Here is a 47,249-nt window from a genome sequence, read left to right as displayed (position 1 = left end):
TTTATTGGAAAAAGGCTAAAAAGTTATCAACATGTGTTGATTTCTTGAAGGTTCAGGTTTTGCAGGGGATTTGGTGGTCGAAGTTTTTTTTATCAACAAGTTGTCCACATTGTGGAAAGATTGTTGATTTGGGGATGTTGATAGATAATTGATCGCGTCCGATTCTTGCTAATCATCGAGTAAAATGATAAATTAAGAGTCCTGTTATTTTAATCAATCATTTGAGAGGAGTTTTGAGGGTATGAAAAGGACATTTCAGCCGAGCAACAGGAAGAGAAGGAATAAGCACGGATTCAGGCAGAGAATGGCGACCAAGAACGGCCGCAGGGTTATTTCGTCCAGAAGGGCCAAAGGCCGTCACTCGCTGTCGGTCAGCAGCTCAATGAGCGCTTCGAAGCGTTAACAAGCTGGTCCGGAATGGAGCTGATGTTTCGTTTCCGGACCCTACCGCTTGCATGTCGGCATGCTTTCGGAACAACGAGCCCATGCTCTTCCGAGACGTGAGATCCTTCGTGGAAAATCCACGATTTCACCTCTGTTCAATGAGGGCAACCGCCTGAAAGGCGGTCCTCTCCTGATGTTTTATACCTGTTCCCGGCAGGGAGATCGTACCGGTTGTACGCCCGTCAGGGTGCTGTTCACGGTTGGCAAGAAGCTTGTGCCGAGAGCCGTGGACCGGAACCGGATCAAGCGATTGATGCGAGAGGCATACCGGCTTGAAAAAAAAGCATTGTCCGGGTTGACTGTATCTGAAGCGGATGGCGTTCCTTGTCAGGTGCTACTGGCGTTTTTGTATCGGGGGCGTGCCGACAGCGTGCCGCCGCTTGCAGAATTCCGGACCGAAATCCGCAGGATGCTGAATACTATGGTTACCAAAAGGCTGGCTCAGTTATGACGACGGCCGGATCGAGCACAATGGATGAAGAACGGACACATTGGACAAAAAGAAGCCTCAGCGCTGTTGGCCGGGTTGTCAATGCCGTGCCGATTCTTCTGATACGTTTTTACCAGACCTTCATTTCCCCTTTACTGGGTCCGTCCTGCCGATTCCAGCCCACCTGTTCTCGTTATGCCATCGAGGCGTACCGTCAGCACAATTTTTTTTATGCCTCCTGGCTGACCGTCTGGAGGGTGTTGCGGTGCAATCCTTTTTCAAAAGGCGGCTATGACCCTGTTCCTCCCCGAGCCGGGAAATCCGCGGCTAATACAAAAGATTCGAAGTAATGGATAGAAATTCGGTGATAGGCTTTTCCCTGATTGCAGTGATCATGATCGTGTGGTTGCAGTTCATGAAGCCCGAACAGAAAACGATGCTCGACCCGGTGCCGCCATCACGCGAGATGGTGCAGAAAGATGCCGCAGAGAACGCACCGGCCTCAGCGGCTCCCGAAACTGCCGCCGAGAGCCTTGGTTCATTTGCAAAGGCTTCCACCGGCACCGAACAGATCATCACTGTCGACAACGATTTGTTCACGGCGGAGCTTTCATCCAAAGGCGCGACGCTCAAATCCATGGTGCTCAAGAAGCATCTCGATGTGAACGGCAAGCCCTTCAACCTGATTTCGGAGAAGAACAAGGGCGCGCTCTCCATGCTCTTCCTGAGCAACGATGGCAAGCGCATTGATACCCGTGACCTCTATTTCCGGAGCCTCGATACGAAAAAATCGGAAACGGTCACCGGCAAGGAGAAGCTGTCGGTCAGCTTTGTGCTCGATGTCGATGCCAGCCGCAGCATGCAGGTGACCTACACCTTCACCGGCGACAGCTACGTGATCGATTACGACCTCAAGCTCAACGGATTCGGCTCGACTCTGGCTGGTAACGAGTATCAGCTCGATTGGGACGGTGGTCTTGTCTATTCCGAAAAGGACACTGCGGACGAATCGCACAACGCGATTTCAAGCGCCTACCTCGGCGGTGGATTGCTCAAGCTCGACGCGAAGGATTCCAAGAAGCGCTATCAGGAGGAGGAGTCCGGCAAGGCCGAGTGGGTGGCTGTCAGGAACAAGTACTTCGTCGCGGCGATGATTCCTGAGCGCGAAACCGAAGGCGTCTTTCTGCAGGGCACCAAAAAGGACGGTGTCGATTTTGAGAACTACACGGCTGCCCTGAAAATGATGATTCCGGCTGGTCAGAACTCTGTGACGGATCGGTATCGCCTCTACGTCGGCCCGCTCGACTACAACACCGTGCGTTCGCTGCACGTCGATCTTGAAAAGATCATGGACTTCGGCTGGGACTGGCTCACCCGCCCATTCGCCGAATACCTCATCCTGCCGATCTTCAACTGGATGAACAAGTATGTGACCAACTACGGTCTCATCATCATCATCTTCGCTTTCCTCATCAAGACGGTGACCTGGCCGCTCTCCCTGGCCTCGACCAAGTCGATGAAGAAGATGTCGGCCCTGCAGCCGATGATGAAGGAGATCCAGGAGAAGTACAAAAACGATCCGGCAAAGTTGCAGAGCGAGCTTGGGCGCATCTACAAAGAGGCTGGCGTCAATCCGCTCGGTGGCTGTCTGCCGACCGTGATTCAGATGCCGCTGCTGTTCGCCATGTTCTACGTCTTCCGTTCTTCGATCCAGCTTCGCCAGCACGGCTTTCTCTGGGTGAAGGATCTCTCCGTGCCGGACTCGATTCTCGACTTCGGCTTCAAGCTTCCGCTCTACGGTGACCACATCGCCCTGATGCCGATTCTGATGGCCGTGACCGTGTTCTTCCAGCAGAAGATTACGCCGACTACCCAGACCAACGATCAGATGAAGATCATGATCTGGATGTTCCCGGCCATGATGCTGCTGTTCTTCAACAACATGCCGTCCGGCTTGGCCCTGTACTACCTGATGTTCAACGTCTTCAGCATCGCCCAGCAGGCCTACATCAACGCCACGGTCTCCGACGAGGACAAAGCCGCCGCTGCCATGCAGGTTGCCGCTTCGGCCAGCCCGTCGAAGGGCGCGAAAAAGGGAGGCAAGAAAAAGTAACCGGCAATGGGCGGTCTCGAACAGGTGGATGCGTGGCTTTTCCAGCTCCTGAACCATACCCTGGCTCACCCGGCGCTGGACGACCTGATGCTGTTTCTGACCAAGCCTAAGTTTTCCGGTCACATTCTCTGGCTGACGGCGCTTTTCATCGTGCTCAGGAAGGGGCGCGACGGTTTCTGGATCGTGCTCCTTCTCCTGCTTTCGGTCGGTATTGCCGACTACACCGCGTCCGGGATCTTCAAGCCTTTGTTCCAGCGCGTGCGCCCCTGCTTCGCCCTCGAAGGGGTGCGACTCCTTGTCGATCAAACCCACTCCTGGTCGTTCGCTTCATCCCACGCGGCCAACTCGACCGCTATTGCAGCGCTCATCTGGATCTTCTTCTGGAAAGGCAAGCTGATCGACAAACTCTTCACGGTGACGATGATCATTTACGCAGCGATGGTTGCCTTTTCGCGAATTTACATCGGCGTGCACTATCCGGGTGACGTGCTTGGTGGCATCGTGATCGGCCTCGCCAGCGCGGCCCTGATCTACACTGCATTTGCCTGGGTCGTCAAGAACGTGGTGCACCGGCGGGCGATGCTGAATGGAGGCGTAGAATGAATCGCTGGGGAATCGATCTCGGCGGTACCAAGATCGAGGGGGTGATCCTCGACAGCGAGTTGCGCCCCGTCGTGCGCCACCGCATTTCGACGGAGCAGGAAGAGGGGTACGGCCACATCCTGATGCAGATCAAAAGCCTCGTCGAAACGATGGCCGAGAAGGCTGGACTCGACCTGCCGGAGCGGATCGGCATCGGCACACCCGGACGAGCCGACGGCAGCGACGGGGTTATCAGCAACTCGAACACCGTCTGCCTGAACGGCATGCCGCTCTTGCGCGATCTGCGCGAGGCGCTCCGGATGGAGGTGGTGATCGACAACGACGCCAACTGCTTCGCGCTCGCCGAGTCGATGCTCGGTGCGGGGCGCGACGAGATGGCGCGGCCCGGCGCGACAGCGTTCGGCATCATCCTCGGCACCGGCGTGGGGGCGGCATCGTCCGCGACGGGCAGGTGGTGCGCGGCGCGCACGGCATCGCCGGAGAGTGGGGCCACAACCCGGTGCCGGGTGAACAGGCGAAATGCTACTGCGGACGGCGCGGCTGCGTCGAAACGGTCATCTCCGGCCCGGCGCTCGAACGCCACTACGCGCTCCTCAGCGGTCGCAAAGCCTCGCTGAAAGAGATCGCCACCTCGACGGGTCACGACGACTACGCGCGGCAGACCATCGACCGGCTGGTTTCGAAATTCGGCGTGGCGCTCGCAGCGGTCATCAATATTCTCGATCCGGACCTCGTCATCATCGGCGGCGGCGTGGGCAACATCCGCCAGCTCTACACCCCGGAAGCGCGCGAGGCGATTGCCAAAAACGTCTTCAACCACTCGTTCGACATTCCGCTCCTGCCGCCCTTGCTTGGTGACAGCGCGGGGGTCTTCGGCGCTGCGCTGCTCGCGGGGCCGCCATTGCATTCACGATAATCTTTTCATCGAACTCCATTGGAACAACAGGAAATCCGCTACAGAAAAGGCGACATCATCGAACTCACCATCATCGACCACGCCGAGCGCGACAAGTGCTTCGGCAAAACCGCCGAGGGGATGGGTGTGATGGTTTCCGGCATTCTCGCGCCTGGCGACCGCGTTTCGGCGCAGGTTTACAAGGTCAAGTCGCGCTACCTCGAGGCGCGTGCCATCGAAGTGCTGTCGCCGTCGCCGGATCGCGTCGAGCCGGTCTGCCCGGTTTTCGGCTCCTGCGGCGGATGCAAGTGGATGCACGTCGGCTACGAGGCGCAGCTCCGCTACAAGCACAAAAAGGTGACCGACTCGCTCGTGCATATCGGCGGCTTCGAGAACCCCGACGTGCTGCCGGTGCTCGCCGCACCCGACGCGCTGCACTACCGCAACAAGGTGGAGTTCTCCTGCTCCAACATGCGCTACCTGCTCCAAAGCGAGATCGATAGCGACGAGCTGTCGAAGCCCAAAACCTTCGCCCTCGGCTTCCACGCGCCGGGCAACTTCGAAAAGGTGCTCGACCTCGACACCTGCTACCTCGCCAAAGAGTGCATGAATCGGGTGCTGAACGTCGTGCGTGACTTCGCCCTCGAACGCGGCCTCGCGCCCTATGCGGCCAAGGCACACGAAGGCTACCTGCGCAACCTCATGCTCCGCTACAGCGAGCGCCATGACCAGCTCATGGTCAACATCGTCACCTCGTGGCATGACGCGGAGCTCATGCAAGCGCTGAAGGAGCGGCTCGAAGTGGCCATGCCGGAGCAGCAGATGACCCTGCTCAACAACGTCACCACGCGTAAAAACACCGTCGCCACCGGAGAGCAGGAGTACGTCATCAGCGGCGACGGCTACGTCACCGAACGGCTCGGTGACCTCGACTTCAGGATTTCGGCCAACTCCTTCTTCCAGACCAACACCCGCCAGGCCGAAACGCTCTACGACCAGATCATCGCCGTCGGCAGCATCACGCCGGAGGACACCGTTTACGACCTCTACTGCGGCACCGGCACCATCACGCTCTACCTCGCCCGCCACTGCAAGCAGGCGATCGGCATCGAAGTGGTCGAAAGCGCCGTCCGCGATGCGCAGATGAACGCAGAGCTGAACGGCCTCTCGAACACGGTCTTCTTCCAGGCCGATCTCAAGAACTTCCATGCCATGCAGGAGGCGCTCGAACCCTACGCCAAACCCCGCATCATCGTCACCGACCCCCCGCGCGCCGGAATGCACCCCAAAGCGCTCGACACCATGCTCAAGCTTCAGCCCGAGCGCATCGTCTACGTAAGCTGCAACCCCGACAACCTCGCCCGCGACGGCAAAGAGATCGCCGCCCGAGGCTACCGGATGACGTCAGCCCAGCCGGTTGACATGTTCCCGCAAACGAATCACATCGAGACGGTTGCCTGTTTTGAGCGGGAGGGGTGACGGGTAATTGTTGACTCATCCGTGGTTCTTTTTCTGCTCTTTATCGGATTAATTATCAATGAATAAAAGTGGTCAGGGGACTTTGTAGCCGGTATTTTCTGAGAAGCACCAGGGTTTTATAGTGCAAAAACCCGTTCAGAACTCTTGCGTTTTTAGTGCAAGAAAAGTGTTGTATTGCAAATATCAGCGGATATAATTCCCCTCTTCTCCCAATCGTTTTCATTGCCTAACTTACCTATGCTGAATGCTTGAAAAGCACTCGGTATCGGTAACCCCAAAAAAGGAGAAAGTCATGAAACGATTCATCGTGGTCGGTATTGTCGCGCTGTTTAGCCTTGCCGGAGTTTCGTCGGCGATGGCTGGCGGCGGGATCGCAATTCCGAATCCGAATACGGGCGAGGTGTTGACTATCGGTGATCAGAACGATGATCCGCCCGGCGATCCTGCTTCCGACCCCAGCGGCCCCTTCGGTTCTGCACCTCAGTCTGGCGACGGTATTTCGGATGGCAGCGGTCTGGACTCTCCCAATGGACCGAATACTCCGTAAACAGCGGAGGACAAGCAAAGCATTAATTCCCCCGATTCAAGTCGGGGGTTTTGTTTTTCTGCTCTTGACGGGCGCTTACCGCTCTGCGAGGGCTTGGCGATAAACCTCCAGATCGCGGTCGGAAAAGCAGCAGAAGAGCACCTCATCGATGGTGGTTTCTTCCGCCAGAACTTCGTGCACGGTTGCCGTTGCGATGGCGGCGGCCTGTTCGATGGGGAAGCCATACGCTCCGGTGCTGATGGAGGGGAATGCAATGGTGTGGCACTGGTGCTCGATGGCAAGTTTCAGGGCGTTGCGGTAACAGGAGGTGAGCAGCTCGGCTTCGTTGTGGCTGTCGCCATGCCAGACCGGGCCAACGGTGTGGATGACATAGCTGGCGGGCAGTCGATAGCCCTTCGTGATCCTCGCCTCGCCGGTCGGGCATCCGCCAAGTGCACGGCACGCTTCGAGCAGCTCCGGGCCTGCGGCGCGATGGATCGCTCCATCGACTCCGCCACCACCGAGCAGACTCGAATTGGCCGCGTTGACGATAGCGTCGACCTTCAACGTGGTGATGTCGGCCTTGATGGGATGGATCAGAGCGGATTGCCGCATGGTTCGACCGGGTTCGGTTGGTTCGAAACGCCGCTGTCAGGCGTTGTTTTACGCTTTCTCGGCTTCGTCAGAAATCGTCTCGGCTGTTTCCGAAGCGCTCTCCGGTTCCTCTTCCTCCACCTCTTCGTAGTCCGCATCGACCACTTTTGGCATCGGTTCATCTTCTCCGGTGGAACTGCCCTTTTCCCATTCGAGGAAGGCGTTGAGATCGTGGTTGATCGAGGCGAGTACGGCGGTGAGCACGGCGGCGTCGTCGATGAAGCCGACCAGCGGAATGAAGTCGGTTATCAGATCGAAGGGGTTCACGAAGTAGATGAGGGCCGTGACGGCAAGGATGAGCGTCTGCCAGGGAACGATGTGGTATTCACGGCTCAGGTAGGCGCGTACAAGCCGGATCAGCGTCTGGAACTTGTCAGAAAGCTCGCTGAACTTCGATGAAGCACCGGGATTCGAGGCCATCTGCACAGCCGAATCGATGACGCCCCTGAGCTTTTCAGGGTCACGAATGGTTTCTTCGGCCTTTTGGCGGGCACGCTCGAAAAAGCGGTTCTCTTTCTTCTGTTTCATGGTCTGCTCGTGCCGATTTCTCAGGCAGCCGCTGCCGGCGGGTCAGCGTTTGCCTGCGTTGAGAAGCTTGCGTTTTTCTTCCTCCGTCAGGGATTCGTAGCCTCTGCTCGAAATCTTGTCGAGAATCCGGTCGATTTCGGCTTCCGAAACCTCTTCGTTCCCTTTTCCCCCTTTCCAGAGCGTCGGCCCTTTCGGTTTTTTCGGGAGGGAAACGTTCTTCATCAAGCGTTTGAGCGTCCACTCGTTTCGCCTGATGGTGATGTAGATGAAGCCGACGAGCATGCCGCCGAGATGCGCGAAGTGGGCGACTTCACTGCCACTGCCCATCGTCCGGTTACCGAGGCCCGACATGAATTCGATCAGGGCATAACCGGCGACAAAGTACTTAGTCTTGATCGGAAGCAGGAAGTACAGGAAGATGTAGCGGTCGGGAAACATCATGGCAAAGGCCAGCAGCACGCCGAAAATGGCTCCCGAAGCGCCGATGGTGGGATAGGGCGAGCCCATGGTGGCCAGCAGGTTGATGAAGGCCGCTCCGATCCCGCAGATGAAGTAGTAGGTGACGAAGGTTTTCGTGCCCCAGTAGTTCTCGATCTCCGTTCCGAACATCCACAGGGCGAACATGTTGAAGAAGATATGGGTGAAGCTTCCGTGCAGGAACAGATAGGTGATCGGCTGCCAGAGCTGGAACGAGTAGCCCTGAAGGTTGTGGGAGCCGATGGGCCAGAGCGCGCCGACGATCGTAAGCAGCGGGCCGATCTGGGATTGCTGGAACAGGAAGATCGCCACGTTGGCGATGATGAGGGTCTTGATCGCCGGGGGCATTACCTGAAAGCCGCCGGGCATGTATGGCTGGTCGTATCGGGTCATTCAGCAGAGTTTGCAATGAGGGCGCTTCTGAAAACCTGTTGCTCTGCATCAAGCTGTTTTTCAGAAGCGCCCAAGATTGTTCGTACGGTTCGGAATTTGCTTCCGTCACCAACAATGCGCGTCAGGGGTTAATCGTTCAGCGCCGCGATGCCGGGAAGCTCCTTGCCTTCGAGGAATTCGAGGCTGGCTCCGCCGCCGGTCGAGACGTGGGTCACCTTGTCGGACAGACCCGCTTTGGCGATGGCCGCCGCCGAGTCTCCACCGCCGATGATGGTGATGGCGCCGGCATCGGTTGCATCGGCAAGCGCCTGGGCGACGGCGAAGGTGCCTTTGGCGAACTGGTCGATTTCGAACACACCCATCGGGCCGTTCCAGAGCACGGTTTTGGCGCCGAGAATCTCTTTGGCGTAGGTTTCGATGGTTGCCGGGCCGATGTCGAGGCCGCTCATGCCGTCCGAGATCGTCGTAACCGGTTCGACTCGCGAGGCGGCGTCAGCCGAGATTTCGGCAGCGACCACCACATCTTCCGGAAGGATCAGGCGAACGCCCTTCTCTTTGGCCTTTTCAAGCAGAGAGATGGCCAGCTCGATTTTGTTGTCTTCCACCAGCGAGTTGCCGACCGGCAGTCCCTGCGCCTTGAAAAAGGTGAAGACCATCGCGCCGCCTACCAGCACGGTATCGACCTTGTCGAACAGGTGTTCGAGCACGTCGATCTTGCCGGAAATCTTGGCGCCGCCGAGAATGGCCACGAACGGTCGTTTTGCATCGTTGAGTGCCGTGCCGAGGTAGCGCAGCTCCTTTTCGATAAGGTAGCCGGCCACGGCGGTCGGCACGTAGTGGGTGATGCCTTCGGTCGAAGCGTGGGCGCGGTGGGCCGTTCCGAACGCATCGTTCACGTAGATTTCGCCCATCGATGCCAGCTCGCGGGCGAAATCCGGATCGTTTGCCTCCTCTTCGGGATGGAACCGGAGGTTTTCAAGCATCATCACTTCGCCATCCTGCAGGGCGAGCACCTCCTGCATCACTTCAGTGCCGATGCAGTCATTTGCCATCGTCACCGGCATACCGAGCAGCTCCGAAAGACGCTTTGCCGCCGGTGCCAGGGAGAATGCGGGATTGACTTTGCCTTTGGGTCTGCCGAGGTGCGACATCAGGATCAGCCGTCCGCCCTCTTCGATAACCTTGCGGATCGAAGGCAGCGCCCCGACAATTCTTTTGTCGTCGGTGATGTTCCTGTCCTGATCGAGCGGAACGTTAAAATCAACACGCATCAAGACCCGTTTTCCCTGTAACGATATGTCAGACAACGTCTTTTTCTGCATTTCCCTGTGATGTTGGTTGGTGGATTCGTGGGACGGTGAAGTTTTCGTAAACGTGAATATACATTAGGACACCTTTAAAAACCTATTACACGACCCGATTGCAGTGTTGGGCAGTGCTCAAATATCTGCGTTCTGCGGCATAACGGCCGTTGGTCAGCGCTGATCGGCTTCCTGGGCTTGCTCCCTGAGGAGTTTTGCCCGAACGCTGCGGTAGTGCTGGACGTTCTGGGCGTGTCCTGCCAGCGTGGATGCAAAGGCGTGACCTCCGCGCCCTGTGGCCACGAAGTAGAGGTAGTTCGTTCTGGCCGGGTTCAGCACGGCGTTGATCGAGGCCGGGCCGGGGTTGCAGATCGGGCCGGGCGGCAGTCCGGCATTACGGTAGGTGTTGTACGGAGAGTCGATTTCGAGGTCCTTGAACAGCAGGCGCCGGGCCGGGCCGGGAATGGCGTACTGCACGGTCGGGTCGGCCTGCAGGCGCATGTTTCGTTTCAGGCGGTTCAGATAAACGCTCGCCACGACCGGCTTTTCCTCATCGAGCGGCGTTTCGGCTTCGACGATGGAGGCCAGCGTGAGCAGCCGGTTTTCGTCAAGTCCGGCGCTTTTGGCCCGTTGTTGCAGGCTGTCGGAGTAAAACGATCTGAACTGTCTGGTGAGGAAGGTTACTACCTCGTCGGGCGTGCTTGCCCAAGGGAAGTTGTAGGTGCCGGGGAACAGGTACCCTTCGGTGCTGCGCCCTTCAATGCCGAGCGACTGGAGCAGCTTCGGGTCGCGTGTTGCTGCCATGAACGCGGTCGAATCGATGTCGAGCCCCCCGGCGATGATCGAAGCGATCTGCGTCTGTTCCACGCCGTTGGGGATCATGAGGCGCACTTCATCCTGCGGACGCGAATGAAGATAATCGAGGAGCGCGACGGAGGACAAGTTCCGGGGCACGGTGTAGCGGCCCGGCTTGATGTTGCGCAGCTTTGGGTTCAGCACTCCGGCGGCCAGGAGCGGCCAGCGGAACCGGACGGCTCCGGCGTCATGCAGCGATTCGACAATTTGCCGGAAGCTGTCGCCGCGATGCACAGCGATCCGCGGCTCGGCTTCATGTTGCCGAACGGAGTTCAGCCCGGGAACCAGCACAAACAGTGCAACGACGATGAGCGGAACGGCAAGCATCGCACGGACAATGGCTGAACGGAAGGGCTTGGATTGGCGAGGCATAACAAAGACGTGGAGTCTTATCGGGAGGCTGGATTCTGCTGGCTCTCCTGCTGGAACACGCGCGATTCATTGAGGATGCTGTGGTAGATCTTTTCGAGTGCCTGGCTCATCAGGGGTGAATCGGCCTGCTTCAGGACGTTGGCAAACACCTCTTTTTCGCGTTCAGGCTGGAGCACGGTTTCTCCGATCCTCGATTTGACGGCGCTGATGTTCCCTGCGAATTGCAGGCGTTGGCAGAGCAGCGGGACTAACTGCCGGTCGATTTCATCGATTTTTCCTCTCCATTCTTCAAGCTCCCGCCAGTGATCGTTGTTCATTGCACTGCTATCGGACATGATTCGGTCGTCGGTTAAGGGGATGCGTAAAAATAAGTTCAAAGGGTCGCCCTGAGCACAGTAGCTGCCTCGCAGTTTCGCCAAAGGCGCGGCCATGCACAAACGGTCAAGGTGCCATTAAGTATAATAAATTGTCAAAAGAAATGGTGGCGGTTTGTGCGCCTCATTTTTTCCTGTCGAACATCCTGAGCCAGTAGTCCACCTCTTTGTCGGACAGCGGGGCTGAACTGGTGCTTTGCTCTCCGGCCTTGCGGGACGGACCTCCATCACCATTCGTGGTGATGCCCATCGCCGCCAGCTCCTCGATAAAGGTTTCGGAATCGATGCAGCGGGCGCCCCATGCGGTGGCGTGCCGCTGGATTTCACGATCGGAGCTGACCACCAGCATCATGCCGGGGCGAGGCTCCAGCGAGCGGGCATGGTCGATGATCCAGCGGTCAGCGGATTTGAGCGAACCGCTGTAGGTGACCTCGATGCTGCCGCGCGACGAATGAGCCCTCGGCCCGCCACCGCCGTCATAGACCACGGTAACGTGGCGGCGGCTTTTCTGCCGGTAGCGCGTGAGCATCGCTTCAAGCCGTTCCCGCATGGAGGCCATCGGTTCGCCGGGCGCGATGTCGCGGAGTTTGTGAATCAGGTTGTAGCCGTCGATGACGGTTTCGCGGTACTTGGATGGCATCGCACTGTTTCTGCTTTATTACTGTTTTTTGCCTCTCCAGACTTGAGTGTACTATTTTTTTTAAACTTTCGATTGCCTACATTTAAAGTGGGGAAAGTGGGAAAAAGTGGGGAGATTATGCCCGGATTCATCGGTAGAGAGCAGCACACCGTTGACGACAAGGGCCGGCTTCTGATTCCGGCCAGGTTTCGTCGAAAATTCCTTCGCCAGAAGGATGAGGAGAGTGCGGAAAAAGCGAAGCGGCATGAGGTGCTCTATGTCTTTAAAGCTGATGACGGCTCGCTCGAACTCTACGAACCGGCGGTCTGGAATGAAAAGGAGCACCAGCTACTCAAGCTTTCCGATTTCAATCCTGAAGAGCGCCTGCTGACCACCATGATCTATGCCCGCCTCGACCAGCTTGAACTCGATCGCTCCGGAAGAATCGCGCTTTCTCGCGAGATGCTTGACCATGCAGGAATTGAGCGTGAGGCGGTCGTGATTGGCGCCAACGCGAAGATGATCGTCTGGAATCCGGACAGACTCACACAGCTTCTGGCCGATAACGCGGGAAGTTTCTCCGGGCTTGCCAACCGATATGTCAAAGGTGATGGGAAATCAGGAGTATCATGAGCCGGTTCTGGCCGATGCGACCACTTCGCTCCTTGTCACGCGGCCGGGGATCTACATCGACGGAACGCTTGGCGGCGGCGGGCATTCGCTGGAGCTGCTCCGGCGGCTTGACGCGCTCGATGGCGAGTCGCTTTTGGTGGGCATCGATCAGGACAGCTACGCGCTTGAAGCCGCCGGGCAGAAGCTTCAGGATTTCGGCGACAAGGCGATACTGCTCAGAGGCAACTTCAGCATGGTCCGGGAGCTGCTTGCTCCGGTTAAGCGTGGCCCCGGAGAGGGTCTGGAAGTCATGGGGTTGCTGCTCGACCTCGGGGTTTCATCATTCCAGATCGATACACCTGTCCGGGGTTTCAGCTATCTCAGGGACGGCCCGCTCGATATGAGGATGGATCCGGACGGCCCGCTGACGGCCGCCGACATTGTCAACGATTATGAAGAGCAGGCATTGGCGCGGTTGTTTTTCAGGTATGGCGAGGAAGCGCATGGCGGCCGGATTGCCAGAGCCGTGGTGAGCGCCAGAAGCGTTGCTCCTATCACGACCACCGGAGGGCTTGCCGAGGTGGTTCGCCGGGCCTGCCCGCGAAAGGACTCCCCAATCAAGACCCTTTCGAGGATTTACCAGGCGCTGCGGATCGAGGTCAACGATGAACTCGGTGTTCTTCAGCAGGCGCTTGAAGACGGCTTTGCCGTGCTTTCGCCCGGTGGGCGTTTTGCGGTGATCAGTTACCACTCTCTCGAAGACCGGATCGTCAAGCGTTTTTTCAGCGCCCGTTGCACGGCGGACTGGGGTCCGAAAGGCCTCCCGTTGCGAGAGCCGCTCAAGCCGGCCGAAGCTGAACTGGTGACCAGAAAATCGGTGCAGGCCGGTGAGGCCGAAGTCAGTCGGAATCCGAGAGCGCGAAGTGCGCGTCTCCGGGTTATTCAAAAACTTTAACCCTGACAAGGAGGTGTCCCATGAGCGTTTTGAGGCGTGCCGGAAGCTCGTTTACCGCCCTTGCGGGTAAAGCGAAAGCATTTTTAGATGAGAAGCGTGATAGCTTTGGAGGGTACGAGTTCGCTGGTGTAGATGTGCTCGGTGAACGGCAGCCGTTCAGTGGCTACGAGTCCGAACCGGTTCCGTCGACTTCGCCGAAGCTGTCTTCGACGGCGTTCAATCTCGGTGCAATCCTGCGCCTGAGGAGCTTTCTGTATCTTTTGGCGGTAACAGGGATTTTTCTCTTCCAGATCGGCAGTACGCTGGCCATCAACGATCTGGCCCTGCGTAACGAGCGGCTCCGCGAGCAGTTGCGGATCAGCACCAGCATCACCACAGCACAGGCGCTTGAGATCCGGCAGTTGCAGAGCATCCGGAACATTACCGGCTATGCACAGCAGCTCGGCCTCAGCGCGTCACCCGTGCCTCCGGTGGAACTCAAGCCTTGACGCGTGACGGTGATAATTGCATGAACGAAGAGCAAGGGATACAGCAGCAGCATGCTGCGGGCTCCGGTGACCGGGATTTCGGCCTGCGTCTTGGCATCATCGGGGTGCTCATGCTTGTCTTTTTTACGGCAATCGTGATGCAGCTGCTCCGGATTCAGGTGCTTGATGTCGGCAAATACCGAGAAAAGGCAAGCCGGCAGTATGTAAGAAAAATCGATGAGCATGGGCGCAGAGGGAGCATTCTTGACCGTCACGGGCGACCGCTTGCCGAAAGTGTCGAGACCATATCCTTTGCTGCCGATCCCTCCCGCATCAAAGACCGGTCGCAGGTTGCGAGGCTTTTTTCTCAGAATTTCGGCAAGAGCAGCTACTACTACCTTAAAAAGCTGAAGCGCAAACGGCGCTTTGTCTGGATGGAGCGCAACGTGCCGGTTACGAAAGCTGCCGGTCTGATGACCGCAGGACTGAAAGGGATCGATTTCAGACGCGAGCAGCAGCGCCATTACCTTAACGTCGCGGCCCAGCTCATCGGCCTGACCGATCGTGACAACCTTGGCGTCAGCGGTCTGGAAAAGAGCTTCGAAAAGCGGCTTCGGGGCGGCGAGGGCTCAAGGGTTTTCTACCGTTCGGCAATCGGTGAGCTTTACCCGGCGCCCGATGTTGAGCAGGTGCCTCCGCTCGGCGGGAACAGTGTGGAGCTGACCATTGATGCGGATATTCAGGCCATTGTCGAGGATGAGATCATGCGGGCGGTCAACGAGCAGCAGGCCACCGCAGCCATGGGCATCGTGATGGATGTCCGCAGCGGCGAGATTCTGGCCATGGCCAACTACCCGACCTTCGACATGAACTCTCGCAAAGGCGTGACCTTCGCCAGAATGCGTAACCGGGCGGTTACCGATATGTTCGAACCGGGCTCCACCTTCAAGCTCGTCATGGCGGCCGGTGCGACCGAGGTGCTTCACTGGAAGGCTTCGCACGTGGTGGACGGGCACGAAGGGCTGCTGATGATTCATGGAAAACCGGTCAGAGATCATGAGCCTCTCGGGCTGATTCCCTTCCGGAAGGCGATCACGGAGTCGAGTAACGTCGTGGCTGCGAGCACCGCCCTGCAGCTCGGGCCGGAGAATTTCTATCACTATGCCACGGCTCTTGGTTTCGGCAAGAAAACCGGCGTCGGACTTATTGGCGAATCGAGCGGGCTGCTCAAGCCGGTTTCCGACTGGGGCAAGCTGACCCTGCCGTGGATGGGTTATGGCTATCAGGTTATGGCCACGCCGCTGCAGGTGCTTCAGGCCTATGCGACGCTGGCCAATGACGGAGCCCGGATGCGCCCCTATATCGTCAGGCGTATTATCGATCCTGACGGCCGGGTCGTTATGGAGAACGAGCCGAAAAAAGTGGTGCAGGCGCTGGAGCCAGAATCCGCGCGTTACATAACCAGAGAGTATTTCCGTCCTGTGGTTGAAGAGGGCACCGGCCAGTCTGCAGCCATCGAAGGGGTTGCGGTGGCTGGCAAGACCGGAACGGCGCAGAAATTTTATAACGGGAGCTATCATGGCTGGAGCCATTATCTCTCGTCGTTCGTGGGGTATTTTCCGGCTGAAAACCCTCAATATGCGGCGATTATCGTTGTCGATGAGCCGAAGACGGCGTATTATGCATCCGCTGTTGCTGCACCGGTTTTTTCGAGAGTCTGTGGGCGGGCGCTGGCCTGTTCACCCGAAATGCAGCGCCGCCTGGAGCTGAAGTCGCCGGAGCGGTCCCGGCTGGACGGCATTGCGACCGTGGCGGTGCCCGTGCTGCAAGGGCTCAGCGGGAACGAAGCCTCGAAACTGCTCGAATGGCACGGACTTTCGATGGGCAGAACCGGAGATGATGACGGGTACGTGACCTCCCAGAGCGTGGCGCCTGGCACGAAGGTTCGCAAAGAGTCACGGGTGACGGTGCATCTGGAGCGGAAAAAGAAAGAAAAGTGATGAGTGACACGGGGAACGGAAGCGCTTGCGCGAAGCTCGGTGAGCTGATCGACGGACTTGGCGGTCTGGTCGATCGCCGGGGCGCGTGCGCGTCTGACCGGCCGGTTTCCGGCGTGAGCAGTGACTCGCGGCAGATCGGGCCGGGTTCCATCTTCGTGGCCGTACGCGGCTTCATCACCGACGGGCATCTGCATATCGACAGCGCCATCGAGGCCGGAGCGGTTGCGATTGTCTGCGAGGCGTACCCCGCCGAACTGCGTGACGGCGTCTGCTACCTGCGCGTCACCGAGAGCCGCAAGGCGCTCGCCGAGCTGTCGAAAAACTGCTACGGCAACGCCTCTGACCAGCTCATGCTGATCGGCGTGACCGGCACGAACGGCAAAACCACCACCGCGCGGCTCATCAGCTCGATGCTCAACGCTGCGGGCATTCCCGCCGGGTACATCGGTACGGGGCTTTGCCGCATCGGCAATCGCGACATCGAACTCGAACGCACCACTCCGGAGCCGAACGGCCTGCATGCGCTTTTCCGGCAGATGGTCGATGCCGGTTGCTGCGCGGCTGTGATGGAGGTCTCCTCCCACGCGCTTGTGCTTGACCGCGTGCACGGCCTGCGCTTCAGGTCAGCCGTGTTTACCAACCTCACACCGGAGCATCTCGATTTCCACGAAACGATGGAGGAGTATGCAGCAGCCAAGCGCCTCTTGTTCAGCCGCCTGACTGATGATGGCTTCGCCGTTCTCAATGCGGACGACCCGCAGGCTGGTTTCATGGCCGCCGGGCTTCCGAATGATTACCTTTACTGTTGCTCGCTTTCCGGGAATTCATCGCTCTGCGATTCGGATCACCGTTTTCGGGCGTTCATCTCTGCTTCGACGGTTGAAGGTTCGACGGCTGAAGTCACTTTTGGCGCCCAGTCGGCCACCATGCAAGTGCCACTTCCGGGCGAGTACAATGTGATGAATATGCTCGAAGCCTTCGCGGTGGGCATCAGTCTCGGTCTTGATCCCGCCAAGGCGCTTGCCGGGCTTGCCGAATCGGAGGCCGTGCCGGGGCGGATGGAGCGGATCTGGAGCGCCGACCGTTCCCGCTGCGGCGTGGTCGATTACGCCCATACGCCCGATGCGCTGCAGAAGGCGCTCGAAACCCTGCGTGCGGTGACGCCCTCCGGCTCGAAGCTCTCGGTGGTGTTCGGCTGCGGAGGCAATCGCGATCGGAAGAAGCGCCCCGAGATGGGCCGCATCGCTGCCGAGCTTGCCGACCGGGTTATTCTGACTTCCGACAACCCGAGGGATGAAAATCCCGAATTGATTCTCGACGAGGTCGAGGCGGGCATGGCGGGCCGGGTGCATCTCAGAATTTCCGATCGCGCTGAAGCCATCCGGCGGGCGGTAGAAGGTCTCGGCACCGGTGACATTCTGCTGGTGGCCGGCAAAGGTCATGAAGAGTATCAGGAGGTGGCGGGCCGGAAACACCATTTTTCCGACCGTGAAACGCTTGCGGCCTGTTTTGCCGAAGTGCATTTTGAAAGGGAAGTAAAGGAGCAGTCATGAAAGGGGCGCTGATCTACAGCGATTTCAACCGTGCAGGCCGGATCGAGGCCTCGGATGTCGATGAGCGGTATCAACTCGTCGATCCGGTGGTGGTGATCGATTCTCGCAAGGTGGTCGAGGGCGCGGTGTTTGTAGCCCTTCCGGGCGAGCGCACCGACGGCCACCGCTTTGTCGGCGCGGTGTTCGCCAACGGCGCGTCGTGGGCGGTGGTCTCGAGCGAATGGTTCAGCCAGCATGGCTCGGAGCATCGGGGCGAAGGCCGCCGCTTTCTGGTTGCCGACGATCCGGTCGCAGCCTTTCAGCAGCTCGCTACGGCCTATCGGGAGCGCTTCGACATTCCGGTGATCGGCATCGGCGGCAGCAACGGCAAGACCACCACCAAGGAGATGGTGGCCGCGGTGCTCTCCACCGCCTTCAAGGTGCGGGTGACGCAGGGCAACTACAACAACCATCTCGGCGTGCCGCTGACCCTGTTCCAATTGCGCCGCGATACCGAGATGGCGGTCATCGAAATGGGCATCAACCACCCCGGTGAAATGGCTTTTCTCGCCTCGATAGCGCGGCCGACCCACGGGCTGTTGACCAACATCGGTCACGAGCATCTCGAATTTTTCGGCTCCCTCGACGGCGTGGCCAAAGCCGAGGCAGAGCTGTTCGATTATCTCGAAGTGAGCGGCGGCACGGCTTTCGTCAATCTCGACGACCATCGTCTTGCTGCCGCAGGTGCGTCGCTGTCGCGCAAAATCTGTTATGGAGCTGTGCCGGGCGAGCCGTGTGCGTGGTGGGCCGAAGAGGTCGGCAGCGACCGGGTGGGCCGCATCGCGTTCACGCTCTGTTCCGAAGCTGGAATCCGCCAGCCGGTTGCGATGAACTTCATTGGCCGCCACAACGTCACCAATGCCGTGGCCGCGGCGGCGGTCGGCGCACACTTCGGCCTCGCGCCCGAACAGATCGCCAGCGGTCTCGGCGAACTGATGCCCGCGAGCGGCTGGAAACGCATGGAATTGCTGGAGGCGGGCGGCGTGGTGGTGCTCAACGACACCTACAACGCCAATCCCGACTCGGTGCGTCTGGCGCTCGACACGCTTGCCAGTCTCGACTGCTCGGGCCGGAAGCTCGCTGTGATTGGCGACATGCTCGAACTGGGCGGCAACGCGGCGCTTGAACATGAATCGATCGGCAACTATATTCGCCAGCTGCCAATCGACGGTTGCGTCACTATCGGGCCGCTTGCCGGTTCCTGTTGCCAGAATGCGCAAGAGCGCTGCCTTGGCCATTTTGAGACCATGGATGATCTTGATGCCTTCCTCGGCGACTACGTCAGGCCGGGCGACGCGGTGCTCTTCAAAGGCTCACGTGGCATGAAGCTCGAACTGGCTGCCGAAGCGCTTGTGAAACGAATGACCCCAATCAAGGAAGTATCTGACTGACCAATGCTCTACTATTTTCTTCGATACATCAACGAAATGTTCAACCCGCCGGGAATGCGGGTGATCGAATACCTGACCTTCAGGGCAAGTGCGGCTGCCATCACCGCTCTTCTGATTACCGTTTTTGCCGGGCCGTCGTTCATCCGTTTCCTTAAATCCCACTTCCTCGAACCGGTCAAGGAGGAGGCTCCGGAGGAGCATCGCAAGAAAAAGGATGTCCCGACGATGGGCGGCCTGCTCATCATTCTGGCGGTTGAAATTTCGGCGCTGCTCTGGGCCAAGGTCGATGACCCGCATGTGTGGCTGATCATGCTTGCGGTGCTCTGGATGGGGCTGATCGGCTTTATCGACGACTACCGCAAGGTTGTGCTGAAGATCAAGGGTGGACTTGCCGGAAAGTACAAGCTGGTCGGGCAGGTCGCACTCGGGCTGGTCGTCGGCTTCTACACCTGGAACGATCCCGCTTTTTCGGTGCTGCTCTCCAAGACGAGCGTGCCCTTCCTGAAAAATTTCTCCGTTGATTACGGCATCTTCTACATTCCGGTGGTGATCTTCATCATCACGGCGGTCTCAAACGCGGTGAACCTGACCGATGGCCTCGACGGTCTGGCGGCGGGTAACGCAGCGATCGTGACGATGGCTCTCGGTCTCTTTGCGTACCTTGGCGGCAATGCCGTCTATGCGGGGTATCTGAGCATTCCGTTCATCTCCGGGGCCGGTGAGATCGCCGTGGTCAGCATGGCGATTGTCATGGCGTGCGTGGGCTTTCTGTGGTTCAACTCGAATCCGGCGGAGGTCTTCATGGGCGACACGGGGTCGCTCGCCCTCGGCAGCGCCATTGCGGTGATCGCGCTCATGATCAAGCAGGAGCTGCTCCTGCCGGTGCTGGCCGGAATCTTTTTCATCGAGACCTTGTCGGTCTCCATGCAGGTGGCCTGGTTCAAGTTCACCAAATGGCGGTTCAAAGAGGGGCGTCGCATCTTTCTGATGGCTCCCCTGCACCACCATTTCCAGCTGAAGGGATGGCCGGAGCAGAAGATTGTTATCCGCTTCTGGATCATCTCGATCCTGTTGTTTTTGACAAGCCTCATGACCCTGAAACTACGATAACGTGAATCCGGAAGCGCTGAAAGGAGTGGCGGTGTCGGTTATCGGCGCCGGAAAAAGCGGAGTGGCTGCAGCTGGCCTGCTTGCCAGTGCCGGAGCGCGTCCGCTGGTCAGCGAGTTTGGCACCGTCAAAGCCGAAGCTGCGGAGCAAATGCGGGCGCTTGGCGTGCCGTTCGAAGAGGGCGGGCACTCGGAGCGGGTGTTCGAGGCGGAATTGTGCGTGGTGAGCCCCGGTATTCCGCGTACTGCTCCGGTCATCCGGGAGATGGAGGCTCGCGGCATTTCCGTGGTCAGCGAGATCGAGCTGGCCTCGTGGTTCTGCCGGGCGCGCATTATCGGCATCACCGGTACGGACGGGAAGACCACCACGGCTACGCTCATTCACCGTATCTGCGAGGCTGATGGCGAGCAGCAAGGCTACCGCGCGTTCAGCGTGGGCAACATCGGCACGCCCTTTTCGTCGGAGGTTTCCGGCATGGAGCCGGACGACATCGCCGTGCTGGAGCTGAGCAGCTACCAGCTCGAAGGGTGCAGCTCGTTCCGGCCAAACATTGCCGTGCTGACCAACATCACGCCCGACCACATGGATCGCTACGGCGGCGACATTCACGCCTACGCCAGGGCGAAGTTCCGCATTCACGCATCGCAGCAGGCCGGAGATACGCTGATTTACAACCACGACGATCCACTGCTGCGCGCCCATTTCGAGGGTGACGGGCCGTGGCCGTTCAAGGTGGTGCGCACCGGCCTGAAGGCCGAGTCGTTTGAGGGTGTTTCGGAGGACTTTGTTTCGGTGGCTGACGGCTGGATTGTTATCCGGACGGCGGGCCTGACGGAGCAATTCATGCCGGTCGATGAGGTCATGAAGCCAGGGTTTCGCGGCGAGCATAACCTGTACAACGTGCTCTCGTCAGTGGCGGCCGCCCGCGCGGCAGGTGTTCGGGACGACGCGGTGCGCCGGAGCCTCTCGGAGTTCGGTGGCGTCGAGCACAGGCAGGAGTTTGTCGGCTCGTTCTGCGGCGTGGACTGGATCAACGACTCCAAAGCCACCAATGTCAATGCCATGCGTCAGGCTCTCCAGACCGTTCCGGCTGGCATGGTGCTCATTGCTGGCGGGCGCGACAAGGGCAACGACTACGCATCCATCGCCGAGCTGGTGAAGGAGAAGGTCTCCTGCATCGTGGCTATCGGCGAGTCGCGCGGCAAGATTGCGGAGGCGTTTCGTGGCGTTGTGCCGGTCTTCGAGGCCGCATCGCTTCACGAGGCTGTCGAGCTGGCCCGCCAGTCGGCCCGACCCGGCGGGAGCGTGCTCTTTTCGCCTGCCTGTTCAAGCTTCGACATGTTCAGCGATTTCGAGGATCGGGGCAGGCAGTTCAAGCAATCGGTACGGGAGATGGCATCATGCTGAAGTTTCTGACCATGCCGGACTTGTCCGGCGGAACACCGGAGCTGCTTCCGGCACAGCCGGGTAACGGGGATGCTTTTGCGGGTAAGCTGCTGCTCTTCATCGTGGTGGTGCTGATGTGTATCGGCATTGTGGTGGTTTACAGCAGCGGCGCGGGCTGGGCTGAAAAGAAGTTCGCCGATCCGCAATACTTCCTCTGGCGTCAGCTCACCTTTGCCGTGCTGGGGCTTGGCGTGATCTTTGCGGTCGGCCATATCGACTACCATCTGTTCATGAAGGCCAGCAAAGCTTTGTTGTTCCTCAGCATCGTGGCGCTGGCCATGCTGCTGGTGCTCAAACTTGTCGGTGTTATTCATGGTGCGGCCCGATGGCTCGGCTTCGGGCCGCTGAAGTTCCAGGCTTCCGATCTTGCCAAGTACGCGATCATCCTGCACTTTTCGCGGTTGCTTGCCGAAAAGCGAAACTATATCAGGGATTTGCACACCGGTTACTATCCGATGCTGATTCTGCTGATGACTGTGGTTGTTCTGGTTGCGCTTGAGCCGAACTTCAGCACCTCCTCGCTGATTGCGCTGATCGGTTTCACGCTGATGTTTATCGGCGGCATCAGAATCAAGCACCTCCTGGCTACGGGCGCGGCGCTGATTCCGATCGCGGCGGCGTTCGCGATTGCCGCGCCGTATCGCGTGGCCCGTCTGGTGGCATTTGGCGGCGGAGAGGATCAGTTGAGCTATCAGGTCAGGCAGGCGTTGCTCGGCCTAGGCAATGGCGGCCTGCTCGGCCTCGGCCTCGGGGCCAGCAAGCAGCGCGAACTGTACCTGCCTCTCTCCTACAACGACTTCGTTTTCGTGGTCATCGGCGAGGAGTACGGCTTTATTGGCGCGCTGGTGGTGCTCCTGCTTTTCGCAGGCCTGCTTGCCTGCGGCATCATCATCGCCAAGCACGCTCCCGACCTGTATGGTCGGTACGTGGCCACAGGCGTCACCATCGCCATCGTTCTGTATGCGTTCATCAACATCGCAGTTGCCAGTCACCTGTTGCCGACGACCGGCGTTGCGCTGCCATTCATCAGTTACGGCGGCACGGCGCTGCTGTTCAATTCGCTCGGCATCGGGATGCTGGTGAGTATTTCGCGGTACCGGAAAAAGGTCGAAACGGTGCAGCGGGCCGAGGCCTTGCTCGATTCGAAGGGAGGGCGGTCATGAAGGTGCTGTTTGCCGGAGGCGGAACCGGCGGCCATCTCTACCCCGGCGTCGCGATGGCTTCCGAGCTGAAGAAGGTCGTGCCCGGCGTCGAAATCTCCTTCGCGGGTACTCCGGCCGGTATTGAAGCCACCGAGGTGCCGCGCCTCGGCTATCCGTTGCACCTCCTGCCGGTTCGGGGGCTGAAGCGCGGGCGCTCGCTGCGCGACCTCGCGGCGAACGTTGGGGTGCTGAAGGATTTCGGCTCATCGCTCATGCAGGCTTTTTCGATCATCCGTAAAGAGACGCCCAACGTAGTTGTCGGCACGGGCGGTTACGTCAGTGCTCCGTTGCTGCTTGCCGCGCAGCTTTCGGGCTGCAAAACGCTCATTCAGGAGCAGAACGCTTTTCCGGGCGTGACCACCCGTATGCTTGCCCGGATGGCGTCGGAGGTGCACCTGTCGTTCGCCGAGAGCCGCAAGTTTTTCGGCGACAGCAAGAATGTGTTCGTGACGGGCAATCCGGCGCGCGAGTTCCCCGCCGAGCCGCGTCAGGCATGTCTCGACTTTTTCGGTCTCCGGGGCGATCTGCCCACGCTACTGGTGTTCGGCGGCAGTCGCGGGGCACGGGCGATCAACAACGCGCTGCTTCGTTTCTGTGGGAGGCTGGAGGGCAAAATCAATCTGATCTGGCAGACCGGCTCGCTCGATGCAGAGCGGGTAACGGCGGAGGTTTCGTCTTCGTCAACGCGCTGGATCGGGCCGTACATTCAGGAGATGGGCAAGGCGTACGGCGCAGCCGATCTGGTACTCTGCCGGGCAGGCGCGTCGAGCCTCGCTGAATTGACCAATCTCGGCAAGCCGTCGGTGCTTGCGCCCTACCCGTATGCGGCTGCCGATCACCAGCGCCACAATGCGCGCGCGCTCGTCAACGCCGGAGCGGCGATTATGATCGAGGATACCAATCTTGCCGACGATGCGTCGCTGGAAACGATTCTCGATCTCCTCGGTGACTCCGAGCGGCTTGACCGGATGGGCCATGCGTCGAGAAGCGAGGGGTATCCGGGAGCGGCAGCCGAGCTGGCGGGAAGAATCATTGCGCTATCAAAATCGTAAGGAGTGGGAGTCACTATGGAGCTGGGCAGAACGAGGAATGTGCATATCGTCGGCATCGGTGGGGCGGGCATGAGTGCCATCGCCGAACTGTTGCTGAAATCGGGCTTTTCGGTCAGCGGCTCCGACCTGGCTTCGGGCGAGGTGATCGACAAGCTGCGCGAGCTTGGCGCTGTCGTGTGGCAGGGCCATGAGGCCGAACATGTCGGCATGAGCGATGTGGTGGTCTACTCCTCGGCTGTGCGCCCCGAGAGCAATGTGGAGATTCAGGCCGCTGAGAAGCAGGGCATTCCGGTCATCAAGCGCGACGAGATGCTTGGCGAGCTGATGCGCTACAAAGTCGGCATCTGCGTCTCCGGCACCCACGGCAAGACCACCACCACGGCCATGATCGCGACCATGCTGCTCGAATCCGGGCAGTCCCCGACCGTAATGATCGGTGGCGTGTCGGACTACCTGAAGGGCAGCACGGTGGTCGGCGAGGGGCGGCACATGGTGATCGAGGCCGACGAGTACGACCGGGCATTTCTGAAGCTCACCCCCACCATCGCCGTTGTCAACAGCCTCGAATCGGAGCACATGGACACCTACGGCACGATGGACAACCTGCGCGACAGCTTCGCGGCGTTCGCCAACAAGGTGCCGTTTTACGGCCGCGTGATCTGCTGCGTGGACTGGCCGGAAATCCGGAGCCTGATTTCGCGCCTGAACCGCCGTTACACCACCTTCGGCATCGAAGAGCCTGCCGATGTGATGGCTTCGGACCTCGAAGCCTGTGAGGGCGGTAGCGTTTTTACAGTCGAGGCGTTCGGCGAGAGCTATCCCGGCGTGCGGCTCGGTGTGCCGGGGCGCCACAACGTGCTCAACGCGCTGGCAGCCTTTTCGGTCGGTCTTGAAATCGGCCTGCCGCCGGAAAAGATCATCGCCGGACTCGGCGCCTACACCGGAATGCGCCGCCGTTTCCAGATGAAGTTCAAAGGCGGGAACGGGTTGCTTGTCGTCGACGATTACGCGCACCACCCCTCCGAGGTCAAGGCGACCGTCAAGGCTGCGCGGCATGGATGGAAAGAGCATCGCATCGTGGCGGTGTTTCAGCCACATCTCTACTCCCGTACCTCGGAGTTCGCCGTCGAGTTCGGCTGGGCGCTTTCGCGGGCCGACGCGATCTACGTGGCTGGCATCTACCCGTCGCGGGAGCGCACCGAAGATTTCCCGGGCGTGACCGGCGAGCTTGTCGCCGAGGCGGCGCGCAAGGCCGGTGCGAAGGAGGTGACGTTCGAGCCGGACAGCGAGCAACTGCTCGACTCACTCCGGCAGGAGGCCGGGCCCGATACGCTGATCCTTTTCATGGGCGCAGGCGACATCACCCACCTGGCCACGCGATTTGCATCAATGTGTGCCGATGAAGGAACCGCAACCGGAGCGGCCGGATGAGCCTGCCCGGCGATAACGGAGAGTGCAGCGATGGAAAACCAGGAGCATGAACGCTGGCATGAGGAGCCGCTGAACGAGCTGCCCGGCAACGAGCCCGAGCTGCCCGAAGCAGACCACTCGGCGCCCCGCTCAGGCAAGCTCCGTCGCCTGTTCGGCGCTACGCCGGTCATCATGATTATGGTCGTGCTGTTGCTCATGGCCGTCGCCGCACTGGCCTGGTACGCGACCCAGTGGAAGCAGGGCGTCGCCGTCGAACGGGTGGTCGTCAGCGGCGCAAGCCTCATCCCTGCATCCGATCTGGATAAGCGGCTTGCGCGTTTCAGGAACCGGCCGCTTGAAGAGGTCAGAATCGACGATGTTCGCCGGGCGCTCTCTTCCGAGCCCTGGATCGGGAGCATGACAGTCAGCAAGGAGCTGAACGGCATCCTGCGGGTGGTTATCGAAGAGCGCCGACCGGCAGCACTGCTTGTCGAGGGTGAGCATTACCGCGTTATCGATACTGAAGGGTTCGTGCTTCCCGATGAAGGGGTTTCGAGCCGCTTTCACCGTCTGGTGAAGGTGTCGGGTGCCGGGCGTCTTGGCTCAGCCCCCGGCAGAGGTGTGAATCGCCTGAATGAGGGTGATCGCCAACTGCTGTTCGTCTTGATTGATGCGTTTGCTGCAGCACCTCATGCGGGCCTGCTGCTTTCGGAAATTCATCTCGCGCCAGACAACCGTACCTGGTTTTCCGTAGCTGGTTCTCCCATTCGGTTTGTTGTCGGCAATGCGGGGAATTTCAAGGAAAAATTGAAAAAATTCGAGATATTCTGGCAACAGGTTGTAGCCAAAAAAGGTATAGATTGTTACGAGTCGGTCGATCTTCGTTTCCGGGACAGGGTGTTCGCCAGCGAACCGGAGTCTGAGGCAGAGCCTGCAGCGCCATAGACCCCGCCCGCATTATCGGAAGGCGCTCGACATACCGATGAACTTCAGGGATTCTCTCTTCATTTTCGTGAGAAGCCTGAGCCCAAGGTGGATGGCACGAAGAGCCCTGAGCGTACCCGACTTGTCCTGACTAACGCGGTTATCGTGTTTTGGAACAAAGCAATAGCGATGCCCAACATTGAACATAGAACGCCTCATGCTCAAGAGCAATATTGTAATCGGTCTCGATATAGGTACTACCAAGGTTTGCGTCGTTGTCGCGGAAAAGGATGATCTCGGCAAGCTCAACGTTCTCGGCAAGGGGCGCGCCAACTCCGAGGGGTTGCAGCGGGCCACAGTCGTTAACATCAACAAAACCGTCGATGCCATCAGCAAGGCGGTAGCCGATGCCGAGCGCGAGTCCTCAATCAAAATCAAAGGCGTGAATGTCGGTATTTCCGGCGCGCATGTCCACTGCATCTACAGTAACTCCGAAGTCAGCGTCAACCAGTCGGGCATCGTCAACGAGTCCGATGTGCGGCGCTTCCTCGAAAAGGCCAAGACCAACATCCGCTATCTCGACATCGACCACGAAATCATCCACGTTATTCCGCAGGAGTTCATCGTCGATGACCAGGAGGGGGTGCTCGATCCGATCGGCATGGCCGGTATGATCATGCGCGGCAGCGCCTATATCGTTGTCGGGCTTCGCACCAAGATCCGCAACATCAAGCAGTGTATCGAGAAGGCGGGCCTCGAAGTCAATGCCATGACCTTCGAGCCGGTCGCTTCAGGGCTGGCCGTGATGAAGGAGAGTGAGAAGCGGAGCGGTACGGTGGTGATCGACATCGGCGGTGGCACGACCGAGGTTGCCATCTACATCGACGGCGCGATCCGCTACTCCGAGGTGATCAAGGTGGCCGCCAACGACGTGACGCACGATGTGGCCTTCGGCGTCAAGGCGCTCAACGACGTGGCCGAAGATGTCAAGATCCGCTACGGCTGCGCCTGGACGAAGCTGCTCGAAGAGGATGAGGAAATTACGATCGATGGCATCGAGGGACGGCCACGCAAATCCTTGCCGAAAAGTTCGCTCACGGTCATTATCGAAGCGCGCATGATGGAGATTTTCGAGCTTGTGCGCGACATCATCAAGCGCTCGGGCTACTACGAGTATCTGAACGCGGGAGCGATCATCACCGGCGGGGGCTCGCTTTTGCCGGGCACCGTGGAGCTGGCCAGGGATATTCTTGGCCTCGATGTGCGTACCGGCTATCCCGAAGGGGTGTCTGGCGGCATCAAGGATGCGGTCAACAATCCGATGTATGCAACCGTCATGGGGCTGGTGGCTCATTCGCTCGAAAACAGTCTGTATCAGGAGCACGGTATGGCCGAGCCTTCGTCTGCCGGTCAGCAAGCGGCAGCTTGCGATTTACCGCAGTCAGATTCGGCGGCCGCAGGGGCCGACCCTTCTCAGGAGTCGCAACAACCTGCGGGCAACAAGTTTGTCGATCGGCTCAAGAAGTTCTGGGATCAGTTATAGTCAGCATAGAATGCATCCTGCAGTGGCAGGATAAACAAGGGATAGAATAGTATGGCATTTGAACTCGATCCGGGCCTGTTCGACGCCGATCAGGGCAGCGGAGTCAACATCAAGATTGTCGGTGTCGGCGGTTGCGGCGGCAACGCGGTCAACAACATGATTGACAGGAAGATCAGCGGCACCGAATTCGTTGTCTTCAATACCGACCGGCAGGCGCTTCTGAACTCGAAAGCCCCGGTACGGGTGCAGATAGGCAAGAAGGCAACCAACGGGCTCGGCGCAGGAGCCGACCCGGGTAAAGGTCGGCTGGCTGCCGAGGACGACCGTGAACTGATCGCGACCCAACTTCGCGGCGCGGATCTGGTCTTTATCGCCGCGGGCATGGGCAAGGGCACCGGCACCGGCGCGGCCCCGATCGTGGCCTCTATCGCCCGCAACATGGGCATTCTCACCATCGGTGTGGTTACCCGCCCGTTCAGCTTCGAGGGGCAGATCAAGGCACGCATCGCTGATGGGGGAATCACCGAGCTGCGCAAGTATATCGATACGCTCATCATCGTCGAAAACGAGAAAATCCTGAGCATCGCCGATGAAGGGGTCAGCGCTACCGAGGCCTACAACATGGCCAACGACGTGCTGTTCCGTGCGGTCAAGGGCATTGCCGATATCATCACCCACCACGGACACGTCAATGTTGATTTTGCCGATGTCCGCAGCATCATGCAGAGCGCGGGAGATGCGGTCATGGGCTCGGCAGCTGCTGCCGGAGAGCGTCGCGCCCTGAAGGCTGCATCGGATGCCGTCACCAGCCCGCTGATGGAGGGGGTCGCGATGCGCGGCGCCAAGGGGGTGCTGGTGAACATCACCGGCGACGTGACCATGCGCGACATTGCCGAGGCCATGAACTACATCGAGGAGCAGGTCGGTAGCGAGGCAAAAATCATCAACGGCTACGTCGACGAACCGCAGGTTAGCGGTGAGATTCGCGTGACGGTGATCGTCACCGGTTTCAAAAGAGTGGAGCCGTCACATGAGCAGCAGCCATCGGCGCCTGGCCGAAAGGAGGCTTCGGTGCCCAAGCCGCCGTCGGCGCAGGGGTTTGGCCGCCCGACCCATCCGGCCGCCGTCGGGATGCCCGAACAGGCGGTTGAAGATCGCAAAATTCCGGCCTATATCCGCAGAAACCTCTCCATTACGGAGCCTTTCGACATCGGCCGTACCGGGGAATCTTCGGAAAGCAAGGCGCCGTTTACGCCCGAAAGCGGCGATAACGAACAGATTGAGAAAGGTTCGACCGATACCCCGGCCTATCTGCGCCGGAAAAACAACTCTCCCCTGCCGTAAGGCATACCGGGAAAAGGGCGAGGCCGCTTTTCCCGGCCCTACCCTGAAACCATTGTTTTCTCATTCGTTTCAGAAGCAAGGCGTTCATTAAAACATTTCCGGGGCATCCGCCTTTTCGTAGCCGCGTCAGGCTGGCCGAGGAGCGGAATGCCCGCAACCAGTTCAACAAGGAGAGTGCGTTTATGTCCTACCGGACAATATCTGCCGAAGAGGCCGTCATGGCGATCAAATCGGGCGACCGAGTGTTCATTCATACCGCGGCCGCAACGCCGCAGCGACTGGTCGCCGCGATGGTTGGCCGGGCCGATGAGTTGCGTGACGTCGAGATCGTCAGTCTGCACACCGAGGGCGACGCGGCCTACGTCAGGCCCGAGTACCAGCAAAGCTTCAGGCTCAACGCCTTTTTCGTTGGCCGGAACGTTCGTTCTTCCGTGCAGTGTGGCTATGCCGACGCGATTCCGATTTTCCTGAGCGACGTGCCTGCGCTGTTCTACGACAACGTCATGCCGCTCGATGTGGCGCTGGTGCACGTCTCCCCGCCCGATCGGCACGGTTACTGCTCGCTCGGTGTGTCAGTCGATGCGGCCAGGGCCGCCGTGCACACCGCTAAACACGTCATTGCGCAGATCAACCCCCACATGCCGCGCACGCACGGCGAAGGGCTGCTGCACGTCAGCAAGATTCACGCGCTGGTCGAGGTTGAGGATCCGCTGCCGGAGATTCCTCCGCACGAACTGACCGACGTCGAGCGCCAGATCGGCCAGCACATCGCCTCGATTGTCGAGGACGGTGCGACTCTGCAGATGGGCATCGGCGCGATTCCCGACGCGACGCTTGCCGCGCTGACGAACCACAAGGATCTGGGCATCCACTCGGAGATGTTTTCCGACGGCGTGGTCGATCTGGTTGAAAAGGGGGTCATCACCGGCCGCCACAAGAGGACGCACAACGAGATCATCGTGGCGAGCTTTCTTATCGGCAGCCGCAAACTCTACGATTTTGTGGACGACAACCCGCTGGTCGAGATGTTCGGCTCGGACTACGTGAACGACACGAAGGAGATTCGCAAAAACCCAAAGGTGACAGCCATCAACAGTGCGATCGAGATCGACATGACCGGCCAGGTGTGTGCTGACTCCATCGGCCACCGCCACTTTTCAGGCGTCGGTGGCCAGATGGACTTCATCCGCGGCGCGGCGCTTTCCCCCGGCGGCAAGCCAATCATTGCGCTGCCCGCAACCACCCGCAAGGGCGAATCGCGCATCGTGACGCAGCTCAAGCCCGGCGCGGGCGTGGTGACGACGCGGGCGCACGTGCAGTACGTCGTGACCGAATACGGCATCGTCAACCTGCACGGCAAAAACCTCCGCCAGCGAGCAGAAGCGATGGCCACCATCGCCCACCCCGACTTCCGCGAAGAGATCCTCCGCCAGGCGCACGAGCTTTACGGACGGAAGAGCAACTGTCCGGTTGACAATTGATAATGGATAATTGGGGGAATTTGCCGCGCTGCCGTTGATTGGTGGTTTTGTAGGGGCAGGTCTCGCGCCTGCCCTATTGCTCTTGGGCATCCAGGAAATGGTTCCTTTGTCCCCATCATCTAACGAGAAAAGGCTGCCCGATGAGGCAGCCTTTTCAGCGAAGGATCAAGTAATGGAATCTCTTGCCCTCCGAGCTCTTACGGCTTCACAGCCTGAACGAGCAGGTGGTCGTACTTGCGCACCATGGTGACATCCTTGTAGCCGAGGCTTTCGAGAATCTCCTTGTAGCGGGCCTGCTCCTTGAAGCCGAGCACCGAGAAAGGCATTCCAGCGCCGAGGATGTAGTGGCTCAGGTAGTCGAAGTTCGGGTTTTCCGGATCGTCGATCACCATGTCGAGAATCAGCAGACGACCGCCGGACTGCATGGCGTCAAACGCCTTTTTGCACATGATGGTCGAGAGCTGCTCGTTTGCCGAGTAGAGGATACGGCAGAACATGACCGCGTCGGTTTCCGGGTAGTCCTCTTTGTAAATATCGACGGCGATGCCGCGAAGACGATCGGCTACGCCCTTCTCGGCGGCGTTTTCATTGACCAGATCGATGGCGCCGGGCAGGTTCAGAATCGTCGAATCGAGTTCCGGGAAGTGCTTGAGCATGGCAGCGGAGATGTCGCCGATGCCGCCGCCGACGTCGATCATCTTCTTGACGCCGTCGAGCTTGGCCTCTTCGAGCAGGAGCTGGATAGCGAACTTTGCATTACTGCGGTGAATTTCCTCGAAGTAGAGGTTATCTTCGCGGGTAACCGGCGGATAGGGCACCTGGCCCTTGAAGTTCTTCTGGCCCCTAACGGCGTCGGCAAGGCCCATGTAGAAATCATCGGCAAGGAACGCCATCGCCTTGGCAACCGGGGTCTGATGCAGGTTCGGCTCTTTCGGGTTCGGGGAGAACATGTACTTCTGCGAACTCGGTCAATGACCACTTTCCATCCTCAAGTTTAATGACGCGCATCTGGCGGAGTGTCTCAAGGAGCATTTCGAGACGGGGCGGCACCGAAGCGGTATCGGCAGCCAGCGTTGCGAGGTCCTTGGGCCCTTCGGCCATGTGGCTGAAAAGGTCAAGTTCGATAGCGGCTTTCATGCAGCTGAACTCGATGAGGCCCTTGAAGACCAGCTCGTTGGCCCTGTGGTAGTAGTTCAGGAGGTCATTGTTGCTCATTGTCGATAATTGTCTTTATTAGAATAAGAGACGGGTAAAAAACGGAAGTGCCGGCGCACTTTATTTAGAATTGCCAATTTAGACCAAAAAGAGCTGTTAACCAACAGCGAGGCCAATAAATTCACCGCTCTTCAGGGCGGGATGTTCTCTGGATTCCCTCAGAATCGTTTAACGGCGTCACCCGGCGCATAATAAGGAGATGCATCATGTTATCCAGCCTGTCCAAACTCACCTCTGAGCAACTCGAAGAGATTCGTTCCCTCGAACAGAAGCTCGGCAAAACCCTGCTTTCGTTCTCCACCTACGATGTCGTATCGGATGACCTCAACCCGGACGACATCGCCGCCCTTCAGGCCCTCGAAGAAAAACTCGGCACCATGCTGGTGGCCGTCAGGGGGTTGAAGAGGTCCTGAGCCCGATCAGCGCGAGCATCCGACCGGTTTTGCCGTTGTCTCGGCGGTAGGAGAAGAATCGGTCGGCGTCCCGGTATGAGCAGAACTCCGAGCACTGCACCTGCGACGGCGGGATGCCCGCTTCGAGAAGCTGGTCGCGGTTCGCCGCCGAGAGATCGAGCAGTTTCCGCCCTTCGCCGGATGGCGATGGCTTGAAGTAGCTGTGCTCGAAACGGGCCGCTACTTCCGCGCCTATTTCGTAGCGTTCGCTTGAAATGCCGGTGCCGACCCAGGCGAGGCAATCCTCCGGACGGCTTCCGAATGCTTCGCTCATGGCTTCGACCGTCTTTTCGGCGATGCGACCTGCCGTGCCCTGCCATCCTGCATGTGCTGCGCCGCAGGCTCCCGTCCGGCGGTCGTGGATCAAAATCGGATAGCAATCGGCGGTCAGGATACCGACGAAGATTCCAGGGGTATTGGTGATAAGCGCGTCATATCCATCGAGCTTGCCCGGTTTTGTGACGATGGCAATCTCCGTGCCATGCACCTGCCCGGTCGTCACGATGCTCCCGGGGCTGATCCCCAGAAAAGCGCAAAGCCGCTGCTCATTCTCCCGCACACACTCCGGATCGTCTCCGACATGCGTCCCGAAATTCAGCGACTCCATCGGCGCAGCACTCATGCCTCCCATGCGGGTCGTCTGAAGCGCCACAAGCCCCGCAATGCCGTTGAAAATTGATGGTCGAAGCGGAGTTATTCCAGAGCTCTTAGGCATGATTTTTTGCTCGATGGTTTGCAGGAGTTGGTTCAGGCGCTGTAATGAGTATCAGCCTCTGATTTGAAGTTGTGCATTTCATCAGGCAGTTCCAAGCGAGCATGAGGATGCAGTGCAGGGCTTTTCCCGGCATGATCTTTCCGCTCTTTTTCCGTCAGGAAGTGTTATCTTTGGCTTTCCCGAAACTCACAACCTTGCGTTCCGGCTATGAAGATTCTCGTTATCGGCGGTGCTGGTTATATCGGTAGTCATGTGGCTCGTGAGTTTCTCGATCGTGGCTACCAGGTGACGGTGTTCGACAATCTTTCGACGGGTCGTGAAATGAACCTGTTCGAGGAGGCGGAGTTTGTTTTCGGTGATATTCTCGATACCGAAGCGGTTTCGTCAGTCATGGAGCGCGGCTTTGACGGTTGCGTGCACCTGGCGGGCCTGAAAGCGGCGGGCGAGTCGATGGTCAAGCCCGAGAAGTTTTCGACAACCAATATCTGCGGTGCCGTTTCGGTGATCAACGCAGCAGCGGCAAGCGGAATTCGCTGCTTTCTCTTCTCTTCATCCGCAGCCATTTTCGGTAATCCGGCTTATCTGCCGATAGACGAAAATCATCCCAAAGATCCGACCAACTACTACGGCTTTACCAAGCTCGAGATCGAGCGGATGCTGGAGTGGTACGACCAGCTGAAAGGCTTGAAATTCGCCTCGGTCAGGTATTTCAATGCCGCGGGCTACGACGTCCGCGGAAGGGTCAGGGGGTTTGAGCTGACCACGGCCAATCTGCTGCCGCTCGTTATGGAGACTGCCGTGGGAATGCGCAAGGAGTTGCTGGTGTTCGGCGATGATTACGATACGCGGGATGGAACCTGTATTCGTGATTACATCCACGTCAACGATCTGGCGGTTGCTCATGTGTTGGCGTTCGAAAAGGTCCTCCAGACCGGGAGTAGTCTTTCGGTCAATCTTGGCAGCGAGACCGGGGTGACTGTTTTCGAGATGCTCGACGCTTCCCGCTGCATCACCGGCCAGCCGATTCCTGCCCGGGTGGTGGAGCGCAGGCCGGGGGATCCGCCGGTACTTGTGGCCACTTCGGCCAAGGCGCGTGAACTGCTGGGCTGGATGCCACAGTACAGCGATCTCGATACGCTCGTCGAATCGACCTGGAATGTATATCGCGACGTGATGACGGATTCCCGTTCCTGACGGCGATCGGCGGGTTTCAGTTTTCGTTTTGATGGCAAAGGGGAGGATTGTGATGGTTTATGACAGAAAAAAGGATAAATTCCCCGACCAGTTTGGCAGATCGGTCAGGGCGATGTCGGATTATCTTGGCGTCGGCGTGCAGATTGCGGCAAGTTTCGCTTTTTTCGTGTTCCTCGGTTACTGGGGCGATTCGAAACTCGGCACCTCGCCGCTGCTGATGCTTGCCGGAGTGCTTGTCGGGATGGTCGGCATGGGACTTGTGCTCATGAAGATCGTCCGGAAAGCCAATCGCAACCATGACCTCAACCAGCAGCAACGCGGAAATCATGAAAAGGATCTACGGATATGAAGCCGTTGTTTGATTTTCTTATAAAGTTATTTATCTTGTCCGTCATTTTATGGGGGGTTGTGTACTGGGGAGCTGCAAGTTACCCGGTCGACATGGGCTCGGTTTTCGTTGCCTGGCTCATGGTTATCCTCAATAGCCTGGTAGGCTATCTGCTCTTTGAATATGCTTTTGAGAAGGAATCCAAGGTTTTCACGCTGGTCGTGTTCGGCGGAGTTGCACTCAGGCTTCTGGTGGTCATGGCGCTGGTGCTGGTCATCAATCTGCTTGGTCTCGTCAAGCCCATCGATTTTGTCGTATCCTTCATCACCTTCTACTGCATGTATCTGGTAATCGAGGTTCTCGCTTATCAGAAAAAAAACCAACAGAAAAAAAACGCTGCAAGAAACTGACAAGCCGGTATGCGAGTTAAAGCGAATTCGAAAATTCTGGCACTGATTGTGCCTGTTCTCCTGAGTCTGAACAGTCTCGTGTGCGCCAATCCGGTGCAGGAAGATATGTCTGCTCATGAATCGCTGCCCGCAGCTGCCGCTCCTGCCGAGGTTCACGCTCCGGTAGAAGTACATAATGCAGCAGGGACTCACGTCGAAACCGCTCATGAATCGGCTGTCGAAGGGCATGAGGAGAAGGCCGGTGATGTGATCATGCATCACGTTCAGGATAGCAATGTGCTTGCCTTCGAGCCTTTCGGCGAAATCGAACTTCCGCATCTTCAGCTCGGCTCACTCGATATTTCGATCACCAAGCATGTGGTGATGATGTGGGTCGCAGCCGTTATTCTGATCCTTGTCGGTGCGGCTGCCGGTGCCGGAGTCAAAAAAATATCGGTCAAGCAGGCTCCCAGCGGTATTGCCAACGTCATGGAGGCGCTCGTTGATTTTATCCGCCTCGATGTCGCCAAATCGAATATCGGGCACGGTTACGAGAAGCACCTTCCGTATCTCATCTCAGTGTTTTTCTTTATCCTCGTTTGTAACCTTCTCGGTCTGATTCCCTACGGTGCTACTGCTACCGGCAATATCAACGTTACTCTTGCCCTTTCGATTTTCACCTTCTTTATCACCCAGATTGCTGCTTTCAAGGAGCTTGGCGTCGGAGGATATGTCAAACATTTGACGGCGGGCACGCACTGGTCGCTCTGGATCATTATGATTCCGATCGAAATCATCGGACAGTTCACGAAACCGGTCGCACTGACCATTCGTCTTTTCGCGAACATGACCGCAGGTCACATCATCATTCTCAGTCTTATTTTTATCAGCTTCATTCTGGAAAGCTATATTGTGGCGGCTGCCGTATCGGTTCCGTTCGCGATCTTCATCTATCTGCTTGAAATATTTGTTGCATTCCTGCAGGCATTTGTTTTCACGATGCTCTCGGCGCTGTTCATCGGTCTGGCTACGGCTCATGAGAGCCATGACAGCCACGAGCTTGAAGCTTCCGGTCATCACTGAGCCGGGCTTGGCAGGTTCGCCTGACTCCTGACACGAGCGGCTATCAGTCAACACAGAATTTTTTCTTTTTGAACCGCTACAAAGAGTAGCATTCACTTTTAAAACAAAACATCCACGGAGGCAATTTAAAGATGGAAGGAATGGGTTTGGGTTACTTGGGTGCCGGTGTCGGCGCCGGTCTGGCAGTTATCGGTGCAGGTCTTGGCATCGGCAATATCGCTGCTTCCGCAGCTGAAGGCACCGCCCGTCAGCCTGAGGCTACCTCTGATATTCGTACCACGATGATCATCGCGGCTGCTCTTATCGAAGGTGTCGCACTGTTCGGTGAGGTTATCTGCGTGCTTCTCGCCTTGAAGTAATACAGCGTTGCCAAAAGCTTAAGCCGTCTGCGGTGCTTTTTTGAAAGGCTGCAGACGGATTTTATCAATCTGTTAAAGAACAGCGTTCATGTTAACGTCAGGGATTATTCTTCTCAGTGGCGGGCTTCTCTCTCCGAATCCGGGTCTTATCTTCTGGACTGCCGTCACCTTTGTGATCGTGCTGGTCATTCTGAAAAAAATTGCATGGGGACCGATCGTTTCGATGCTCGAAGAGCGCGAAAAGGGAATTCAGTCAGCCATTGACCGTGCACACACGGCCAAAGAGGAAGCCGAATCCATTCTGAAGAAAAACAAGGAAATGCTGGCCAAGGCAGATGCAGAGGCCGACAAAATCATCCGGGAAGGCAAAGAGTATGCCGACAAGGTTCGCTCCGAGCTGACCGAGAAGGCGCAGGTCGAGTCCCAGAAGATGATCGCCGCCGCAAAAGAGGAGATCGAGCAGGAGAAGCGTCGTGCACTCGACGTGCTCCGCAACGAGGTCGCCGATATGGCGGTGAAGGGTGCCGAGAAGATCATTCGTACCACGCTCGATGCTGACAAGCAGAAGGCCGTGGTCAACGACATGATCAATGAAATGGCAGCCAAGCGTAACTGATAAACATTCGGAACTATGTCAAGTGCAATTGCAAGCCGCAGATACGCATTGGCTTTGCTCGAGGTGGCCATTGAGGCCAATTTTCTGGATACGGTCACCGAAGACCTGTTGAAAATCCAGGAGGTTCTCAGCGGCAGCCGTGAATTATTGCTGGCACTGAGAAGCCCGCTGATCAATGTCGATCTCAAATCACGCATTCTCGAAGAAATCTTCGGCAAAGAGGTTGGTGAAAAGACGATGATTTTCATCAAGCTGCTCGCTCACAAGAAGCGCGCAAATCTTCTGCCGACCGTGATTACTGAATTTAGCTCACTGCTTGACGAGCGTAACGGTGTGATCAACGCCGATGTGAAAAGCGCCGTCAAACTCAGTGACGAACAGGCCAAGGAACTGGTTAATGGTCTTTCGATCCGTACCGGCAAAAAAATTCGGGCCAAGATGTCCCTTGATGAAAAACTCATCGGTGGCGTGACTGTCAAGATCGGTGATACGATTCTCGATGGAAGTATCCAGCATCAGCTTCAGCTTCTCAAGTCCTCGCTCATTGCCGAGCCGGCCTGAGATCTGAAAGAAAGAGTTTGAAAAAGCCTGCCATCGAGCAGGCTTTTTTTTGTGCTGCTAAAAAAATATATTGGTTAGCTTGATGCAATGGTCACAGCATGTGATTGCATTCCGGGGCTTTAGCTCAGTTGGTAGAGCGTCTCGTTCGCAATGAGAAGGTCAGGGGTTCGACTCCCCTAAGCTCCACAACCCGGCATGAATGGTACCTGTTTTTGCTCTCGATCATCGAAGGAGATTTGCCGGATTTTCTTTCAGACGGAGCCTGGAACTGTCTCGACAGCTTCGGTATGCCGTCAATGGCCGAGTCCTGACAGAACGCCGCTGCGCCCCTGTTCACGTTTTCCAGCTTCGCTTCGGTATGAATTTTCCCGGGTGCCGGTCGCCTGTCGGTTGGAAAGCACAGCCAACCTGTTTGTCATTCATTCATTTGCTCTAAGGGAGTCGTTATGTCTCAATCGGTTAAGAGAAAGCCGTTACGCAAGATTCTGCCAGGTCTCTTTTGTATCGCCATAAGTTTATCTGCCTGTTCTTCCTCGAAGTTGCCGGCCGAGCAGGTTTCAACAGTTTCTCAGGCTGAAAGCCAATACCAGCGGGCTACGGAGCTGATTGACAGAAAAAAGTATGACAAAGCCATTGTCGTGCTTGAATCCCTGCTCTTTTCGACCCGGGCGACCAATCTGGAAGATGACGTCCTCCATTCGCTGGCCAATTCCTATTACCAGAAGAAGCAGTACCTGCTTGCTGCGGACATGTATCGCCGCCTGTTGCAGCAGACCCCGGACTCTCCTTTTGCAAAGAGTGCTCAGTTCGAGCTTGCCAAGTCGTACGAGCAGCTCTCCCCTTTTTATGAGCTCGATCAGGAGTACACGGTCAAGGCGATCAACGAGTTCTCCACCTATCTGGATGAATATCCGCTCGATGATTCAGCCCAGGCGCAAAGCGATGCAGAACTGTACAAAGAGCTGCTGAAGGTCAATCCGACAAACGCTTCGTACAAAGCCAAATACGACGAGGCGATGGCTCAGCTTTCGAATGGAGCGCCAGCCAGCTACAGTAAATCGGCTATACTGAAGCTGAGGGACAAACTTGCGCATAACCGCTATTCGATTGCCCTTCAGTATGTCAGGCTGAAAAAGTACCGCGCAGCCGATATTTACTTCGATGTTGTCATCAATCAGTATCCCGATACGAAGTGGGTCAAGTCGGCATGGCTTGGCAAGGTCGATACAAACATCAGGCGCAACAAGTGGTTTGAGGCCCGCCAGACCATCGAGCGCTTTCAGCAGCTGTATCCCGATAACAGCAAAGAGGTTGAGGCTTCCTACAAGAAGGTTATGGAGCACTTCTCCGAGGCGCGCAATCCTGAATCGAAGTAGTGCGAACTGGGATTTTCGGCGGAAGTTTCGACCCTCCACACAACGGCCATCTGGCCATGTGCCTGTTTGCGAGGGAGCTGCTTCGGCTTGACCGACTCATTGTTTCGGTATCGCGAAATCCCTTCAAAACCGGCGCTCACGCTTCGGATGACGACCGGGTCTCGATGGCCCGGCTTCTGACGGATGAAGTCAACGCCGCAGGCCGGTTTGCCGAATCAAGCTCGTGGGAACTGGAGACGGATGGGCCTTCGTACACGGTCGATCTGCTTCGCCATATCGCCGATCTCTATCCCGACGATGAATTGCTGCTGCTGGTAGGTGAGGACAGTTACCGGCAGATGGGCCAGTGGAAGGCTGCATCGGAAATTCCCAGGCTCTGCCAGATCGTCTATTTCGGGCGTGAAGGCTATGAAAATTGCCAGCATGATGCGGAAGCACTTCACTTGCCGGTACGCCGTATCGATTTCGATATGCCGGTTTCCGCTACAGAGATCCGGCGGCTTGTCGCAGCCGGGCAGCCGGTTTCCCAGCTTGTCCCCCCATCGATCAACCACTACATTGCGGAGCACGGGCTCTATCGTTCCTGAGCCCGCCTTTTCGTCCCGTCTCCTTACATCGATTCCGGCGCGGAAATTCCCAGAATTCTGAAGCCGTTGCGCAGCACCTGACGCACCGTGAGTGACAGCTCAAGCCGCGCCGTGCGGATGTTTTCGTCCGCTTTCAGGATCGGGCACTCCTGATAGAACTTGTGGTAGCGCTCGGCGACCGTGTGCAGGTACTCGACCATCTTCTGCGGTTCGAGCAGGCGCAGGCAGGATTGGATGACATCCGGGAAGTCGAGCAGCGCGGAGGCGAGGTCGATCTCCGGTTCGCTGTCGAGCAGCGGCAGGCTAGCGCCAGTGGCCGCAGCTTCGTCGAAGCCGACCTCTTTTTCGGCAAGACGCACGAGGCTGCAAATCCTTGCGTGGGCGTACTGGAGGTAGAAGACAGGGTTGTCTTTCGACTGCTTTTTAGCCAGCTCGACATCGAAGTTCAGGTGCGAATCCTTGCTGCGCATGATGAAGAAGAGGCGCGTGGCGTCCGCACCGACATCCTCGATGAGGTCGTCGAGCAGGTCGGCGTTGCCCTTGCGGGTGGACATCTTGACCGTCTGGCCACCGACGGTGGTGGTGACGAACTGGTTGATGGCGATCTTGACCTTGGAGGCGTCGTAGCCGAGAATTTTCAGCGCTTCGAGCACGTCGGGATACTCGTCGATGTGATCCGCGCCGAAGACGTTCACCATGAGGTCGAAGCCGCGCTCGAACTTGGTGACGTGGTAGGCGATGTCGGGCAGGCGGTAGCTTGGGTCGCCGGAGGATTTGATGAGCACCTTGTCCTTCTCCTGGCCGAGCTTGGTGGTCATAAACCAGGTCGCGCCGTCATACCGTCCGATGAAGTCTTTTGCTTCGAGCGCATCGATCACCTTCTGGTTGCCGGATGCTTCCCCCTCGTTCCACTGATAGAGTGTGTGCTCGTTGAAGAACGAGTCATGCGTGATGCCGATGCGCTCAAGCGTTCTGCGGATGGAGCTGAAGATGACCGCTTCGGCCGTCTCCTTGAAGATGCCAAGTTCATCGGATGAGGCCAGTTCGTCGCTGTGCTCGATGAAGAGCGTCCCGGCGATCTCACCGATGTAGTCGCCCTGGTAGTGCGTCTCCGGGAACTCGACCGTCTGCCCGCACTTTTCGAGGTAGCGGTAGCGCACCGACTCGGCCAGAATCTGCATCTGGCGTCCGGCGTCGTTGAAGTAGTACTCGCGCGTCACCTCGTAGCCCTGCGTTTCGAGCAGGTTGGCGATGCAGTCGCCCAGCACACCACCGCGTCCGCGCCCGATGGTGAGCGGCCCGGTCGGGTTGGCGCTGACGTACTCGACAATCGCTTTCTGTCCCTTGCCTGACTCCGTGCAGCCGAACTTCTCGCCCTGCGTCAGGACTTCCTGAGCCGAGCGCATGAAGAAGGCCGGGGCGAGATGGAAGTTGATGAAGCCCGGCCCCGCCACCTCGGTTTTGGTCACCGTGCCTTCCGGAAAGGCGAACAGGCCGATCAACTGCGTCGCCAACTCTCGCGGATTTTTCCGGGCCTCCTTGGCCAGCAGGAAGGCGATGTTGGTCGAGAAGTCGCCGAACTTCTTGTCGTTCGGCTTGTCGATCTGAATCTCCTTGTCGGTCTCGATGCCCGCTTTGTGCAGGGCGTCCTGAATGAAGGGGAGGAAAAAGGCTCGCATCGGTATGGATCGTTAAGACATGGTTTTAGCGGTGCTGCTAAGCTCCAGCAGCGTTTCGGGCAGGAGGCCGTTGAAATGGTCGATGGTCGTGATGACGTTGTCGAACGCGGCGAACGCTTCGGGGGCGTTGGTCGTCGTGACCGCCACGCAGCTCATGCCTGCGGCGGCAGCGGCTTCCGCGCCGGGCAGGGCGTCCTCGAAAACGATGCAGTTGGCCGGATCGGCTCCGAGCCGCTCGGCGACCTGCAGGAAGGTCTCCGGATGGGGCTTGCCGTGCTTGACCATGTGCGCGCCGACCACTGCCTCGAAGCGTGGCGTCAGGCCGGTCAGGCCGAGCACGTAGTCGATGTTTTTCGGCCCCGCGCCGGTGCCGATGCCGAGTCGGACGCCAGCGTTTGCCGCGCGTTCCAGAAACGGTTCGAGGCCCGGCATCGCCACGATGTCATTGCGGTTCATCACGCGGTAAAGAATATCCTTCAGCTCGGTCAGCTTGTCGGCCTCTTCGGGCGAAATCGACGGATCAAGGAAGTAGCGCAAAACGTCGAGGCCCTTCATGCCCGCGGTTTCGACGAGGTAGCGCTCCGGATCGAGGCCCGACAGGCCGTAGTCCGCGAACAGATCGACCCACGACTGGGCGTGCATTCTCATGTTATCGACCAGCACGCCATCCATATCGAAAATGAAGGCTTTCGGACTGTTGTTTGCAGGTGTCATCTTCATGCGTTGCTCTCCCCGAGGCTCATCGCCTCTCTCACCTCTTTCATGGTTTCTCCGGCGATCTTTCGCGCTTTCCTTTCGCCTTCGTGCAGAATCTCCTTGACCATCTCCGGGCGCTCTTCGTAGTGCTTGCGCCGTTCGAGGATCGGAGCCAGCTCCGCCGAGATGTTTGCCGCGCACATCTTTTTGCAATCGACGCAGCCGAGCGCTCCGGAGCGGCACCCCGCCTCGATTTCGGCCAGCTGCGCCTCGCCAGTGAACTTCTGGTGGTAGCTGTAAACCAGGCACACTTCCGGGCGGCCCGGATCGTTGCGGCGTACCTTCTGCGTGTCGGTCACGGCGGGGCGCATCTTCGCGAGCACCTCGTCAGGGCCGTCCGAGAGCAAAATCGTGTTGCCAAGCGATTTCGACATCTTCGCCTTGCCGTCCAGACCAACCAGACGCGCGAACTTCGTGATCTTCGGCGCGGGTTCGGGGAACACGTCGCCAAGCTCCGGGTGCTGGTAGTGGCTGTTGAACTTGCGGGCGATCTCGCGGGTGATCTCGACGTGCGGAATCTGATCTTCGCCCACCGGCACCACATTGCCCTTGTAGAGCAGGATGTCCGCCGCCTGCAGCACCGGATAGCCGAGGTGGCCGTAGACCAGCGAGTCCATGTTCAGGTCGCGCACCTGCTCCTTGAGCGTCGGGTTGCGTTCGAGCCGCGCGGTGGTGATGAGCATCGAAAAGAGCAGGAACAGCTCGGCGTGCTCCTTGACCTGGGACTGACGGAACACCGGGCTTTTCTCCGGATCGACGCCCGCCGCCAGCCAGTCAACCAGCATGTCGAGCGAGTGCTCGTAGATCATCGAGGTGTCGAGCGAAGTGGTCAGGCTGTGGTAGTCGGCGATCAGAAAGCAGGTCTCGTAAGCCCGGCTTCCGTCGGGCTGGAGAAGGTTTTGCTGCGCGATCCAGTTTTCAAGTGCTCCTGAGTAGTGGCCGAGGTGCAGTTTGCCGGTAGGCCGCATCCCGCTTAAAATCCTTTGTGTCGACATGGGTCGGGTTTGTTGCTCCTGTTTTGCAGGGAATCTCTATAGTTATGGTGGCGCTCAATGCCCCCGGCTTGAAAGTCGGGGCATTGTGAATGTAAGAGTTCTGAATGTCCACAAGGTTAAACCCTCCTGAATGTGAGAGCCTGTTTTTGCGCCCCATCCAAAGCTCCCGGAGGCGATTCTCCGGGACGGTTACGAAGTTATAACAGTTGCCACAAAGAAAAAAGCTTTGTTTTTGTATTTTAACTTCAGAGCGCTATATTAGAGGCCTGTTTTTACTCGGGCCGTCTGATCGGCGCTGTTAAAAACAAGAACATAGCAGATTTAGGAGAGTAAGTCCTATACAGCATTCTCTTACCCAACCATGTCAGGTCCGGAAGGAAGCAGCATCCGGTAATGTGAGTGTGTGATATAGTCAGCTTGCTCTCCTTTTTTTATTGTGAAAAATCGGCAAACAGATTCCGACCGAAATTGAAATCGGGATCGAAATAGATAAACTGATGGGTTGAGTGATGAAGCACGCAGAGTCCTGTTTTACATTCAGGAGGGCTTTAGCCCTCTGGACATTCAGCCTTCTTACATTCATGTTGCCCCGTCCCGAAAGCTTTCGGGACGGGGGGAGTGATGGTCAGACACCAAATCCTCCCCGACTTTTCAGTCCAGTATCAAAATCAAACAGAAGCATTTAAAATAGTACAGGAGACACCTATGGAAGAGCGTTCGATGCAGAAAGCCGGATTTCTGAAAGAGCCAATCAAGCACATCGGCATCACCAAACACAACGTCGTGCCGATGGTCGAGGAGATGGCCGACATGGCGTTCCAGGCCCGTAACCTGGCCCGCGCAGCCTCCATCGTCGATCTGATGCAGAAAGACAAGGAGTGCGCCGTCATCCTTACCCTCGCAGGTTCGCTCATCAGCGCCGGTCTGAAGCAGGTCATCATCGACATGCTCGAACACAACATGGTTGACGCCATCGTCTCGACCGGCGCGAACATCGTCGATCAGGACTTCTTCGAGGCGCTCGGCTTCAAGCACTGGAAAGGCTCGCAGTTCGCAGACGACTCCGAGCTGCGCGAGCTGGCCATCGACCGCATCTACGATACCTACATCGACGAGGACGAACTTCGAGTCTGCGACGACACCATGGCGATCATCGCCAACTCGATGCAGCCTGGCGCTTACTCGTCGCGCGAATTCATCGTCGAGATGGGCAAATACATCGAAGAGAAGGGGCTCGACAAGAACTCCATCGTTTACAAGGCTTACGAGAAAGGCGTGCCGATCTTCTGCCCGGCCTTCTCGGACTGCTCCGCCGGTTTCGGCCTGGTGCACCATCAGTGGAACAACCCCGACAACCACGTCTCCATCGACTCGGTCAAGGACTTCCGCGAGCTGACCAAAATCAAGATCGAGAACGACAAGACCGGCATCTTCATGATCGGTGGCGGCGTGCCGAAGAACTTTACGCAGGATATCGTTGTTGCGGCTGAGGTACTTGGCTACGAAGATGTTTCGATGCACACCTACGCCGTGCAGATCACCGTGGCCGACGAACGTGACGGCGCGCTCTCCGGCTCGACGCTCAAGGAGGCCAGCTCGTGGGGCAAGGTCGATACCGTCTACGAGCAGATGGTCTTCGCCGAAGCCACCGTTGCCATGCCGCTCATCGCCGGATACGCCTATCACAAACGCAACTGGGAAGGCCGCCCGGAGCGCAACTTCAACGCCATGCTCGACGCAAAACCCGTCAACGCCTGAGGAGGTTTTATGAAATTCTTTATCGACACCGCCAGTCTCGACGAAATCAAAGCAGCCAATGAACTTGGCGTGCTCGACGGCGTCACGACCAATCCGTCGCTGATCGCCAAAATTGTCAAGGATCCGGCCAACTTCACCTACGCCGACTTCAAGGCGCACATCAAGAAAATCTGCGACATCGTCGATGGCCCGGTCAGCGCCGAGGTCACCACGCTCAAAGCAGAGGAGATGATCGCCCAGGGCGAGGAGCTTGCAGCTATTCACGAGAATGTGGTCATCAAGTGCCCGCTCACGGTCGAAGGCCTCAAGGCGATCAAGCACTTCTCGTCCAACGGCATCAAGACCAACGCCACGCTGGTCTTTTCGCCAACGCAAGCACTGCTCGCCGCCAAAGCCGGAGCGGACTTCGTCAGCCCGTTCGTCGGACGTCTCGACGACATCAGCACTAACGGCATGGAGCTGGTCAAGCAGATCGTCACGATTTACGACAACTACGGCTACCTCACCGAAGTGATCGTTGCCAGCGTCCGCAACCCGCTGCACGTCGTCGAATCGGCAATGGTCGGCGCCGACATCGCCACCATCCCGTACAGCGTCATCAAACAGCTCGCCAACCACCCGCTGACCGACAAGGGGCTGGAGAAATTCATGGAAGATGCCGGGGTGATGAAGCCGTAAGGCGCAGAGGCATCATATGTTTAAAAAGCCGGATGTGTGCTGCATGTCCGGCTTTTTTCATTTCAACCCCCCCGGTCTTTTTGCCTCTCAGTCAATTGGTTCGAGCGGAATCCCTTTCTGAAAGTCGAAATCTCCCGCCAGACAGACGACGCCTTCGGGAATGCTTTCGGTTCCTTTGCGTTCTTTCTCGGTGTACTTCTTGCCGTTGAAGGCATACCGGACATAGTTTGACGGTTCTCCGCCGCCCGATTCCATCTTCCAGATGTCATTCCAGCCGTTGTTCATGGCCGGAGAGATAACCACGGGAGTTCGAGCTAATGAAAAGTCGTTGACAAGCCGGTATCCGTCATCCCCTTTGGTAAACACCATCATGTTGCAGCCGCCTGTACCGCAGAAAATGGAGCCCATCAGGTAGACGATCGCTTCATCTGTGCCGTCATCGTTGAGATCAACAAGGCTGTAGACATAGGTGGCTTTGGCATTGCCGATAACATCTTTTTTATAATCGGGAGAGGCCTGCAAAACTGCCTGTTCGATTGCCGCATCAGCTTTCGCCAGATACGGGGCTTCAACCTGTGGCTCCCAGGTGAAAATTCCGCCGTCAGCCATGAGGCTCAGGTAGAGCTTGCCATCGTTCAGCAGGTAACCGCGCACCCATTGCGCCTGTGATGCAACCAGCTCGTCCATGCTCGGCGGCGGGCACAGCGCTTTTGTCGTTGCGAGTGGCCCGAATTCAAAACTGCCATTCGACGGATCGGCAGAGGGCTCGAACTTCCAGGTGCCGTTTGCGACATTACAGTTCAGGCGCATGTGAACCGTGCTGTCCGCCTTGAGTTCCATGGTATAGAGCAGCGGATCGCTCGGGCGTTGAACCCCTTGAGCGTCATCCATCGACGTGAATTCAACAAGACGCCATTTTGAGCCTGCCAGAGGATGAGGATTCTCATTTTCAGCAGTTTTTTCCTCGACGGGCGCAGCTTCTTTCCCTTCGGTTGTTTCTTTGCTGCTCTCTTGTGTTTTGGTGGTGCAGGAGGTCATGAAGAGCGAAAACGAGGCCAGAAAAAAAGCCCAGAGGAAAGCGGATGAAAGGTGAGAGTTTCGTTTCATGCTTCAAAGTTTTTACAGACATTCAAAAACTGTAAAGTACTTGATAGAACGATAGATGAACTTCCCGGGTTCCTGCATATTCCGCAGGTCTTATGTTTATCAGTGGAGAGACTAGTTGCTCTTACGTTTACAGGTATCCCTCACTGTTAGGCGTTTTACAGATGCTTACAGGATTGTTGGTTTTCAGTGCTGTTCTGATCTGGAACCCATCCCAATTGTTCTTCTGGAACCCGCTCCGGTTGTTGTTGGTTTGTATTGACTAAAATCCACCTTTACGGCCTCACCATTTCAGAGAGAGCAATACGCCATCTTTTATTAACGATCATCCCAGCAGGTAAAGCGGTTTGGTTGCGTTGCAGGCCTCGGGAGAGAAGCGGCTGGACTTCGGATAGAAATCCGCAGTTTGTTTTGATAATATGCTTCTTGGTCACGTTGATAGATCCGCTGAAATTGGTCAGCGTCAGAGTAATAAACGTTGACACTTTGAGCTGCCTAGTCAGCACATTCCAACGATGAACAAGCAAAGCCAAACACTCCATCCTGTCATCGTTTGGCTGCGTTTTGTGGTGGTGACGACCCGTTATTTGTTGCGCCATGATCCGGCTTTGCTGGCGGAGCGTCTGAAGCTGGCGCAGGTCGTGAAGATCGACGAAGCGCGTCATCAGCAGGTGATTACCATCGTGCTGCTCTTCGCCATGCCCGCAGCCCTCGGCTCACGCTCTGCGTTGCTTCTCTCCCTGTTTCTGACTCTCCTGCTGATCGTGCGAACCCGGCTCGAAGACCGCACGGTACACGCCGAGCTGGAGGGTTA

47 protein-coding genes, 1 tRNA gene, 1 other RNA gene and 2 pseudogenes (1 of these 51 cut by a window edge) are annotated in these 47,249 nt (G+C 57.8%); 38 read left to right on the top strand and 13 right to left on the bottom strand.

Annotated elements, in window-relative coordinates:
- Positions 1 to 241: 241 nt before the first annotated feature.
- The 8 genes and pseudogenes from rpmH to CPAR_RS10545 all read left to right on the top strand — a co-directional run bounded on the left by rpmH (position 242) and on the right by CPAR_RS10545 (position 6,511).
- A complete protein-coding gene (gene rpmH / locus CPAR_RS10860) occupies positions 242 to 403 on the top strand; it encodes a 50S ribosomal protein L34 (protein WP_083762349.1) in 162 nt (53 codons plus the stop codon).
- Positions 404 to 451: 48 nt separating this feature from the next.
- Positions 452 to 895, top strand: coding sequence for a ribonuclease P protein component (rnpA, locus tag CPAR_RS10570; RefSeq protein WP_156773434.1), 444 nt, complete (start codon positions 452 to 454; stop codon positions 893 to 895).
- Positions 896 to 915: 20 nt separating this feature from the next.
- Positions 916 to 1,224, top strand: coding sequence for a membrane protein insertion efficiency factor YidD (gene yidD / locus CPAR_RS10855; protein WP_083762361.1), 309 nt, complete (start codon positions 916 to 918; stop codon positions 1,222 to 1,224).
- Complete coding sequence (gene yidC / locus CPAR_RS10565) at positions 1,224 to 2,987, top strand: membrane protein insertase YidC (RefSeq protein WP_012503303.1); 1,764 nt, start codon at positions 1,224 to 1,226, stop codon at positions 2,985 to 2,987. Before yidD ends, yidC begins: the two co-directional genes overlap by 1 nt.
- Before the next feature lie 6 nt (positions 2,988 to 2,993).
- Positions 2,994 to 3,590, top strand: coding sequence for a phosphatase PAP2 family protein (locus tag CPAR_RS10560; RefSeq protein WP_012503302.1), 597 nt, complete (start codon positions 2,994 to 2,996; stop codon positions 3,588 to 3,590).
- A pseudogene (locus CPAR_RS11425) lies at positions 3,587 to 4,506 on the top strand (ROK family protein). Before CPAR_RS10560 ends, CPAR_RS11425 begins: the two are co-directional and overlap by 4 nt.
- An 18-nt stretch (positions 4,507 to 4,524) precedes the next feature.
- A complete protein-coding gene (gene rlmD / locus CPAR_RS10550; protein WP_012503301.1) occupies positions 4,525 to 5,964 on the top strand; it encodes a 23S rRNA (uracil(1939)-C(5))-methyltransferase RlmD in 1,440 nt (479 codons plus the stop codon).
- Positions 5,965 to 6,256: 292 nt separating this feature from the next.
- Positions 6,257 to 6,511 (top strand): hypothetical protein, encoded by a 255-nt coding sequence (locus CPAR_RS10545; protein ID WP_156773433.1) that lies wholly within the window; start codon positions 6,257 to 6,259, stop codon positions 6,509 to 6,511.
- 75 nt (positions 6,512 to 6,586) lie between these two features.
- Here the strand turns inward: CPAR_RS10545 and CPAR_RS10540 are convergent, their stop codons facing one another.
- From CPAR_RS10540 to CPAR_RS10510, 7 genes are all read right to left on the bottom strand, one after another.
- The gene (locus CPAR_RS10540) at positions 6,587 to 7,105 is read right to left on the bottom strand and encodes an O-acetyl-ADP-ribose deacetylase (RefSeq protein ID WP_012503299.1); all 519 of its coding nucleotides are present in this window, start codon (positions 7,103 to 7,105) and stop codon (positions 6,587 to 6,589) included.
- Between the two features lie 48 nt (positions 7,106 to 7,153).
- On the bottom strand, positions 7,154 to 7,672 hold the full coding sequence (locus CPAR_RS10535; RefSeq protein WP_012503298.1) for a YkvA family protein: 519 nt from the start codon (positions 7,670 to 7,672) through the stop codon (positions 7,154 to 7,156).
- 42 nt (positions 7,673 to 7,714) lie between these two features.
- On the bottom strand, positions 7,715 to 8,542 hold the full coding sequence (locus CPAR_RS10530; RefSeq protein WP_012503297.1) for a rhomboid family intramembrane serine protease: 828 nt from the start codon (positions 8,540 to 8,542) through the stop codon (positions 7,715 to 7,717).
- Between the two features lie 128 nt (positions 8,543 to 8,670).
- Positions 8,671 to 9,864, bottom strand: a complete 1,194-nt coding sequence (locus CPAR_RS10525) for a phosphoglycerate kinase (RefSeq protein WP_012503296.1) — start codon at positions 9,862 to 9,864, stop codon at positions 8,671 to 8,673.
- A gap of 153 nt (positions 9,865 to 10,017) precedes the next feature.
- Complete coding sequence (gene mltG, locus CPAR_RS10520) at positions 10,018 to 11,070, bottom strand: endolytic transglycosylase MltG (protein WP_041466202.1); 1,053 nt, start codon at positions 11,068 to 11,070, stop codon at positions 10,018 to 10,020.
- Positions 11,071 to 11,087: 17 nt separating this feature from the next.
- Complete coding sequence (locus CPAR_RS10515) at positions 11,088 to 11,405, bottom strand: chorismate mutase (RefSeq protein WP_041466201.1); 318 nt, start codon at positions 11,403 to 11,405, stop codon at positions 11,088 to 11,090.
- A gap of 163 nt (positions 11,406 to 11,568) precedes the next feature.
- Complete coding sequence (locus CPAR_RS10510) at positions 11,569 to 12,084, bottom strand: NYN domain-containing protein (RefSeq protein ID WP_012503293.1); 516 nt, start codon at positions 12,082 to 12,084, stop codon at positions 11,569 to 11,571.
- Positions 12,085 to 12,201: 117 nt separating this feature from the next.
- On the opposite strand from CPAR_RS10510, the gene mraZ reads away from it, so the two are divergent.
- The 15 genes from mraZ (at position 12,202) to CPAR_RS10430 (ending at position 30,590) form a co-directional block, all read left to right on the top strand.
- A complete protein-coding gene (gene mraZ, locus CPAR_RS10505) occupies positions 12,202 to 12,696 on the top strand; it encodes a division/cell wall cluster transcriptional repressor MraZ (RefSeq protein ID WP_012503292.1) in 495 nt (164 codons plus the stop codon).
- Complete coding sequence (rsmH, locus tag CPAR_RS10500; protein ID WP_012503291.1) at positions 12,674 to 13,630, top strand: 16S rRNA (cytosine(1402)-N(4))-methyltransferase RsmH; 957 nt, start codon at positions 12,674 to 12,676, stop codon at positions 13,628 to 13,630. Before mraZ ends, rsmH begins: the two co-directional genes overlap by 23 nt.
- A 20-nt stretch (positions 13,631 to 13,650) precedes the next feature.
- Positions 13,651 to 14,118, top strand: a complete 468-nt coding sequence (locus CPAR_RS10495; RefSeq protein ID WP_012503290.1) for a hypothetical protein — start codon at positions 13,651 to 13,653, stop codon at positions 14,116 to 14,118.
- Between the two features lie 20 nt (positions 14,119 to 14,138).
- Positions 14,139 to 16,097: a penicillin-binding protein gene (locus CPAR_RS10490; RefSeq protein ID WP_012503289.1), complete on the top strand. Its 1,959-nt coding sequence runs from the start codon at positions 14,139 to 14,141 to the stop codon at positions 16,095 to 16,097.
- Entirely contained in the window at positions 16,097 to 17,650 is a 1,554-nt protein-coding gene (locus CPAR_RS10485; RefSeq protein WP_012503288.1) for a UDP-N-acetylmuramoyl-L-alanyl-D-glutamate--2,6-diaminopimelate ligase, read from the top strand. Before CPAR_RS10490 ends, CPAR_RS10485 begins: the two co-directional genes overlap by 1 nt.
- Positions 17,647 to 19,080 (top strand): UDP-N-acetylmuramoyl-tripeptide--D-alanyl-D-alanine ligase, encoded by a 1,434-nt coding sequence (locus CPAR_RS10480; protein ID WP_012503287.1) that lies wholly within the window; start codon positions 17,647 to 17,649, stop codon positions 19,078 to 19,080. The genes CPAR_RS10485 and CPAR_RS10480 overlap by 4 nt, the downstream gene beginning before the upstream one ends.
- Positions 19,081 to 19,083: 3 nt before the next feature.
- On the top strand, positions 19,084 to 20,190 hold the full coding sequence (gene mraY, locus CPAR_RS10475) for a phospho-N-acetylmuramoyl-pentapeptide-transferase (protein ID WP_012503286.1): 1,107 nt from the start codon (positions 19,084 to 19,086) through the stop codon (positions 20,188 to 20,190).
- Position 20,191: 1 nt separating this feature from the next.
- Positions 20,192 to 21,595 (top strand): UDP-N-acetylmuramoyl-L-alanine--D-glutamate ligase, encoded by a 1,404-nt coding sequence (gene murD / locus CPAR_RS10470; RefSeq protein ID WP_012503285.1) that lies wholly within the window; start codon positions 20,192 to 20,194, stop codon positions 21,593 to 21,595.
- Positions 21,589 to 22,797, top strand: coding sequence for an FtsW/RodA/SpoVE family cell cycle protein (locus CPAR_RS10465; protein ID WP_012503284.1), 1,209 nt, complete (start codon positions 21,589 to 21,591; stop codon positions 22,795 to 22,797). Before murD ends, CPAR_RS10465 begins: the two co-directional genes overlap by 7 nt.
- Positions 22,794 to 23,888: an undecaprenyldiphospho-muramoylpentapeptide beta-N-acetylglucosaminyltransferase gene (gene murG, locus CPAR_RS10460; RefSeq protein ID WP_012503283.1), complete on the top strand. Its 1,095-nt coding sequence runs from the start codon at positions 22,794 to 22,796 to the stop codon at positions 23,886 to 23,888. The genes CPAR_RS10465 and murG overlap by 4 nt, the downstream gene beginning before the upstream one ends.
- A 15-nt stretch (positions 23,889 to 23,903) precedes the next feature.
- Positions 23,904 to 25,319, top strand: coding sequence for a UDP-N-acetylmuramate--L-alanine ligase (murC, locus tag CPAR_RS10455; protein WP_012503282.1), 1,416 nt, complete (start codon positions 23,904 to 23,906; stop codon positions 25,317 to 25,319).
- 30 nt (positions 25,320 to 25,349) lie between these two features.
- The gene (locus CPAR_RS10450) at positions 25,350 to 26,243 is read left to right on the top strand and encodes a cell division protein FtsQ/DivIB (protein WP_012503281.1); all 894 of its coding nucleotides are present in this window, start codon (positions 25,350 to 25,352) and stop codon (positions 26,241 to 26,243) included.
- A gap of 196 nt (positions 26,244 to 26,439) precedes the next feature.
- Positions 26,440 to 27,765 (top strand): cell division protein FtsA, encoded by a 1,326-nt coding sequence (ftsA, locus tag CPAR_RS10440; protein ID WP_012503280.1) that lies wholly within the window; start codon positions 26,440 to 26,442, stop codon positions 27,763 to 27,765.
- A 51-nt stretch (positions 27,766 to 27,816) separates the two neighbouring features.
- Positions 27,817 to 29,109 (top strand): cell division protein FtsZ, encoded by a 1,293-nt coding sequence (ftsZ, locus tag CPAR_RS10435; RefSeq protein WP_012503279.1) that lies wholly within the window; start codon positions 27,817 to 27,819, stop codon positions 29,107 to 29,109.
- 182 nt (positions 29,110 to 29,291) lie between these two features.
- On the top strand, positions 29,292 to 30,590 hold the full coding sequence (locus CPAR_RS10430; RefSeq protein ID WP_012503278.1) for an acetyl-CoA hydrolase/transferase family protein: 1,299 nt from the start codon (positions 29,292 to 29,294) through the stop codon (positions 30,588 to 30,590).
- A 197-nt stretch (positions 30,591 to 30,787) separates the two neighbouring features.
- On the opposite strand, the pseudogene bchU reads toward CPAR_RS10430, so the two are convergent.
- Positions 30,788 to 31,805: pseudogene (gene bchU, locus CPAR_RS10425) on the bottom strand (bacteriochlorophyllide d C-20 methyltransferase BchU).
- A gap of 206 nt (positions 31,806 to 32,011) precedes the next feature.
- On the opposite strand from bchU, the gene CPAR_RS10420 reads away from it, so the two are divergent.
- Positions 32,012 to 32,218 carry a hypothetical protein gene (locus CPAR_RS10420; protein ID WP_012503277.1) on the top strand — a complete coding sequence of 69 codons (207 nt, stop codon included), beginning with the start codon at positions 32,012 to 32,014 and terminating at the stop codon, positions 32,216 to 32,218.
- Here the strand turns inward: CPAR_RS10420 and pgeF are convergent.
- Entirely contained in the window at positions 32,196 to 32,972 is a 777-nt protein-coding gene (gene pgeF / locus CPAR_RS10415) for a peptidoglycan editing factor PgeF (RefSeq protein WP_012503276.1), read from the bottom strand. The genes CPAR_RS10420 and pgeF overlap by 23 nt on opposite strands.
- Positions 32,973 to 33,179: 207 nt before the next feature.
- On the opposite strand from pgeF, the gene galE reads away from it, so the two are divergent.
- From galE to nadD, 10 genes are all read left to right on the top strand, one after another.
- Positions 33,180 to 34,166, top strand: coding sequence for a UDP-glucose 4-epimerase GalE (galE, locus tag CPAR_RS10410; RefSeq protein WP_012503275.1), 987 nt, complete (start codon positions 33,180 to 33,182; stop codon positions 34,164 to 34,166).
- Between the two features lie 52 nt (positions 34,167 to 34,218).
- Positions 34,219 to 34,515 (top strand): AtpZ/AtpI family protein, encoded by a 297-nt coding sequence (locus CPAR_RS10405; RefSeq protein WP_012503274.1) that lies wholly within the window; start codon positions 34,219 to 34,221, stop codon positions 34,513 to 34,515.
- Entirely contained in the window at positions 34,512 to 34,904 is a 393-nt protein-coding gene (locus tag CPAR_RS10400) for a hypothetical protein (protein WP_012503273.1), read from the top strand. The genes CPAR_RS10405 and CPAR_RS10400 overlap by 4 nt, the downstream gene beginning before the upstream one ends.
- A 9-nt stretch (positions 34,905 to 34,913) precedes the next feature.
- Entirely contained in the window at positions 34,914 to 35,966 is a 1,053-nt protein-coding gene (locus CPAR_RS10395) for a F0F1 ATP synthase subunit A (protein ID WP_012503272.1), read from the top strand.
- 131 nt (positions 35,967 to 36,097) lie between these two features.
- The gene (gene atpE, locus CPAR_RS10390) at positions 36,098 to 36,325 is read left to right on the top strand and encodes an ATP synthase F0 subunit C (protein WP_012503271.1); all 228 of its coding nucleotides are present in this window, start codon (positions 36,098 to 36,100) and stop codon (positions 36,323 to 36,325) included.
- Between the two features lie 88 nt (positions 36,326 to 36,413).
- The gene (locus tag CPAR_RS10385; RefSeq protein ID WP_012503270.1) at positions 36,414 to 36,941 is read left to right on the top strand and encodes a F0F1 ATP synthase subunit B; all 528 of its coding nucleotides are present in this window, start codon (positions 36,414 to 36,416) and stop codon (positions 36,939 to 36,941) included.
- Between the two features lie 15 nt (positions 36,942 to 36,956).
- Entirely contained in the window at positions 36,957 to 37,502 is a 546-nt protein-coding gene (gene atpH / locus CPAR_RS10380; RefSeq protein WP_012503269.1) for an ATP synthase F1 subunit delta, read from the top strand.
- 113 nt (positions 37,503 to 37,615) lie between these two features.
- Positions 37,616 to 37,688, top strand: a tRNA-Ala gene (locus tag CPAR_RS10375).
- 452 nt (positions 37,689 to 38,140) lie between these two features.
- A complete protein-coding gene (locus CPAR_RS10370) occupies positions 38,141 to 38,878 on the top strand; it encodes an outer membrane protein assembly factor BamD (RefSeq protein WP_232203909.1) in 738 nt (245 codons plus the stop codon).
- Complete coding sequence (gene nadD / locus CPAR_RS10365) at positions 38,878 to 39,465, top strand: nicotinate (nicotinamide) nucleotide adenylyltransferase (protein WP_012503267.1); 588 nt, start codon at positions 38,878 to 38,880, stop codon at positions 39,463 to 39,465. Before CPAR_RS10370 ends, nadD begins: the two co-directional genes overlap by 1 nt.
- A gap of 23 nt (positions 39,466 to 39,488) precedes the next feature.
- On the opposite strand, the gene argS is transcribed toward nadD, so the two are convergent.
- From argS to trpS, 3 genes are read right to left on the bottom strand one after another with little or no spacing between them, the layout of a single operon-like run.
- Entirely contained in the window at positions 39,489 to 41,144 is a 1,656-nt protein-coding gene (gene argS, locus CPAR_RS10360; RefSeq protein WP_012503266.1) for an arginine--tRNA ligase, read from the bottom strand.
- Between the two features lie 12 nt (positions 41,145 to 41,156).
- Complete coding sequence (locus CPAR_RS10355) at positions 41,157 to 41,864, bottom strand: beta-phosphoglucomutase family hydrolase (RefSeq protein WP_012503265.1); 708 nt, start codon at positions 41,862 to 41,864, stop codon at positions 41,157 to 41,159.
- Positions 41,861 to 42,895, bottom strand: a complete 1,035-nt coding sequence (gene trpS, locus CPAR_RS10350; protein ID WP_041466199.1) for a tryptophan--tRNA ligase — start codon at positions 42,893 to 42,895, stop codon at positions 41,861 to 41,863. The genes CPAR_RS10355 and trpS overlap by 4 nt, the downstream gene beginning before the upstream one ends.
- Positions 42,896 to 43,222: 327 nt before the next feature.
- Between trpS and ffs the strand changes: the two genes are divergently transcribed.
- The 3 genes from ffs (at position 43,223) to fsa (ending at position 45,331) form a co-directional block, all read left to right on the top strand.
- Positions 43,223 to 43,321, top strand: an RNA gene (gene ffs / locus CPAR_RS10700) — signal recognition particle sRNA small type.
- A gap of 279 nt (positions 43,322 to 43,600) precedes the next feature.
- Entirely contained in the window at positions 43,601 to 44,653 is a 1,053-nt protein-coding gene (locus tag CPAR_RS10345; protein WP_012503263.1) for a 1,9-bis(guanidino)-5-aza-nonane synthase, read from the top strand.
- A gap of 9 nt (positions 44,654 to 44,662) precedes the next feature.
- Complete coding sequence (gene fsa, locus CPAR_RS10340) at positions 44,663 to 45,331, top strand: fructose-6-phosphate aldolase (protein ID WP_012503262.1); 669 nt, start codon at positions 44,663 to 44,665, stop codon at positions 45,329 to 45,331.
- Between the two features lie 87 nt (positions 45,332 to 45,418).
- Here fsa and CPAR_RS10695 read toward each other — a convergent pair whose 3' ends face one another.
- A complete protein-coding gene (locus CPAR_RS10695) occupies positions 45,419 to 46,438 on the bottom strand; it encodes an META domain-containing protein (RefSeq protein WP_012503261.1) in 1,020 nt (339 codons plus the stop codon).
- Between the two features lie 512 nt (positions 46,439 to 46,950).
- On the opposite strand from CPAR_RS10695, the gene CPAR_RS10330 reads away from it, so the two are divergent.
- Positions 46,951 to 47,249, top strand: the 5' portion of a protein-coding gene (locus tag CPAR_RS10330) for a hypothetical protein (protein ID WP_012503260.1). Its footprint extends 52 nt past the window's final position; the window shows 299 of its 351 coding nt (coding positions 1-299); it begins with the start codon at positions 46,951 to 46,953; the stop codon falls past the right edge of the window.

The sequence above is a fragment of the Chlorobaculum parvum NCIB 8327 genome, from assembly GCF_000020505.1.
In the GTDB taxonomy this organism is placed as follows: Bacteria; Bacteroidota; Chlorobiia; order Chlorobiales; family Chlorobiaceae; genus Chlorobaculum; species Chlorobaculum parvum_A.
This window is presented reverse-complemented; position numbering and strand designations above follow the sequence as displayed.

What these genes read in the sequence shown, in the direction of transcription:
- rpmH (WP_083762349.1), top strand. Translation starts at nt 242, where the DNA reads ATGAAAAGGACATTTCAGCCGAGCAACAGGAAGAGAAGGAATAAGCAC.
- yidD (WP_083762361.1), top strand. Translation starts at nt 916, where the DNA reads ATGGATGAAGAACGGACACATTGGACAAAAAGAAGCCTCAGCGCTGTT.
- yidC (WP_012503303.1), top strand. Translation starts at nt 1,224, where the DNA reads ATGGATAGAAATTCGGTGATAGGCTTTTCCCTGATTGCAGTGATCATG.
- CPAR_RS10560 (WP_012503302.1), top strand. Translation starts at nt 2,994, where the DNA reads ATGGGCGGTCTCGAACAGGTGGATGCGTGGCTTTTCCAGCTCCTGAAC.
- CPAR_RS10545 (WP_156773433.1), top strand. Translation starts at nt 6,257, where the DNA reads ATGAAACGATTCATCGTGGTCGGTATTGTCGCGCTGTTTAGCCTTGCC.
- CPAR_RS10540 (WP_012503299.1), bottom strand. Translation starts at nt 7,105, where the DNA reads ATGCGGCAATCCGCTCTGATCCATCCCATCAAGGCCGACATCACCACG.
- CPAR_RS10535 (WP_012503298.1), bottom strand. Translation starts at nt 7,672, where the DNA reads ATGAAACAGAAGAAAGAGAACCGCTTTTTCGAGCGTGCCCGCCAAAAG.
- CPAR_RS10530 (WP_012503297.1), bottom strand. Translation starts at nt 8,542, where the DNA reads ATGACCCGATACGACCAGCCATACATGCCCGGCGGCTTTCAGGTAATG.
- CPAR_RS10525 (WP_012503296.1), bottom strand. Translation starts at nt 9,864, where the DNA reads ATGCAGAAAAAGACGTTGTCTGACATATCGTTACAGGGAAAACGGGTC.
- mltG (WP_041466202.1), bottom strand. Translation starts at nt 11,070, where the DNA reads ATGCCTCGCCAATCCAAGCCCTTCCGTTCAGCCATTGTCCGTGCGATG.
- CPAR_RS10515 (WP_041466201.1), bottom strand. Translation starts at nt 11,405, where the DNA reads ATGTCCGATAGCAGTGCAATGAACAACGATCACTGGCGGGAGCTTGAA.
- CPAR_RS10510 (WP_012503293.1), bottom strand. Translation starts at nt 12,084, where the DNA reads ATGCCATCCAAGTACCGCGAAACCGTCATCGACGGCTACAACCTGATT.
- mraZ (WP_012503292.1), top strand. Translation starts at nt 12,202, where the DNA reads ATGCCCGGATTCATCGGTAGAGAGCAGCACACCGTTGACGACAAGGGC.
- rsmH (WP_012503291.1), top strand. Translation starts at nt 12,674, where the DNA reads ATGGGAAATCAGGAGTATCATGAGCCGGTTCTGGCCGATGCGACCACT.
- CPAR_RS10495 (WP_012503290.1), top strand. Translation starts at nt 13,651, where the DNA reads ATGAGCGTTTTGAGGCGTGCCGGAAGCTCGTTTACCGCCCTTGCGGGT.
- CPAR_RS10490 (WP_012503289.1), top strand. Translation starts at nt 14,139, where the DNA reads ATGAACGAAGAGCAAGGGATACAGCAGCAGCATGCTGCGGGCTCCGGT.
- CPAR_RS10485 (WP_012503288.1), top strand. Translation starts at nt 16,097, where the DNA reads ATGAGTGACACGGGGAACGGAAGCGCTTGCGCGAAGCTCGGTGAGCTG.
- CPAR_RS10480 (WP_012503287.1), top strand. Translation starts at nt 17,647, where the DNA reads ATGAAAGGGGCGCTGATCTACAGCGATTTCAACCGTGCAGGCCGGATC.
- mraY (WP_012503286.1), top strand. Translation starts at nt 19,084, where the DNA reads ATGCTCTACTATTTTCTTCGATACATCAACGAAATGTTCAACCCGCCG.
- CPAR_RS10465 (WP_012503284.1), top strand. Translation starts at nt 21,589, where the DNA reads ATGCTGAAGTTTCTGACCATGCCGGACTTGTCCGGCGGAACACCGGAG.
- murG (WP_012503283.1), top strand. Translation starts at nt 22,794, where the DNA reads ATGAAGGTGCTGTTTGCCGGAGGCGGAACCGGCGGCCATCTCTACCCC.
- murC (WP_012503282.1), top strand. Translation starts at nt 23,904, where the DNA reads ATGGAGCTGGGCAGAACGAGGAATGTGCATATCGTCGGCATCGGTGGG.
- CPAR_RS10450 (WP_012503281.1), top strand. Translation starts at nt 25,350, where the DNA reads ATGGAAAACCAGGAGCATGAACGCTGGCATGAGGAGCCGCTGAACGAG.
- ftsA (WP_012503280.1), top strand. Translation starts at nt 26,440, where the DNA reads ATGCTCAAGAGCAATATTGTAATCGGTCTCGATATAGGTACTACCAAG.
- ftsZ (WP_012503279.1), top strand. Translation starts at nt 27,817, where the DNA reads ATGGCATTTGAACTCGATCCGGGCCTGTTCGACGCCGATCAGGGCAGC.
- CPAR_RS10430 (WP_012503278.1), top strand. Translation starts at nt 29,292, where the DNA reads ATGTCCTACCGGACAATATCTGCCGAAGAGGCCGTCATGGCGATCAAA.
- CPAR_RS10420 (WP_012503277.1), top strand. Translation starts at nt 32,012, where the DNA reads ATGTTATCCAGCCTGTCCAAACTCACCTCTGAGCAACTCGAAGAGATT.
- pgeF (WP_012503276.1), bottom strand. Translation starts at nt 32,972, where the DNA reads ATGCCTAAGAGCTCTGGAATAACTCCGCTTCGACCATCAATTTTCAAC.
- galE (WP_012503275.1), top strand. Translation starts at nt 33,180, where the DNA reads ATGAAGATTCTCGTTATCGGCGGTGCTGGTTATATCGGTAGTCATGTG.
- CPAR_RS10405 (WP_012503274.1), top strand. Translation starts at nt 34,219, where the DNA reads ATGGTTTATGACAGAAAAAAGGATAAATTCCCCGACCAGTTTGGCAGA.
- CPAR_RS10400 (WP_012503273.1), top strand. Translation starts at nt 34,512, where the DNA reads ATGAAGCCGTTGTTTGATTTTCTTATAAAGTTATTTATCTTGTCCGTC.
- CPAR_RS10395 (WP_012503272.1), top strand. Translation starts at nt 34,914, where the DNA reads ATGCGAGTTAAAGCGAATTCGAAAATTCTGGCACTGATTGTGCCTGTT.
- atpE (WP_012503271.1), top strand. Translation starts at nt 36,098, where the DNA reads ATGGAAGGAATGGGTTTGGGTTACTTGGGTGCCGGTGTCGGCGCCGGT.
- CPAR_RS10385 (WP_012503270.1), top strand. Translation starts at nt 36,414, where the DNA reads ATGTTAACGTCAGGGATTATTCTTCTCAGTGGCGGGCTTCTCTCTCCG.
- atpH (WP_012503269.1), top strand. Translation starts at nt 36,957, where the DNA reads ATGTCAAGTGCAATTGCAAGCCGCAGATACGCATTGGCTTTGCTCGAG.
- argS (WP_012503266.1), bottom strand. Translation starts at nt 41,144, where the DNA reads ATGCGAGCCTTTTTCCTCCCCTTCATTCAGGACGCCCTGCACAAAGCG.
- CPAR_RS10355 (WP_012503265.1), bottom strand. Translation starts at nt 41,864, where the DNA reads ATGAAGATGACACCTGCAAACAACAGTCCGAAAGCCTTCATTTTCGAT.
- trpS (WP_041466199.1), bottom strand. Translation starts at nt 42,895, where the DNA reads ATGTCGACACAAAGGATTTTAAGCGGGATGCGGCCTACCGGCAAACTG.
- CPAR_RS10345 (WP_012503263.1), top strand. Translation starts at nt 43,601, where the DNA reads ATGGAAGAGCGTTCGATGCAGAAAGCCGGATTTCTGAAAGAGCCAATC.
- fsa (WP_012503262.1), top strand. Translation starts at nt 44,663, where the DNA reads ATGAAATTCTTTATCGACACCGCCAGTCTCGACGAAATCAAAGCAGCC.
- CPAR_RS10695 (WP_012503261.1), bottom strand. Translation starts at nt 46,438, where the DNA reads ATGAAACGAAACTCTCACCTTTCATCCGCTTTCCTCTGGGCTTTTTTT.